A 53236-nucleotide genomic window follows, 5' to 3' on the forward strand; every position below is an offset into this window, starting at 1 on the left:
ACCGGCCTGCTGCAAGGCATGACGCACGAAGAAATCGAAGCCGTGCTGGGCCATGAAATTGCCCACGTGGCGAATGGCGACATGGTCACCATGACGCTGATCCAGGGCGTGATGAACACCTTTGTGGTGTTCCTGAGCCGCGTCATCGGCTACGCGGTAGACAGCTTCTTGCGCAAGGGCGACGACCGCAATAGCGGCCCCGGCATCGGCTACTACGTCAGCACTATCGTGCTCGATATCGTCCTGGGCTTTGCCGCGTCCATGGTGGTGGCCTGGTTCTCGCGCCACCGCGAATTCCGCGCTGATGCCGGTGCCGCCCAGCTTATGGGCCGCCGCCAGCCGATGATCAACGCCCTGGCCCGCCTGGGCGGCCTGCACACGGCCGAGCTACCCAAGAGCGTGGCCGCTTTTGGCATTGCCGGTGGCATTGGCCAGTTGTTCTCGACCCACCCCCCCATCGAACAACGCATCGCCGCCCTGCAAAATGCAAAGGGCTGAGCTGCGCTTTCAGTGGGCGCGGCTGGGGGATTTGAGTGCGGTGGAATTCCACGCTGCCATGGTGCAGCGCGTGGCGGTGTTTGTGGTGGAGCAAAACTGTGTCTACCAGGAGGCCGATGCGCTGGACCCGGTGGCGTGGCATCTGCTGGCTTGGTCTGATGGGCACTTGGCCGCGTATTTGCGGGTGGCCGACCCTGGCACCAACTACCCTGAGCCCTCCTTGGGCCGGGTGCTTACCGCCCCGGCTTTCCGCCGCAAGGGCTTAGGGCAATTGCTGCTGACCGAGGCGTTGGCGCGTTGCACGGCCACCTGGCCCGGCCAGCCCAACCGCATCAGCGCCCAGCAGTATCTGTTGAAGTTCTACCAGGGTTTCGGCTTTGTGCCGGTGTCAGACATGTACCTGGAAGACAACATTCCGCACGTGGAAATGCTGCGTCTGGCTCCGTAAGAGCACAAAAAAATACCCCGCAGTGCGGGGTATTTGGGAGCAATCTGTTGGGATTTAACGGATTTTTCTCTTGCGCACGAATGCCAAGCCCGCCAGAGCCACACCCACCAAAGCCAGTGAGGTGGGCTCGGGAACGGTATTGACCCGGAAAACGTAGTTGGTGTAAGCCACGCCCAGGGCGTTGTCCTTCACGTAGGCCGATACAGCCGATGCTTCGATGGTAGGCATGTCGCTGTAGCCAGGTTTGCCCAGGTCCACTTTGTAATCCTCGTTGAACGCCGTTCCGCCATCCCGCCACACCACCGAATACCAACCCAAATGGTTGATGGCCAGCGGATTGTTCGACACAGTGGAGATGTCGTAGTCGCTGGCCACCCCACCAAACAAAAGGGCCGCGGCTTCGGTGGCGGAATAGACCTTGGGATTCGCCATCCACGACGGACCCGCATCGACCTGGTAGTTACCGACATACACCGGCGTGGCCTGCACCATGGCCGTGGTGATCAGCAGTGCGGCAGTGGCCAGTATTTTTTTCAGCATAGGACAGTGAAGAGGTAACAGTTGGTAATAACTGTAGCAACTAGCGCAGTTACTATGCCAATAGTCTTTAGCTGTTTAAAAACAAGGGCTTACATTACTAAACACTAGGGTTTTCCCTGAGGCATGTAAAAAAATTCGACATCAGCGTGTGCACGTTGAAACGCACTGGCTGAATATCAAATTTCATAGCTATCAGCGCATATAGGACGAAGGCTAGAAGCTTTTTTGTGCCTAAATATCTTCACCTGTCATCAGGCGCACGCGCACGCTCTTGCCCTTGATCTTGCCCGCGTTCAGCTTGCGCTCGGCCTCATGGGCGATGCGGCGGTCTACGGCCACGTAGGTGGAATATTCGTTCACGTTGATCTTGCCGATCTGCTCGCGGGTGTAACCAGCATCGCCGGTGAGCGCGCCCAGCACATCCCCGGCGCGGATCTTTTCTTTTCTGCCGCCCGTGATTTGCAGTGTCATCATCGGCGGGCGCAGTGGCTCTTTGCTGGTGGGAGTCAGCTCTTCCAGTGGGTGCCATTCGGATTCGCGGTTTTGTAGTACCTCGATCTTGCCCACAAAGCCCATCTCGTTCATCGAAGCCAGGTTCAACGCCAGGCCTTCGGCTCCGGCGCGGCCGGTGCGGCCAATGCGGTGGATGTGCACTTCGGAATCCGGCGTCACGTCCACATTGATCACGGCGGCCAGGTCGGCAATGTCCAGCCCACGCGCGGCCACGTCGGTGGCCACCAGCACGCTGCAACTGCGGTTGGCAAACTGCACCAGCACTTGGTCGCGTTCGCGCTGCTCCAGCTCGCCGTACAGCGCCAGCGCGCTAAAGCCTTCGGCTTGCAAAGCGGCCACCAGGGCGCGGCACTGCAGCTTGGTGTTGCAAAACGCCAGCGTGCTGGCCGGGCGGAAGTGGTTCAGCAGCCGGCCCACGGTGGCCAGGCGTTCGGACTTTTCCACCTGGTACCAGCGCTGGGCGATCTTGTTCGTCGCGTGCTGGGCCTGCACGGTGATGCTTTTGGGCTGGCGCATGAACTGCTGGCTCAATTTCTCAATCCCCTCGGGGTAGGTGGCCGAGAAAAGCAGGGTTTGCCGCTCTTTGGGGCACTGCTTGATGACGGTGGCCATGTCCTCAAAAAAGCCCATGTCCAGCATGCGGTCGGCCTCGTCCAGCACCAGGGTGTTCAGGGCCGACAGGTCCAGGTGGCCGCGCTCCAGGTGGTCCATGATGCGGCCCGGCGTGCCCACCACGATGTGCGCGCCGTGCTCCAGGCTGGCGTTTTGCCCGCGCAGGGCCACGCCGCCGCACAGGGTCACCACCTTGATGTTTTCCTCGGCCCGGGCCAGGCGACGGATCTCTACGCTCACCTGGTCGGCCAGTTCGCGCGTGGGGCACAGCACCATGGCCTGCACGGCGAAGCGGCGGGCGTTCAGATTCGCCAGCAGGGCCAAGGCGAAGGCGGCGGTTTTGCCGCTGCCGGTCATGGCCTGGGCGATCAAATCCTGGCCCAGCAGTGCCAGCGGCAGGCTGGCGGCCTGGATGGGGGTCATCTGCAAATACCCCAGCTGGGTGAGGTTGGCCAACATGGCGGGGGCCAGCGGCAGGCTGCTGAAATCGGTGGTGGCGGGCGCAGAAGAAGAGGTCTGGTTCGGTGTAGTCATGCCCCGATTATCGGGGGCCGGGTGTTGCCGGGGCTTGGGGGGCCAGGTACGCTGTGTCTGTAACCGCTGGTAAAAGCCGGTATGGGCAGGGAGTTAACCCGCGTTTGGTGGTTAATTTATGCTCGGGGTGTGAAAAATATCATCCACAATGCAGGCTATATCCTGTAATCGCTATGGAACTGCAATACCAACTCAAAGGCGGCAGCTACTACCTGTACGACATGGACACGCCTCCGAGCGCGGTCACGGGGGAGCGTCGCTTTCGTTTGAAGACCGACACGGTGGCCATTGCCTTTGATATCAGCACCGGCGAGCTGCACCAGCACGGCAACCCGACCCGCATCCAGTCCTGGGCCATGGGTGCACGCCGCAAGCTGCGGGCCGCCGGGGCGCAAGACTATGCCAACGACATCGTGGTGGTGTCCGGCCCACTGCCGGTGGACGAGCTGAACAAATGCCTGGGCATTGACGGCTACTGTGGCCGCCTGTTTGCCCGACTGGCCAGCCTGCCGCACGGCAAGTTCAACACCAAGCCCTACACCAGCCCGTTCAACAAACCCAAACCGTACAAAGCGGCTGCAGCGGCCTGAGCTGGCTTTTAGAGGCTAAATCGGCCAATAGTGCAGGCGCTGCATGGGATGGCAGCTATTTATTAGATAGCAAGCCGCGCAAACTCGCTTCCAGGTGCTCGGTGGGTAGCCGCTTGAAGTGCGAGCGCACAAAGCGCTGCAAACTTCCCGCCGCAAACGCCGTCATCACCGAAGCCTGTACCTGCGCGTCCACCGTGGGGGTGTCACTGGCCGGGTCGCTGTGGCGCAGGCATTGGCGCAGCGTGGCCTCGATCTTGTCGAAAAACAGGTTCATGCGCTGCTGCAGGCGCTCGTTTTCAAACACCAGGGCGTCGCCCACCATGACCCGGGCCATGCCGGGATTTTTTTCGCCAAACTGCAGCAGCACCGAGACGATGCGGCGTGCCTGCAGTGGCCCCGGGGCATCGCCCGCCGTGGCCATGATCTGGTTCACCAGCGAGAACACCGACTGCTCGATGAACTCGATCAGCCCCTCGAACATCTGCGCCTTGCTGGCAAAGTGCCGGTACAGCGCCGCCTCGCTCACGTCCAGCCGGGCCGCCAGGGACGCGGTGGTGATGCGCTCAGACCCCGGCTGCTCCAGCATGGTGGCCAGGGCTTGCAGAATCTGCACCCGGCGCTCGCCCGGCTTGGGGCGCTTGCGCGGGGCTTCCTCTGCCGCGTGTTCTGCCAATGCCTCGGCCATCTAGTTCGACCGGATCATGGTGCCAAAAGCCTGGTCGGTCAGTATCTCCAGCAGCAGCGCGTGCGGCACCCGGCCGTCGATGATGTGCACCGCCTTCACGCCGCTCTTGGCGGCATCCAGCGCACCGGCAATCTTGGGCAGCATGCCGCCCGACAGGGTGCCGTCGGCAAACAGGGCGTCGATGTCCTTTGCGGTCAGGTCGGGCAGCAGCTCGCCTGCCTTGTTGAGCACGCCGGGGATATTGCTCAGCATCAGCAGCTTTTCGGCCTGCAGCTCAATGGCCAGGCGGCCTGCCACTACGTCTGCGTTGATGTTGTAGCTGGTGTTGTCGGTGCCAAAGCCGATGGGGCTGACCACCGGGATGAAGGCATCGTCTTGCAGCGCCTTGACCACGCTGGGATCGATGCTCTCGATGTCGCCCACTTGGCCAATGTCGTGGAACACGCTGGGGTCGGTGTTGTCGGCCATGCGCAGCTGCTTGGCGCGGATCATGCCGCCGTCGCGCCCGGTCAGGCCCACTGCCTTGCCACCGGCCTGGTTGATCAGGCCCACGATGTCCTGCTGCACCTGGCCGGCCAGCACCCATTCGACCACTTCCATGGTTTCGGCATCGGTGACACGCATGCCCTGGATGAACTGGCCCTTTTTGCCCAGCCGCCCCAGCGCCGCTTCGATCTGCGGGCCGCCGCCGTGCACCACCACCGGGTTGATGCCGACCAGCTTGAGCAGCACCACGTCTTCGGCAAAGGCCTGCTGCAGCGCCGGGTCGGTCATGGCATTGCCGCCGTATTTGATGACCATGGTTTTGCCGTGGTACTGGCGGATGTAGGGCAGGGCCTGGGCCAGGATGTCGGCCTTGTCGCGGGGGGCCATCACGGCGGAGGGGGTGGTCATGGTGCGGTTTCCTCAGAACTTAGTGGTGGTGGCCGTGCTCGCCGTGTACGTGGCCGTGGGTGATTTCTTCCTCGGATGCTGCGCGCACGCCGGTCACGGTGACGGTGAAGCGCAGCGCCTTGCCCGCCAGCGCGTGGTTGCCGTCCAGCAGCACCTGGTCGCCCTTGATCTTGACGACGTTGTAGATTTGCTCACTGCCGTTGTCATTGATGCCCTTGAGCTGGCCGCCAACCTTCACGCCGGGCGGGAACTCGCTCTTGGGGATGCTGCGCGCCAGCGACTCGTCGCGCAGGCCGAACGCGTCGTCGGGCTGCAGGTCCAGTGTGACCGAATAGCCCGCCACGCGGCCATCGAGTGCGGCTTCGATCTTGGGCAGGGTGTTGTTGTAGCCGCCGTGCAGGTAGACCATCGGGTCTTTGGGTGCTTCGATGAGCAGGCCTTTGGCATCCGCCACCTTGTAGCGCAGGGTGACGGCGGTGTTTTTTTCGATTTTCATAAGGAGGTCGGTCAGGGCATTGGAGAAGAAGTAGTGCGTATTTTCGCGCACCGGCGTTACCGCTTGTAAATTTAAGCCAAATCGACCTCTAGCGCATATGCTGCTTGCGCAAGTAGCTATTAATTTGATTGCAGATCTAAGGGTGCCAGCCGGTGGCCAAAACTGCCCTCGCCACTCACGGTCACCACCAGCCGCTGCGTGGCCCGGGTGGCGGCGACGTAGAACAGCCGGGCCTCGGCGCTTTCGTCGGCAAAGCGCATGGGCATCTGGCCGATGCCGGGCAGGGCCACCACGGCAAATTCCAGCCCTTTGCAGGCGTGCATGGTCATCAGCTTGATGCTGTCGGCCAGCGGGTTGAAGTTGCCCGGCCCGGTGCCGCGGCGCACCTGGTAGGGCAGCTTGCGCATTTTGAGCGGGCGGGCCAGCTCGTCCAGCATCCAGTGGTGGCGGCAAAAAATCGCCATGTCGCCCCAGGCGTGGCCCTCCTGGTGGGCGGCGCTGAGCTGGTCGGCGATGGCCGAGGCTTCGTCGCGCAGGCTGGGCAGGCGGATGATCTGCGGCGGCGGGCCTTCGCGCCCACAGCTGACCGGGCGCACCAGCGGAATGCCGTCGTCGTCCATGTCCTGGGCGGACAGCAGCTCGGCGGCGATCAGGCTGGCGGTTTGCAAAATCTGCTGGGTGTTGCGGTAGTTGATCTTCAGCACGGTGGTGCGGCCCTGCGCCTGGATGCCCACGCTCTTGAAGCTGAACTGGCGACTACGGGTGCGTTCGTAGATGTTTTGCGCATCGTCGTACAGCACCAGCAGGCTGTTGCTGCGCGGGTCCACCATCTGGGTCACCAGTTTGAACCACGCGGGCTTGAAGTCGTGGCCTTCGTCGATCAGGATGGCGCGGTACTGGCCGCCAGGGATCTGCCTGCGGTCTACCGCACGGATGAGCTTGTCCACCAGCTCGTCCGAGAAGCCTGTGCCGTCTTGCGGCAGGCTTTGGCCATAAGCCACCAGCTGGTCGCGGCACCATTTGTGGAAGTGGCGGGCGTGCACCCGGTCGGCAATGCCTTTGGCCTCCATCGCGGCGGCCAGCTTGCCCGCCAGCGGCTCGTTGTAGCACAGCACCAGCACCGGCTTACCCTCGGCCTCGGCGCGGGCCAGGTACTCGGCGCGGTAGCCCAAAATCATGGTTTTGCCCGAGCCCGCCACGCCGTGGATCACGCGGTGGCCGTCGCCCAGGCTGCGGGCCAACTGCTCTTGCTGGATGTCCATCACCCGCATGATGCCGGGCAGGTCGGCATCGTCATCCAACGGTGTGACCTGCTCCGGCACCCGCACTTCGGGGAACAGAATCCAGCGCACCCGGTCGATCTGCGGCAGCGACAGCACGCCGCCCAGCATGTCGTACGGGAACATGTCCCACAGGCGGCTTTGGAATGCTTCCGGGTCCACGCCCTCGGTCATCTCGTCGGAGCACACCACCCGGCTGGGGGCGATGGCTTGGTCCAGCCCTGCATCGGTGAATTGCTTGCGGGTGATGTGGCTGAACACCACGCCATGGCTCCACGGAAAGCGCAGTTTGCCCTGGTGGCGGCCATCGGCGTGGACCAGTTGCGGGTCGCGCTTCAAGGCATCCACCACCTGCAGCGCGTAGTGGCGGGCCTGCTCGGCGGGGTTGTCCACGGTTTTGGGTTCGCCGCCGGGCAAGATGTCCCAGGTGGACTTGTCGGCCCGCACGATGGTGGCCAGCCGCCAGTCCTTCACCTCCAGAATCAGCAGCCCGCGTCGGGGGTGCAGCACCACGAAGTCCGGGTGGCTTTGCCGTGGCCCCACGGGCACGTCAAACCACAGCAGGTAGTCCGCATCCAGCTTGGCCTCCAGCCGCTCGGCCAGCCGCCGCTCGCCCGAAGTCATGCGGGCCACGCAAGCGCTGAGCGCGGGGATGAGTGTGGCCATGGCGTTCGTGTAATGAAAGTGGGTGCCCAACGATTATGGGCGACGCGCTCCCTGTCTACGCAACCCGCCGGAACTCACACCTGGGGCGCTGCCAACACCTTCTCCCCGCCTACCATTTGCGTGAACCGCGCTGGGTCCTTGCCGTGCACCGGCGCCTCGTCGCCCCAGGGCCAGCCGCCGAACTGGGTGCGGCGGTAGTCGGCCATGGCCTGCTCAATCTCGGCGCGGGTGTTCATTACAAACGGGCCGTACTGGGCGACGGGTTCGCCTAGCGGGCGGCCTTGCAGCAGCAGGAATTCGCTGGCCACCGGGCCGTTGACCAGCTCCACCTCCATCCCGGCATCCAGAGTGATGGCTGCGTGGCTGGAGACGGCTTGTCCGCCGATCTGCACCGACTGGCCTTTGAAGAAATACAGCTGCCGCTGCGTGTCGGCCCCCCGGGCTGCAGGCAGGGTCCAGCGGGCACCGGCGGCCATGGTGATGGTCCAGATGGCCACGTCGGCCTCGGGCTGGGCGGCCCAGGAGTCGGGCGGCGGGGCAGGGGGCGTGGCATTGGCCAGCTTGCCTGCAGTGACCAATACCTCGGTGGCCAGGCCCGCCGCGTCGGTGAACGTGGTGCGCGGCACCTCGTGCTGCCAGAACATGGTGAAGTGCGGCTCCACCATTTTGTTGCGCGCGGGCAGGTTCAGCCAGATCTGGAACAGCTCCAGCGGGTTGGGCGCGCCTTGGTCGAGCAGCGGAAACATCTCGGCGTGCACGATGCCGCGCCCGGTGGTCAGCCACTGCACGTCGCCCGCACCGTAGCGGGCGCTGGCCCCCAGCGAATCGGCGTGGTCTACCATCCCTTTGCGGACGATGGTGACCGTCTCGAAGCCCCGGTGCGGGTGCGGTGGAAAGCCGGGCACCACGTCGCCGTGGTACATGCTCCAACCGTCCTTGCGGCTGAAGTCCTGCCCGATGGCACGACCCGCCAGCGAGGTGGCCGGGCCCATCTGCGCGTTGGCTTGGGGGTAGGCATCGTCGTGGTAGGCACAGAACAAAAACGGGTCGATGGTGGCCCACGGGAAACCCAGGGGCTGGACTTGCAGGACGGCGGACATGGAAGGACTTTCTGTAAAGCCAACAACTGGGGGCAGCAGGCTATTGTGCAAGCCGGCCCTTTAAAATCCACCGCCATGACCTTCCTTGACATGCTCCACAACGCCGGGCAGCGCAATGCCTCCATGCTCTGCGTCGGGCTTGACCCCGATCCGGCCCGTTTTCCTGGCCCATGGCGTGGCGATGCCAGCAGAATAGCCGACTTCTGCGCCCGCATCGTCGATGCCACGGCCGACCTGTCCATCGCCTTCAAGCCGCAGATCGCCTACTTTGCCGCCCACCGCGCCGAAGACCAGCTGGAGCGCATCGTGGCCCACATCCGCCGCGTGGCACCCCACGTACCCATCATCCTGGATGCCAAGCGCGGCGATATCGGCTCCACCGCAGAGCAGTACGCGGTGGAGGCCTTCGAGCGCTACCAGGCCGATGCGGTCACCCTGTCGCCCTTTATGGGTTTTGACTCGGTGCAGCCCTACCTGAAGTACCCCGGCAAAGGCGCGTTTTTGCTCTGCCGCACGTCCAACCCCGGCGGTGACGATTTGCAAAACCAGCGCCTGGCCAGCGTGCCCGGCCAGCCCCTGCTGTTTGAACACGTGGCCCAGCTGGCCCAGGGCCCGTGGAACCTGAACGGCCAGCTCGGCCTGGTCGTGGGTGCCACCTACCCGGACGAGATCGCCCGTGTGCGTGCCCTGGCCCCCACCGTGCCGCTGCTGGTGCCCGGCGTGGGTGCACAAGGTGGCGATGCCCGCGCCACGGTGCAGGCCGGTTGGACGGCCAACGGCCCTCTGATTGTGAATTCGTCGCGGGCGATTCTGTATGCGTCCAGCGGGGATGACTTTGCCGATGCGGCCCGGCGCGTGGCGTTGGAAACGCGGGATACGCTGCAAGCCGCACGTTTGCTATAAATGGCGTAGCTATATGCGTAAGTTGAATATACGCTAGAGACTGTTTTTATGCCAAAAATGGCCATGCGCTACCGTACCCGATATGCGCTGGTTTATCGTCAAAATTAAGGATATTCAGGCCAGAGCCCCCTTCATTTGATTGCTTTTTAAAACAAACTAATCCAGCCGCTCGTCGGTTGGCCGGGTCGTTTTCAAGTTTGAAAGGCAAGCAATGAACCTCAAAAATATGACTGTCAAAGGTCAGCTCACGTTCGCTTTTGGTGTGTTGGTGGCGCTGGTGCTGGTGGTAGCCCTGGTCGCGATCCAGGCGCTGGACAACGCCCACGGTAAATTTACCAACTACAACGAGGTGGTGGTCAAGCAGAACCAGCTCGTGGATGAAGTGCGTGCCGCCATCAGCGCACGGGCCATTGCCGCGCGCAATCTGGTGCTGGCCACCCAGCCGGAAGACCGTGAGCTGGAGCGGCAGGCGATTGTGAAGGCCCACCAGACCACCCAGGATTCGATCGCCAAGCTTAACGATGCGATCAAAGCCAATCCGAATGCCAATCCCGGCGACATCCGTATGGTGGCCGAGATGACCCGCATCGAGGCCTTGTACGGACCCATCGCGCTAGAGATCACCCGGTTGGCGGTAGAGGGTAAAACCGCAGAGGCCATTGCCAAGATCAACACAGAGTGCCGTCCTTTGTTGGCGGCGCTGGTGAAGGTCAGCGGCATGGCCAGCAAAGGCGGGCTGGACGAAGGCAGCGGCTACACCCAAGCGCGGCGGCTTTTGCTGCTGGCCAGTGCGCTGGCCATTGCGGCCGCTCTGGGCATGGGCATCTTGATCATCCGCAGTCTGGTCGGTGCCCTTGGCGGTGAGCCCCGGGTGGCCGCTGAGGTGGCGCGGTCCGTGGCGCAGGGTGACCTGGCTACGCCGATCCAGGTACCAGTGGGCGACAGTACCAGCCTGATGGCGCAGCTCAAGCTAATGCAGGACAGCCTGGTCGGGGTGGTGACCACGGTGCGCCAGGGCTCGGAGGGGGTCGCTACCGCCAGTGCCGAAATCTCGCAGGGCAACCACGACCTGAGCAGCCGCACGGAAAGCCAGGCCAGTGCGTTGGAGCAAACCGCCGCGTCGATGGAGGAACTGAGCTCCACCGTGCGGCAAAACGCCGATAACGCCCGCCAGGCCAAACAGTTGGCCCACAGCGCCAGCACAGTGGCGGTGCAGGGCGGCGAGGTGGTGGCCGAGGTGGTGACCACCATGCAGGGCATCAACGAAAGCTCGAAGAAGATTTCGGACATCATCGGTGTGATCGACGGCATTGCGTTCCAGACCAATATCCTGGCACTGAATGCTGCCGTGGAAGCGGCCCGCGCGGGCGAGCAGGGCCGCGGGTTTGCGGTGGTGGCCAGCGAAGTGCGCAGTCTGGCCGGGCGCAGCTCCGATGCCGCCAAGGAGATCAAACTGCTGATTTCGACCAGCGTGGAGCGGGTCGAAAAAGGCACCACCCTGGTGGACAAGGCGGGCACCACCATGACCGAAGTGGTCCAGGCCATCCGACGCGTCACCGATATCGTGGCCGACATCAGCGCTGCCAGCAACGAACAAAGTGCAGGTGTTTCCCAGGTGGGCGAGGCCGTGACCCAGATGGACCATGCGACCCAGCAAAATGCCGCCTTGGTCGAAGAGATGGCTGCTGCCGCCAGCAGCATGAAGAACCAGGCACAAGAACTGGTGGACGCGGTCGCGGTATTTCACCTGGGGCAAGGGACGGCGCATTCGGCTGTACGCGCCAGCGCATTGGTGCCACCAACCCGCAAGCTGCCAGTCCATCCACTGTAATCTGCGCGGGGCCGCGCCTAAGCGGCTGGGAGCCTACGGCGGTGTTTCAAAGCTGATGTTGTTGACCAGCATGAGCCACATGATCAGCGCCGGGATCAGCACTGGCAAGGCCAGGGCGCAGAACATCAGCGCTGTTTTGGCAAACGTGGAAATATCGTTCCACCAGAGCACCAGCAGCGCACCCAGGTCTACTTCCCAAAACCGTTCCGGCTGTTGTTTTTTCATGGTGCGCCTCTTGTTACAAGCAGTGTAGTGGCGGGCTACACCATTAGCCAGCCTGACAGCTTTGTGAGCGCTTGGTATGTGTTAACAGACTGGCTAGGGAGTAAGAAAAAATTTACACTCATTTACGATTGGCCTGCACAGGCCGATGCGGTCACTGCCCACCCAACCTTGAGTCAACCAAGCTATTGCCATGCCCTATCTTGAAAGAACCAAAGTCCAAACCCGCCTGCTGGCATTTGCCATCATCAGCGCACTGATTGCGTTGTCTGTGGGCTTGTTTGGCATGACGCGCATCACCCAGCTCAACGGCATGCTTATCGACATGTATGAGAACAATCTGGTACCGGTGGGAGATATCGGCAACGCCAACATGAAGGCCATCTACCACAACCGTGCGCTCTACGCCTACGTCATCGAGTCCAAACAGCCTGAAATGGACAAGATCGGTGCGCAGATGAAAAAGTACGAAGCGGAGATGAATGTGTTGCTCGATAAATACCGTAAGACCGACCTGACCCCACCCGAGGTCGAGTTGTTGCGCAAATTTGACGCGGCTTGGCCTCCCTACATTGCCAGTGCGGCCAAGGTGCAAAAGTTCAGCTACGAGGACAAGAACGACGATGCCATGCGGGTGATGAATGGCGAAACCATCGCCATCTTCCAGGTGGTGGATGATTTGTTGTCAGATTTGCTGGACCTCAACACGGCATTGGGCAAAAAAACCAGCGAAGAATCGGCTTCTTTGGTGCAACGCAGCACCTACGTCAGTGTCGGTGTGATTGCGCTGGCGGTGGTGATCTCGGTCATCGTGGGCATGTTGATTGCCCGCAGCATCACCGGCACCCTGGGCGGCGAGCCTGCTGCCCTGGCCGCCGATGCCTCTGCCATCGCAGAAGGCGACTTGTCTCGCCACATCGCCGTCAAGCCGGGCGACCTCACCAGCGTGGTGGCGCGCGTGGTGGCCATGCAGGCCAGCCTGGTCCAACTGGTGTCCGGCGTACGCCAAAGTTCGGAAAGCGTTGCCAGCGCCAGCCACCAGATATCCCAGGGCAACCACGACCTCAGTGGCCGCACCGAGCAGCAGGCCAGCGCACTGGAAGAAACGGCGGCGAGCATGGAAGAGCTCAGCTCCACCGTGCGGCAAAACGCCGACAACGCCCGCCAAGCCAACCAATTGGCCCTGAGCGCCAGCAGCGTGGCCATGCAGGGCGGCGAAGTGGTGGCCGAGGTGGTGGACACCATGAAGGGCATCAACGACAGCTCGCGGCGGATTGCCGACATCATTGGCGTGATCGATGGCATCGCTTTCCAGACCAATATCCTGGCCTTGAACGCTGCGGTTGAAGCTGCTCGCGCGGGGGAGCAGGGCAGGGGGTTTGCCGTCGTGGCGAGCGAAGTGCGCAGTCTGGCCGGGCGCAGCGCCGATGCGGCCAAGGAGATCAAGAGCCTGATCTCCACCAGCGTGGAGCGAGTGGAGCGCGGCACTGCCCTGGTCGGCAAGGCTGGTGCCACCATGGACGAGGTGGTAAGCGCCATCCGCCGTGTCACAGACATCGTCGGTGAGATCAGTGCCGCCAGCAGCGAGCAAAGTGCCGGCGTAGCGCAAATTGGCGAGGCTATCGGCCATATCGACCAGGCCACCCAGCAAAATGCGGCCCTGGTGGAAGAAATGGCCGCTGCCGCCAGCAGCATGAAAACCCAGGCGGGTGAGCTGGTGGGTGTGGTGTCGGTCTTTAAGTTGCCCTCAGGCGCGGCCAGCCGGGCCGCACCCGTTGGGCCCGTGGCCGCTGCGCCTCGGCCGCTTGCCGCGCCCGCCTTCAAGCCCACTGCTGCCAAAACCTCGGTGCCAGTACCGGCCCGAAAGCCGACCCCGGCCATCGCCAGTGCAAGCAAAGGCGACGACTGGACGGCGTTTTAAGCCTGCCGGTTTTCAAGTTTTTCATCTGCGGTTTTAAAGTGTTTCTAAATGTCAACACCGTACGAACGACAGCGAAAAAGGCCAGCCCAATCTGCTAACCTTTATTCCGTACATCTCCCATCCTTAACCGAAAGAAGCACATGTCCAAAGCCATCCAAGCCGCCATCGACACCCAAGAACAATTGGTCAGCGACATCAAGTCCGTGATTTCCGAAGCCGAAGAGATGCTGAGCGACACCGCTGACCAGTCGGGCGACAAAATCAGCCAGCTGCGCGCCCGCGTCAAGGCCCGCCTGGGCGATGCCCGTGAACGTCTGGTCGATGCCGAAGCCGCGCTGCGCCACAACACCAAGGTCGCCGCCCGTGCTGCCGACGACTACGTGCACGAATCCCCCTGGACTGCTGTGGGTGTAGCTGCCGCCGTGGGCCTGCTGGTGGGCCTGATCATTGGTCGCCGTTAAGCCTTTTTTACAGAACCCCGTCCGGGTTCCGTATGCGTAACAGCGCTGGCGGCGGACCTTTCGCCGCTTTAAAGAACATCCCCATCACCTTGCTGACGATGGCGCAAACGCGCCTGCAACTGCTGGGGAACGAGATTCTGACCGAAAAGCACCGCGCCCTGCGCGAGCTGACCCTGGTGCTGGCCATGGTGGTGTGCACGGGCCTGGGCGTGCTGCTGCTGGTCGGCTTGACCATTATTTTGTTGTGGGACCAGCGGGTGCTGGTGCTGTCAGGCCTGATTGTGTTGTTGCTGGGGGCTGCGCTGGTGTGCTTTGCCAAGCTGCGCCGCTCCACCCGGTCGTTCGACGGTATTTTTGCCGGCAGCCTGGCGGAGCTGCAAGAAGACCTGCGCCAACTGAAAGCGGCAAGCGACCATGGCAAAAACCCGCGCTGAGCTGGACCAGGAGCGTGCCCGCCTGACGGAGCGCATCCAGGCCCAGCGGCTGAATCTGGCCCGTGAAATGGCACCCTTGCGGCGCATTTCCAATGTGGGCGATACCTTGTCGGCCTTGCTTGCCGAGGCCATGGACTACGTGCGCCAACGGCCTTTGGCATTGTCTGCTGCCATGGGGGTTTTGCTGCTGCTCAAGCCCAAAGGCATTTGGCGCTGGGCCAAGCGGGGCTTTTTTATCTGGCGCGGCTGGCGCACGGTGCAACTGTGGCAGCCAGGTGTCTGGTTGGGGTTTCTGCGCCGCTTTATTTGAGGGCTGGCGCTATTTCCAGCGCACGCACTCCACGTCCACACTGCCTTTTTCGCTGCCCAAGGTCAGGTTGCCCTCTTGCACCGTGGCCTGCAGTTGCATGCTGCGCTCGGCCAGAGCCGCCAGCGCCTGGGACGCGTCGGTGGGCACGCGCCAGACCTGCAGGTTTTGCGGGCGGGCCAGCTTGGCTTCCATGGTGCGCCACCACACATCGGCCGACGAGCTGAACGGGTATAGCAGCACCTGGTCGGCCTTGCCGCAGGCTTTGGTCAGCGGTTTGTCTTCAGGCTGGCCCACTTCCACCCACAGCCGGGTGCGGCCGGTGTAGTCGCGCAGGCTCAGGTCCGGGTCGTCGGGGTTGCTCAGGCCCGCGCCAAAGGCCAGCACGCCGTCGCCGCCCAATACGCTTTGCAGTTTGTGGGCGTTCAACGCCAGGGCGACCAGGCGCACCATCATGCGTTCGTCGGTCTCGCTGGGGTGGCGCGCCAGGGTCAGGGCGTGGTCGGCGTAATAGCCGTGGTCAATGTCTGCAATTTGCAGGTTGGCCTTAAAGATCGTGGATTTGAGGGCCATATCAAATTACTACTGTTTTTGTAGCTATTAGCGCAGGTTCTGCCTGCGCTAGAGGCCAATTTTGTTTAAAAGTCACTGCCCAAAGCCAAGGCACGCACGCCATCTAGAAACATCGTGGAACCGGCTTTGCCGGGCCACTGGTGTTGCCCCCTGCAAGGGGGTGGACGAAAAGCGCTTGCGCTGTAGCCTGGGGGTATTCAACAGTTCACGCTTGACGGGCCAGCTTGGCGGCGATACCGGTGTAGCTGCCTGGTGTCATGGCCAGCAGGCGCTGCTTGTCGGCTTCGGGGATTTCCAGGCCGTTGATCAGGCTGTGCAGGTCTTCGGCGGTGACGGTCTTGCCGCGGGTGACTTCCTTGAGCTTTTCGTACGCGCCCTGCACGCCAAAGCGTCGCATCACCGTCTGGATCGGCTCGGCCAGCACTTCCCACGAACTGTCGAGGTCAGCGGCTAGTGCTTCTTCGTTGAGCTCCAGCTTGTTCAGGCCGGTCAGCAGCGATTGGTAGGCCAGCGCGGCGTAGCCCACGGCCACACCCATGTTGCGCAGCACGGTGGAGTCTGTCAGGTCGCGCTGCCAGCGGCTGATAGGCAGCTTTTCGCTGAGGTGGCGCAGCAGGGCGTTGGCCAGGCCGAGGTTGCCTTCGGCGTTTTCAAAGTCGATGGGGTTGACCTTGTGCGGCATGGTGCTGGAGCCGATTTCGCCGTCTTTCAGGCGCTGCTTGAAGTAGCCCAGGCTCACATAGCCCCACACGTCGCGTGACCAGTCGATGAGGATGGTGTTGGTGCGGGCGATGGCATCGAACAGCTCGGCCATGTAGTCGTGCGGCTCGATCTGGATGCTGTAGGGCTGGAAGCTCAGGCCCAGGCCCCAGGGGTTGATGCCGGTATCCGGGCCATGCTCGGGGGTTTCGATGACGCGGCGGCTGAAGGCTTCCCAGTCGAAGTCGGGCCAGGCGGACAGGTGGGCGTTGTAGTTGCCCACGGCACCGTTCATTTTGGCCATCAGCGGGATAGCGGCGATCTTGTGGCGGGCGGCGTTCAGGCGCACCAGCACGTTGGCCACTTCCTTGCCCACGGTGGTGGGGCTGGCGGTCTGGCCGTGGGTGCGGCTCAGCATGGGCACGTCGGCAAAGGCGTGGGCCATTTCGCGCAGCTTGGCGATCAGCGCATCCAGCCCCGGCAGGATGACCTGGTTGCGTGCGCCCTTGAGCTGCAGCGCGTGGCTGGTGTTGTTGATGTCTTCGCTGGTACAGGCAAAGTGGACGAATTCGCTGGCGTGCTCCAGCTCGGGCCGGGCTTCGAACTTGGATTTGATCCAGTATTCGACCGCCTTTACGTCGTGGTTGGTGACTTTTTCAATGTCCTTGATGGCTTTGCCGTCGGCTTCGCTGAACTTGGTGACCAGGTTGAGCAAATAGGTGCGTGCGCCGGGCGTGAGCGGCTTGAATTCGGCAAACCCGGCATCGCTCAGGGCAATGAACCAGGCCACTTCGACCTGGACGCGGCGTTGCATGTAGCCCAGTTCGCTCATCAAAGGGCGCAGGGGGGCGAGTTTGGCGGCGTAGCGGCCGTCCAGTGGCGACAGGGCCGAGATCGTGGAGAGATTCATGGCCCGAATTGTAGGATGCGCGCCACCCTTGGCAAACCGGGGCTTCCTGGCAGAGGTGAATCGCTAGAATGGAACCATCCCCAGACCCTTGCCCCAGAACCACCGTGCCCATGAAACTTATCGGATCTCTCACCAGCCCCTATGTGCGTAAAGTGCGCGTCGTGATGGCCGAAAAAAAGCTCGACTACCAGTTTGTACTGGACGATGTGTGGGCCCCCGGCACTGTGATCGCAGAATCCAACCCGCTGGGCAAAGTGCCCTGCCTGGTGATGGAAGCGGGCGAGGCCATCTTTGATTCGCGGGTGATCGTGGAGTACCTGGACACCTTGTCGCCGGTGGGCAAGCTCATCCCGTCGCAAAGCCGCGAGCGGGTCGAGGTCAAAACCTGGGAAGCTCTGGCCGATGGCGTATCCGACGCGGGCATTCTGGCGCGCATGGAATCGGTGTGGACCGAGCGCTTTGTCGAGCAGCGCAGCCAGGCCTGGATCGACCGCCAGATGGGCAAGGTCGATGCCAGCCTGAAAGCCATGGCCCGCGGCCTGGCCGAAAAGCCCTATTGCAGCGGCATCCACCTCAGCCTGTCGGACATTTCGGTGGGTTGCGCGCTGGGCTGGCTGGACTTCAGATTTCCAAACGTGGACTGGCGCGTCCGCCACCCCAACCTCGCCAAGTTGCAAGACAAACTCATGCAGCGCCAGAGCTTTATAGATACAAAGCCAGTCTAGGGCGTGGACCAGCCCTTGATCGCCACACCGCAGTACCACCACTTCGCCGACCCGCTGCCCCTGCAAGGCGGCGGTTCCATCCGCGCCTATGACCTGGCTTTTGAGACCTACGGCACGCTGAATGCCGACAAGTCCAACGCCGTGCTGGTCTGCCACGCGCTGAACGCCTCGCACCACGTGGCGGGCACCTACGCCGACCAACCCAAATCGGCAGGCTGGTGGGACAACATGGTTGGCCCCGGCAAGCCGCTGGACACCAACCGCTTCTTCGTCATCGGCGTGAACAACCTGGGCTCCTGCTTTGGCTCCACCGGGCCGATGCACATCGACCCCGACACTGGCCAGGTCTACGGTGCCGACTTTCCGGTCGTCACCGTCGAAGATTGGGTCAATGCACAGGCCCGCCTGCTCGACCACCTGGGCATACAGACCCTGGCCGCGGTGATGGGCGGCAGCCTGGGCGGCATGCAGGCCCTGGGTTGGACGCTGCAGTTCCCCGACCGGGTGCGGCATGCGGTGGTGGTTGCCAGCGCGCCCAACCTCACTGCCGAGAACATTGCCTTCAATGAAGTGGCCCGCCGCGCCATCACCACCGACCCCGACTTCCACGGCGGCCACTTCTACCGGCACGGCGTGGTGCCCCAGCGCGGCCTGCGCATCGCCCGCATGATTGGCCACATCACGTACCTGAGCGACGACGTGATGAACACCAAATTCGGTCGACAGCTCATCGGTGAGAGTTACCGCTACACCACGCAGGATGCCGAGTTCCAAATCGAAAGCTATCTGCGCTACCAGGGCGACAAGTTCAGCGAATACTTCGATGCCAACACCTATCTGCTGATCACCCGCGCGCTGGACTACTTTGACCCGGCGCGGCAGTTCGGCGGCAGCCTGAGCGCGGCTTTTGCCAACGTCAAAGCCAAGTTCCTGCTGGTCAGCTTCACCACCGACTGGCGCTTCTCGCCCCAGCGCAGCCGCGAAATCGCCAAAGCCCTGCTCGACCACCACCACACCGTGAGCTACGCCGAAATCGACGCGCCCCACGGCCACGACGCGTTTTTGCTGGACGATGCCCGCTACATGGCCACCGTGCGCGCCTACTTTGACCGTGTGGCGGCAGAGACGGCAAAGACGGCAGAGGGGTTGACGGCATGAGCGCGCACAGCAACATGGAATCCATAGCCCGCCTGGTGCCCGTGGGCTCGCGGGTGCTCGACCTGGGCTGCGGCGACGGCGCACTGCTGGCCCATTTGCAGGTCACCCGTGGCTGCACCGGCTATGGCGTGGAAATCGACGATGCCAAGCTACTCAAATGCGTGCAGCGCGGCGTGAACGTGGTGCAGCTCAATCTGGACGAGGGCCTGGCCCTGTTCGACGACGCGTCGTTCGACGTGGTGCTGCAAATCGACACCCTGCAACACCTGCGCAACGCCGAAGTCATGCTGCGCGAGACCGCCCGCGTGGGCCGCATGGGCGTGCTGGCCTTCCCCAACTTCGCCCACTGGCCTAACCGCCTGAGCATCCTGCGCGGCCGCATGCCGGTCACCAAACGCTTGCCCTACCAGTGGTACGACACGCCCAACATCCGCGTCGGCACCTTCAAGGACTTTGAAGTGCTGGCTGGCAAGAACGACCTGCACATCCTGGACGCCTTCGGCCTGCAAGAGGGTCGCGAAGTGCGCTTTTTGCCCAACATGATGGCGGGCACGGCGGTGTTTAAGTTCCAGCGCGGGTGAGCTTACGGCCCGGCAAAAGCATTTTTCAGTGTAAAAATGGCAGTCTGCGCCGGTCGAATAAGCGTGAGTAGCTATGTATTTTGATGTAAATCGTCTTGGTCTTTGGTGTTGCGTGTGCCCAAAGTCTACATTTTGATGGCACCGGCGCTATCATTCGCCTATGCCTGTTCTCGTGATCGACACCAATTTGCTGGTTGCAGCGCTATTGCGCGAGGGCGGAAGTGCGCGGCGGGTGCTGCGTGCCTGCATCAGTGGTGCGTATCAACCAGTGGTAGGCGCGGCATTGCTGGCAGAGTACGAAGATGTTTTGGGCCGCGATGCCTTGTTCACCACCTCGCCATTGACTCCCGTCCAGCGCGGCGAAGTGCTGGATGGTTTTTTGAACCGCTGTCTGTGGGTTGAGGTGTTTTTTGCCTGGCGCCCCAATCTACCGGATGAAGCCGATAACCATTTGGTTGAACTCGCTGTAGCGGGCCGTGCCCAAGCCATAGCGACCCGCAATCTGCGTGATTTGCAGCGCGGGGAATTGCGGTTTGACACTGTGCAAGTGCTCACCCCCGAGCAATGTTTGGAGAAGTATCCATGTCCACCCTGACCATCCGTCTGCCCGATGAAAAGCATGCTCGCCTCAAGTCGCTGGCCCAGGCGCACAACCTGAGCGTAAACCGTCTGGTGGATGAGTTGGCGACCGTGGCACTGGCCAACTACGATGCCCATGTGCGCTTTCAGACCCGCGCGGCACGGGGCGACCCGCAGCGGGCATTGCAGTTGCTGGAATCTTTGGATGCGCCTTGAGAAAACGGCTTGTTTACCGCTACTTTCGGTATGAAAAAGGCTGTCCGTGCTAATTAAATTAGCGGTTGCAGCTATTTATTTTGATGTGAGTCAGCCTGCGAATCTGTGGCGGATCAGGGCCGCCCAACGGGCTACGGGGTCCGGGGTTTTACACTCCAAGGCTGGCCCGCTTCTTTCCTCTTGAGAATTTCCCCATGACCACAGTCCACACTTCCTCCATCCACAGCCTGCCCCTGCTGGCGCGCGGCAAGGTTCGCGACAACTATGCCGTGGGGACCGACCGCATTCTGATGGTGGCCAGCGACCGCCTGAGCGCTTTCGACGTGATCCTGGGCGAGCCGATTCCCGGCAAAGGCATTTTGCTGACCCAAATGGCGCTGTTCTGGTTTGCCAAGCTGGGCCACATCTGCCCCAACCACCTGACCGGCGAAGCCCCCGAGAGCGCCGTCACCGCCGAAGAAGCCCCCCAGGTCACCGGCCGCTCCATGCTGGTCAAGCGCCTCAAGCCCCTGCCCATCGAGGCCGTGGTGCGCGGCTACCTGGCCGGTAGCGGCTGGAAGGAATACCAACACAGCCAATCGGTCTGCGGCGTGCCGCTCCCCGCGGGCCTGCGCAACGCGTCCAAGCTGGCTGCCCCCATCTATACCCCGGCAGCCAAGGCGGCGGTGGGCGACCATGATGAAAACATCACTTTTGAGCAGAGCGTGGAGGCCATCGGTGCCGACCTGGCCGGGCGCATCCGCGACTTGAGCATTCAGATTTACTCCGAAGCCGCCGCCTTCGCCCTGACCAAGGGCGTGATCATTGCCGACACCAAGTTCGAGTTCGGCCTGGACACCGACGGCACCCTGGTGCTGATGGACGAGGTGCTGACTCCCGATTCTTCGCGTTTTTGGCCGGTAGAAGGCTATGTCGCAGGTTCGAATCCCCCCAGCTACGACAAACAGTTCGTGCGCGACTGGCTGGAGCAGGTGCAGATCGACGGCAAGCCCTGGAACAAAACCCCCCCGGCCCCCCGCGTGCCCGCCGACGTGATCCATAAAACCGCCGCCAAGTACCAGGAGGCGCTGGAGCGGTTGACGGCCTAGGCCCCTGGCGATGACCTCCTCCCTCGCCACCCGCAGCCTGGCCCACATCTGGCACCCCTGCACCCAGATGCAGCGCGCCGCCGAGGTGCCGCCCCTGCCCATCGTGCGGGGGCAGGGCGTGTGGCTCTATGGCGAAGATGGCAAGCGCTACTTTGATGCCATCAGCTCCTGGTGGGTGAATCTGTTTGGCCATGCCGATGCGCGCATCAACGCCGCCATCAAGGACCAGCTCGACACCTTGCCGCACGTGATGCTGGCCGGGTGCACCCACGCCCCGGCGGTAGAGCTGGCCGAGCGCCTCTCGGCCCGCACGGGCGGTGTGCTGGGCCACTGCTTCTTTGCCAGCGACGGGGCTTCGGCCGTGGAAATTGCGCTGAAGATGGCCTTCCACCACTGGCGGAATCGCGGTTTCACCGACAAGCGCGAGTTCGTCTGCCTGCGCCAGGGCTACCACGGCGAAACCCTGGGTGCGCTGGCCGTGACCGACGTGCAGATATTCCGTGATGCTTACGACCCGCTCTTGATGCGTTCGCACCAGGTGATGTCGCCCGACGCGCGCCAGGCCCTGCCGGGCGAATCCGCCGCCGACGTGGCCCAGCGCGCCGCCGCCGGGCTGCAGGCTTTGCTGGAACAGCGCCACGGCCAGATCGCTGCCCTCATCCTGGAGCCGCTGGTGCAGGGCGCGTGCGGCATGGCCATGCACGACCCGGGCTATTTGCGCGCTGTGCGGGCGCTGTGCGACCAGTACCAGGTGCTGCTGATCGCGGATGAGATCGCCGTCGGTTGTGGGCGTACCGGCACCTTCTTTGCCGTGGAGCAGGCGGCTGAACCTGGAGGGCTCACGCCGTGGCCGGATTTGCTGTGCTTGTCCAAGGGCATCAGCGGCGGCTACCTGCCTTTGTCGCTGGTTTTGTCGCGCGACAGCGTGTTTGAGGCCTTCCTGGACGACGATGTGGCGCGAGGCTTTCTGCATTCGCACTCCTACACCGGCAACGCCTTGGCCTGCCGCGCGGCGCTGGCAGTGCTGGACCGGTTTGACCAGGACGACGTGCTGGCCCATAACCGCCTGCAGGCGGCCACCCTGAGCGCAGCGTTGGCCCCACTGCAATCCGACCCGCGGGTAGAGAACTTCCGCCACATCGGCATGGTCTGGGCCTTTGACGTGCTCGAATCCGTTGCTGGGCCGCGTTTTGCCGAGCGCTTCCACCTGGCAGGCCGGGCGCGCGAGCTGCTGATCCGTCCGATTGGCCGCACCGTCTACCTGCTGCCGCCGTATTTGCTGGACGACGACCTGTCGCCCTGGCTGGCCCGCCAGGTTATGGCCACGCTGGACGATGTTTTGAACCAAGCCCCCACCGATGCTGATCGACCACCTGAACCGCCAACTGCGTGAACGCGCCGACCAGGCCCTGACGCGCACCCGCCGCACTGCCGAGTCGCCCTGCGCGCCGCAGCAGCGCGTCGATGGCCGCGACCTGCTGGCGTTTTGCAGCAACGACTACCTGGGCCTGGCTAACCACCCTGTGCTGGTAGGAGCCCTGGCCGAGGGCGCACGCCGCTTTGGCGCGGGCAGCGGCGCATCCCACCTGGTCAGTGGCCACTCGCTGGCGCACGCCACATTGGAGCAAGAGCTTGCCGCCTGGATGGCCCCCTGCATCCCGGATGCACGGGCGCTGTACTTTTGCACGGGTTACATGGCAAATATGGCTGTAGCCCAGGCTTTATATGCACAAGATGCTATCATTTTTGCAGACAAGCTCAACCATGCCTCGCTGGTCGATGGCGCGCTGCTGTCCAAGGCCAAACTGCACCGCTATGCCCACCGCAATCTGGTGGTGCTGGAACGCCAACTCATGCAGAGCGATGCCGCGCTGAAGTTCATCGTCACCGATGCCGTCTTCAGCATGGATGGCGACCTGGCCGATCTGCCCGCCCTGCTGGCGCTGGCCGAGCGCTTCGATGCCTGGCTGGTGGTGGACGACGCGCACGGCTTCGGCGTGCTCGGCACCCAGGGCCGGGGCAGCCTGGCCCACTTCGGCCTGCACAGCGAGCGCCTGATTTACATGGGCACGCTGGGCAAGGCCGCGGGCGTGGGTGGGGCCTTTGTGGCCGCGCACCCCACCATCATTGAATGGCTGGTGCAAACCGCCCGGCCTTACATCTACACCACCGCCGCGCCGCCCGCCATCGCCCACGCCCTCAGCGCCAGCCTGCAACTGATCGCCGGGGAAGAGGGCGAACAGCGCCGCGCCCACCTGCAAGCGCTGATCCACCAGTTGCGCGGCGAGTTATCCAAATTGATAGCTGCCCACGCCCATCTGGGCTGGAGCCTGGCCGATTCGGCCACTGCCATCCAGCCGCTCATCGTGGGCAGCAACGCCGCCGCCCTGGCCTTGTCTGCCGCGTTGGATGCGCAAGGCCTGTGGGTGCCCGCCATCCGGCCCCCCACCGTGCCCGTGGGCACGGCACGGCTGCGCATCACGCTCAGCGCCGCCCACAGCGCGCAGGACGTGCAGCGGCTGGTCGATGGACTGGCTGTGGCCGCGAAAGAATTGCATGCGTAGCGTGTTCATCACCGGCACTGACACCGAAGTCGGCAAAACCCGTTGCAGCGCGGCCCTGCTGCACTGGTGTGCCCAACAAGGCTGGCGCAGCGCGGGCTTCAAGCCGGTAGCGGCTGGGCTGGACGCAGACGGTGTGAACGAAGATGTGCAGATGCTGCGGGCCGCCAGTTCACTGCCCCTGACCAGCGCAGAAGTCGGCCCGCTGCAATTCCAGGCCGCCTGCGCCCCGCATATTGCGGCGGCGCTCGAAGGGCAAGTGATTGACATGGCCACGTTGGTGCATCAAGCCCAAGCCCTGGCCGAGCGCGCCGATGTGCTGGTAGTGGAAGGCGTGGGCGGGTTCTGCGTCCCGCTAGGGCCCGATGCAGACACCGCCGACCTGGCCGTGGCACTGGGCTACCCTGTGATTTTGGTGGTGGGCCTGCGCCTGGGCTGCATCAGCCACGCCCTGCTCACCGCAGAGGCCATCCGCGCACGCGGTCTGCCGCTGCTGGGCTGGATCGCCAACACGGTCGATCCGCAGATGGCCCACCTGCAAGCCAATATCGACACCCTGCGCCATGAATTCCAGCGCCGCCACCGCGCCCCCTGCCTGGGTGTGGTGCCGCGCCTGAACGATGCCACCCCGGGGGCCGCCGCAGCGTATCTGGACCCTGTGGCCCTGCACGAGATCTTTTCCGCATGAACGCTGTGTCCGCAATTTCGCCTTTCGTCGATGCCGCCTTTCTGGCCAACCCCTACCCGGCCTACCAGGCTTTGCGTGAGGCCGGGCCGCTGCACTGGAGCACCGAATTCTTCGGCGGGGCCTGGCTGCTAACCCGCCATGCCGACGTGGAGCAGGTGCTGCGCGACCCGCGCTTTTCGGCCCAGCGCACAGGCGGGTGGGTCACGGACCGAGAGGAAACTAAGGGCGAGCTGGCCGGTTTCCAGCAGTTGTTTGCCCGCGCCATGCTGTTCCTGGACGCGCCCGACCACACCCGCATCCGCAAGGTGCTGAACGCGGGCTTCAAACCCGCGCAGATCCAGGCGCTGGAGCCGTTCATCGAACAGACCGTGGCCGAACTGCTGATTGCTGTGGGTGATGCACCGAGCTTCGACTTCATGCAGGCCGTAGCCCGCCAGTTGCCCACCCGTGTCATCGCCAAGATGATGGGCATCGAAGAAGCCGCCAATGCCGACTTTGCGGTCTGGTCCGACGACCTGGCCGTGTTCATCGGCGCGCCGCTGGCCACCCACCCGCAGGCCCGCCGCGCCCAGGCTAGCTTGCTGGCGATGGGCCGGTATTTCGAGAAATTAATCGCCGAACGGCGTAAACATCCGGGCGACGACCTGGTCAGCCGTTTGCTGCAAGCCGAAGCCGACGGCGCGCTGCTTAACCACGCCGAGCTGCTGGCCCAGTGCGCCATGCTCTTGTTTGCAGGCCACGAAACCACCCGCAACCTGCTGGGCAATGGCCTGCTGGCCCTGCTGGCCCACCCGGACCAATGGCAGCGCCTGCATGCCGATCCGGCCCTGGTCCCCAGCGCGGTACGCGAGCTGTTGCGCTTCGACAGCCCCGTGCAGTACACCGGCCGCCGCGTCGCCACCGACCTCCAACTCCACGGCCAGTTACTGCGCCGTGGCGACTTGGTGGTGCCGCTGATCGGTGCCGCCAACCGCGACCCCGCCCGCCACCCCGACCCCGACCGCCTGGACGTGGCCGGGCGCGACGGCGCATCCATCTCCTTCGGCAGCGGTGCCCACGTCTGCATCGGTGCCCTGCTGACCCGCATCGAGGCCGAAATCACCTTCCGCCAGGTGCTGCAGCGCTGGCCGCACCTGCGCCTGGCCGAAACAAAGCCGCAGTGGGCCGACAACCCGGCCTACCGGGGGCTGACGGCCTTGGATGTAGTACCCGGCTAACACCCGCCGCCTCTTTTCACTGCCCACAATGGACTCCCAACCACTGGAGACAAGCATGGCAGCAAAAAAAATCCTGATGATCTGCGGCGACTACTGCGAAGACTACGAGACCATGGTGCCGTTCCAGGCGCTGCTGGCCGTGGGCCACACGGTGCATGCCGTCTGCCCCGACAAAAAGGCCGGGGATCACATCAAAACCGCCATCCACGACTTCGAAGGCGCGCAGACCTACAGCGAAAAGCCCGGCCACAACTTCACCCTGAATGCCACTTTCGCCGGTCTGGATGTCACCAGCTACGACGCGCTGGTCATCCCCGGTGGCCGCGGCCCTGAGTACCTGCGCACCTACCCGGCGGTGGTGTCGGCAGTGAAGCATTTCTTTGAAGCCAACAAGCCGGTGGCCGCCGTCTGCCACGGTGCCCAGCTGCTGGCCGGGGCCGGTGTGCTCAAGGGCCGTACCTGTTCGGCCTACCCGGCCTGCCGCATGGAAGTGGAGATTGCGGGCGGCACCTATGCCGAGATCGCCATCGACGCGGCCATCACCGAGGGCAACCTCGTCAGCGCCCCCGCCTGGCCTGCCCACCCCGCCTGGATTGCGCAGTTTCTGGCCCTGCTGGGCACGCGTATCAGCTTGTAATCCTCGATTGACGTTGCGGGTGTGGCCCCGCATCATGCAGGCCCACACCACCAGGAATTCGCCATGTGCCAAGTCTTCATCAGCGCCGATCCGCATTTGTACGACAGCCGCGCCCGCTCGGTGCGGCTGCACGGCGTGGCCACCAGCATCAAGCTGGAAAACCTGTTCTGGCAGGTGCTGGCCGAGATCGCCCAGCGCGACGGCATGGGCGTGCCGCAACTGTGCGCCAAGCTGTACGACGAGCTGGTGGCACAGCGCGGCGAGGTGGATAACTTTGCCTCCTTCCTGCGCGTCAGCTGCGGCCGCTACCTGGCCTTGCAGCTCTCCGGCGGCATTCCGCAAGACGCCAGCATCTCCATCCGCAGCCTGAACGCCCAGCAGGTGCTGGCCACCGAAGGCCACCGCAGCCTGTTGGCGCGCGCTGCGTAAATCGGTAGAAAGCGCTGCGGTCTAATACGGGGTTTTCACCTCCCCGTATCTGCCATGACCCGCTTCTCCTTCAAGACCGCCCTGACCGTTGCCACTTTGTGTTTTGCGGGCCTGTCCAGCGCCCAGCAGGTGCTGCGCATGACCGCCATTCCCGACGAAGCCCCCACCGAGCTGGCCCGCAAGGCCGCGCCGCTGGTCAAGTACCTGGAGGGCAAGCTGGCCATGAAGGTCGAGTTCACCCCGGTGAGCGACTACGCGGCGGCGGTGGAGGCGCTGGTTAACAAACAGGTGGACGTGGCCTGGTTTGGCGGCTTTACCTTTGTACAGGCCAATGTGCGCTCGGGCGGCAAGATCATCCCACTGGTGCAGCGCGAGGAGGACGAGAAATTCCGGTCGGTCTTCATCACCGCCGACCCCGCCATCAAGGCACTGGCCGACCTGAAGGGCCACACGCTGAGCTTTGGCGCACCGTCCAGCACCTCTGGCCACCTGATGCCGCGCAGCTTTTTGCTGGAGGCCAAGGTCGACCCCGACAAAGACCTGAAACGCGTGGCCTTCTCGGGCGCACACGATGCCACCATCGCCGCCGTGGCTGCTGGCAAGGTGGACGCGGGCGCGCTCAACATCTCGGTGTGGGACAAGTTTGTGGCCGACAAAAAGGTCGATACCGCCAAGGTCCAGGTGTTCTACACCACCCCGCCGTACTTCGACTACAACTGGAGCGTGCACGCCGACATGCCCGTGGCCCTGCGCGAAAAGCTGGCCAAGGCTTTTCTGGACCTGAACAGCAATACCCCCGAAGGCAAAGAAGTACTGGAGCTGCAACGCGCCACCCGCTTCATCCCCACCCAGCCCGGCAACTACAAAGGCATTGAAGCGGCAGCCCGCAGCGCCGGTTTGCTGAAATAAGCCGTACTACAAAATAAATAGCTACTCGCGTAGGTATCTATTGCGCTAGAGGCACTTTTTATATGAAACTTCAACTCGTGGCTGCGTCGGCCCGCCACCCTGCCGCTGCCGCGCACGCCCCGGCCGCCTTGCGCGGGGTAGGCTTGGCGCTAGCCGCCGGGGAGCAGGTGGCGGTGATCGGGCCGTCGGGCGCGGGCAAGACCACCCTGCTGCACCTGCTGGGCTGCGCGCTGCGGCCTGGCCAAGGGCAGGTACTGCTGGATGGCCGCGACCCGTGGGTGCTGCCGCGTGCCCAGCTGCAAGGCCTGCGCCGCCAGCTCTTCATCGCGCCGCAGCTGCCGCCGCTGCCGCCGCGCCAGCGGGTCGTCACTGCCGTGCTGGCCGGGCAGTTGCCGACAATGGGGCTGTGGCGCAGCGTGCGCAGCCTGTTCTACCCGGTGGACATTCCGGCGGCCGAGGCGGCGCTGGCGCAGTTCGACCTGGCCGATAAATTATTCGAGCGGGTGGACCGTCTCTCGGGCGGCGAACGCCAGCGCGTCGGCCTGGCCCGGGCGCTGGTGGCCGATGCCAGGCTCTGGCTGGTGGACGAGCCGTTGTCGGCTCTCGACCCGGCCCGTGCCGAGCAGGCCATGGTGGCGTTGACCCAGGCCGCCCAAAAACGCGGCACCACGCTGCTGGCCAGCCTGCACCACGTGGACATGGCGCTGGCGCACTTCCCGCGCATCCTGGGCCTGCGCGAGGGGGCCATCGTGTTCGACCTGCCCGCCGCGCAGGTCAGCCGCGAACGGCTGCACAGCCTGTACGCCCAGCATCTGGACGAGCTGACCGCGCCTGCGCCGGAGCCATCGCCGCCGCTGGTCACAGCCCCCGTGGTGATGCATTGCCGATAACCCAACATTCCACCCGCGACCCCGCCTGGCACAGCCGCCTGTTCTGGCTGCTGGCTGCCGCCGTGCTGCTGTGGCCGCTGCTGGTGCTCACCGAGTTCCAGCCCTGGGTGCTGCTGCAGCCCGACAGCCTGCGGCCCACGCTGCGCTTCGTGGCCGACTTCTTTCCGCCCAAACTGGAGCCCGCCTTTCTGTGGACCGTAGCCCTGGAAACCTGGCGCACCGTGGCCATGGCGACGGCGGGCATCACCCTGGCGCTGCTGCTGGCCGTGCCGCTGACGCTGCTGTCGGTACGGGTGCTGTCGATTTCGGCGCTCACCGGACGCATGGCCCCGCTGGGCGCAGCCGTGCGGCTGGCAGTGCGCTGGCTGCTGGTGCTGCTGCGCAGCGTGCCCGAGCTGGTCTGGGCGCTGGTGTTTGTACGCGTGGTGGGGCTGGGCCCCACTTCCGGCGTGCTGGCGATTGCGCTGACCTACGCGGGCATGCTGGGCAAGGTGTATGCCGAGATTCTGGAATCTGGTGAACCCGCCGCCACCCAGGCCCTGCTGCGCCATGGCACTGGGCGGCTGCAGGCCTTTTTCTACGGCCTGCTGCCGCAAAATGCGGGCGAGCTGACCAGCTACACCGTGTACCGCTGGGAATGCGCCATCCGCTCGTCGGCCGTGCTGGGCTTTGTGGGCGCGGGCGGGCTGGGCCAGCACATGGATGCGTCGATGAAGATGTTCGTTGGTGCCGAGGTCAGCACCATGCTGCTGGTGTTCATGGGGCTGGTGTGGCTTGCGGATTACACCAGCGCCTGGCTGCGCAAAGGTTTGGCATGAAACAGGCTGCCAACGAGACTTTCAAGTTGCCACCTGCCTTGTTCCACGCCCGTTCCAAGGCGTTATGGTTTGCCATCGCCGTGGTGACGCTGGTGGGAGCCAGCTTTGCCACGCTGGATTTGCAGTGGGCGAAATTCCTGTCTGCCGATGCGCTGCAGCGTATGGGGCGCTTTGTGGCCGAGCTGCTGGTGCCCAACACCGAACCTGCCTTTCTGCGCAAGCTGCTGACCGCCACGCTGGAGACGCTCGCCATGTCGGCCCTGGGCACGCTGCTGGCGGTGGTCTGCGGCCTGGCGCTGGCCCTGCCCGCCAGCAAAACCCATGCGGACGACCGAGCCCTGTGGCGCGGCCCCACGCGGGCGCTGCTGAACGCGCTGCGCAGTATCCCCGAACTGGTCTGGGCCACGCTGCTGCTGGTCGCCGCCGGGCTGGGGCCATTCGCCGGGACGCTGGCGTTGGGCCTGCACACCACCGGCGTGCTGGGCCGCTTGTTTGCCGAGAGCCTGGAAAACGCCCCTGACGGCCCGGCCCAGGCTCTGCGCGCGCGCGGCGTGGGCGCGGTGCCGGTGCTGCTCTACGCCAGCCTGCCCCAGGTGCTGCCGCAGCTGGTCAGCTACACCCTGTACCGCTGGGAGAACAACATCCGCGCCGCCGCCGTTCTGGGCGTGGTGGGCGCGGGCGGCCTGGGCCAGATGCTGGCCTTCCACATGGGCCTGTTCCAGATGCCCGAGACCAGCACGGTGCTGGTGGCCATGCTGGTGCTGGTGGCGTTGGTGGATGGGTTGAGCAGCAGCGTGCGCTGGGTGTTGGTGCGATAGGTGGATGCGCTAGTTCAGCATCATGCTCAACCGCCGCCGGTACGTGGCCACCAGCAGCGCCTGCGGGTCTTGCTCGGCGACCGACTTGCCGGAGAGCTCAATCCCGCCTGCGGTCTTGTTGCCTGCCTCGGCGCTGGCCTTGGGCTTGGGCGGCGTGAGCAGCTCCAGGATAGCGATGAAAACCTTGCGCGGGGCCTCGTCGCTCCATTTCTTATCGCGCATGATGATTTCCAGCAGCTCGTCCATGGCGGCAGTCCATTCGCCCTGGGCCATCAGGATGCGGCCTTTGGCAAAGCGGGCGTCGAAATCGCGCTTGTTGGCAGCTATTTTTGCATCCAATTCGGCTGTATCGCCCGTTCCATCAGCGTGAGTGGCTGCAAAATTAAGAGCGCCAATCCACTGCGACAGGGCTTCAAAGCGCAGCTGCGAGGGGATGTATTTCAGTGTGGGTTGCAGCGCGGCTTCGGCCTCTTCCAGATAGCCGGCCTGGGTGAGCAGGCGCACGTAGTCGAAGCGGGCATCGTCGTTGGCCGGGTCCAGCGCCAGGGCATCGGCCAGCTTGGCCAGAGCGGCATCGGTGTCGCCCGCCTCAGCCAGGGCCAGGGCTTGTTCGGCTTCCGACGGCTCGGCATCCAGCGTATCGCCAGCGGCGGGCACGTGCTTGTCCAGGAATTCCTTGATCTTGCCCTCGGGCAGCGCGCCCTGGAAGCCGTCCACCGGCTGGCCGTTGACCACCAGAATGCAGGTGGGGATGCTGCGGATGCCGAAGGCTTCGGCCAGTTGCTGCTCCTGGTCGGAGTCGATCTTGACCAGCTTGAAGCGGCCCGCGTAATCGGCTTCCACCTTCTCCAGCAGCGGGCCTATGACCTTGCACGGCCCGCACCACGGGGCCCAGAAATCGACCAGCACCGGGGTGGTCATGGAGGCGGCAATGACCTCGGTTTCAAAGTTGGCAAAGGTAACGTCGATCATTTTTGGGGGAGCCCTGGGGGCAAAAAGTAAAATTGAGGGCTAATCAAAAAGTAGCCCTATGACTAAAGATGTAGAAATTGGTGTGGTGATGGGTTCCAGCTCCGACTGGGACACCATGCAGCATGCGGTGCAGATTCTCCAACAGTTTGGCATTGCGCACGAAGCACGTGTCGTATCGGCCCACCGCATGCCCGACGATATGTTCGCCTACGCCGAAGCCGCCGCCGGGCGCGGGCTCAAAGCCATCATCGCAGGTGCCGGTGGCGCAGCCCACCTGCCGGGCATGCTGGCCGCCAAAACCACCGTGCCCGTGCTGGGTGTGCCGGTGGGCACCAAGCACCTGAGCGGCGTGGATTCGCTCTATAGCATCGTGCAAATGCCCAAGGGCATTCCGGTGGCCACGTTTGCCATTGGCACCGCTGGCGCGGCCAACGCCGCCCTGTTTGCCGTGGCCCTGCTGGCCAATGAGAACCCCGCTTTGCGTGCGCAGCTGGAAGCCTTCCGCACCGCGCAGACCGAGGTGGCCCGCAACATGACCGTGCCGCCTGCACCGCCCGTGCTATGAGCGGCCCCATCCTTCCAGGTGCCACGCTGGGCGTGATGGGCGGCGGCCAACTGGGCCGGATGTTCATCCACGCGGCCCAGCGCATGGGCTATTTCACCGCCGTGCTGGACCCGGACGCGGCCAGCCCCGCCGGGCGCGTGAGCCACCACCACATCGTGGCCGCGTACTTGGACGCGCCGGGCCTGGGCCAGTTGGCCGAGACTTGCGATGCCATCACCACCGAATTTGAAAACGTGCCCGCCCCCGCACTGGCGCGTTTGGCGGCCTACACCACCGTGTCGCCCGCCGCCGCGTCGGTCGCCATTGCCCAGGACCGCGCGGCCGAGAAAGCCCATTTCGTGCGCTGCGGCGTGCCCTGCGCGCCCTATGCGGTGATCGACACGCCGGAGCAACTGGCCGCCGTGGACGACGCGCTGCTGCCTGGTATTTTGAAGACCACCCGACTGGGCTACGACGGCAAAGGCCAGGCCCGCGTGGCCGACCGCGCCGCGCTGGCAGCGGCCTGGGCCGACATGAAGAATGTGCCCTGCGTGCTGGAAAAAATGCTGCCGCTGGCGGCCGAATGCTCGGTGATCGTGGCGCGCGGGGCCGACGGCCAGATGGTGCACCTGCCCATCCAGCGCAACCTGCACCGCGACGGCATTCTGGCGGTGACCGAAGTTCTCGAGGATTATGAAGAAAATATGCCTGCAGCGCAGGTAGAGTCCGCGCTAGTAGCTGCGAAATCCATAGCAAATGGCTTGCAGTACGTGGGCGTACTCTGCGTGGAATTCTTCGTGCTGCAAGACGGCAGCCTGGTGGTCAACGAGATCGCGCCGCGCCCGCACAACAGCGGCCACGCCAGCATGGACTGCTGCGACGTGTCGCAATTTGAGTTGCAAGTGCGCACCCTCACCGGCCTGCCATTGGTGCAGCCGCGCCAGCACAGCCCGGCCACCATGCTGAACCTGCTGGGCGACCTGTGGTTTGTGCGCTCCGAGCAGGCCGCCACGCCGCCCTGGGCCGAGGTCTTGGCGCTGCCCGGCGCGCACCTGCACCTGTACGGCAAAGCCAGCGCCAGCAAGGGCCGCAAGATGGGCCACCTGACGCTGACCGGCCCCACCGCGTCCGCCGTGCGCGCCACCGCCCTGCAGGCCGCTGCGCTGCTCGGCATCGAGGCATTCTGATGCTGCTCGACGGCCATGATCCTGCCGCCATCCGGCAAGCCGCCCAGGCCCTGGCTGCGGGCGAGCTGCTGGGCCTGCCCACCGAGACGGTGTATGGGCTGGCGGCCGATGCGTCCAGCGACACGGCGGTGGCCAAGATCTTCACCGCCAAGGGCCGACCCAGCGACCACCCGCTGATCGTGCACATTGCACACGGCGCAGGATGTTCAAAAGGCGTGGACCATTTCGCATCCCACGTGCCCGCATTTGCCCAGGCGCTGATGGATGCCTTCTGGCCTGGCCCCCTCACGCTGATCCTGCCGCGCCGCCCCGGCGTGGGCGCGGCGGCGGCGGGCGGGCAGGACAGCATTGGCTTGCGCTGCCCGGCCCACCCTGTCGCCCAGGCGGTGCTGCAAGCCTGCGCCGCCCTGGGCGTGGCGGGCTTGGCCGCGCCTAGCGCCAACCAGTTTGGCCGCGTCAGCCCCACCACGGCGGCCCATGTGCAGTCGGAATTTGGCGATGGCCTGCTGGTGCTGGACGGCGGGCCGTGCACCATGGGCATTGAATCCACCATCGTGGACTGCACCCGGGGCGCGCCCGTGCTGCTGCGCCCCGGCAGCATCGGACGCGACCAGATTGCGCAGGCCTGCGGCCAGTCGCTGCGCGACAAGGACGACGTGGCCAACGCACCCCGCGCTTCAGGCACGCTGGAGGCGCATTACGCCCCCACGGCCAAAGTGCGGCTGATGACCGCCGCCGCACTGCAAACCGCGCTGGACCTTTTGGGCACGGGGTTGGACGGTCAGGCGGTGGCGATTGCCGTGTACGCCCGCCAAACCATGCGCAGCCGCTCGGCCCAGGTGATCTGCCGCCCCATGCCCGCCGATGCCGCCGCTGCCGCCCAGGCGCTGTTTGCGGCCCTGCGCGACTTTGACAGCCAGGGCGTGCGCCTGATCTGGGTGGAAACCCCGCCCGACACCCCCGAATGGGAAGGCGTGCGCGACCGCCTGCAGCGCGCTTCGGTCGTGTAAAGAGGGCTTACTCTTCTTTACGCCGCACGGCTTTATTGCCTCGTTAAACTCAACCCATCCATGGCTTACGCAGTGCCCGCCTGCAGGGCGACCCGCCAGGCGGGCGTTGCGTGAGTCTTACCGAAAACCATTGGAGTTACCTATGTCCGTTTTTAGCTTGCGCCGCGCCGTTTTAGGGCTGGCCTGCGCCTCGGCTGCCCTGTTGGCCGCCTGTGGTTCCAGTACCACCGAGTCGGCCCTGACACCGGCCCGCATCATTGCGTTTGGCGATGCCTTCAGCGTGGTCACACCCGGTGCCAGCTACACGGTCAACGACACCGCCATCAACACCTGGCTGGGGCAGCTCGCCAGCAGCTACGGCATCACCGTCGCCCCTGTGGCCAGCGGTGGCTATGTGTATGCGCAGGGCAATGCCCGCATCAGCAACACGACGGATGCAGCCGGTAGCACCACCACCAAGACCGTGACGCAGCAAATCGACACGTTTCTGGCCAGCGGTGTGGCCTTGGGCGACAACGACATCGTGACGGTCAACGCCGGTATCAGCGACCTAGTGGTCGAGATGAATGCCGTGACGGCAGGGGGCTCCTCGGCAACGATGCTGTCCAACGCCACCCAATACGGTAAAGACCTGGGCGCGCAGGTGCGCCGCCTGGTCGCCGCCGGTGGCAAGCATGTGGTGGTGGTGGGCCCGTACAACATGGGGGTCAGCCCCTGGGCGGCGGCGCTAAGCCAAACCGACTTGCTGAAAAATGCCAGCAGCAACTTCAACAATGCCATGCTGGTGTCGATTGTGGACCTGGGTGGCAGCGTCTTGTACATCGACGCGGCCTACTACTTCAATTTGGTGTCCGGCACTGACCACGCCAACTATGGTGTCGCTAACGTCGGCAACTTAGCCTGCACCTCGGTAGATTCGGGTGCAGGCATCGGCACCGGTGCCGGGCAAGTCAATTCTTCGCGCTGCACCACCAATACCATCGCCGCCATCACCCCAACATCGGCTGGCGTAACCTACGACCAGTACCTGTTTGCCGACAACCTGTACTTCACCCCGATTGCGCAGCGCCTGTTTGGCCTGTACGCCTATTCCAAGATCCATTTGCGCTGGTAGGCTAGGCTCACCCCCAGGCTGCGCTGCGCCAACCCCCTTGCAGGGAGCGATACCAGTGGCCTGGCAGAGCCAGCTCCACGGTATCTCTGGGATGGACCGTTTTGGCTGAACGAGAGTTGCTTTGGATAGTGACACCCACAAAAAAACCGACCCTAAGGTCGGTTTTTTGTTGGGGTGTGTGCCTGCTTAAAACTTGTAGCCCACCCCTACGGCCAGCGTCAGGGGGTTGAGTGTCACGTCGATGGTCTGGCCGGTGGAGAGCGTGCCCTTGGTTTTGAGGAAGGTTTTGACCACCGTGCCCTCAACATACCAGCGGTCGTTCAGGGCCACCGTGCCACCCACCAGCAAAGACATGGCCAGCTTGGATTCCAGCGACAGCGTTGTCGGGTTGCTGGAGGTGCCGCCGGTGATGGCGGTCAGGGTGGAGGTGCCGCGTTCTTTGTAGAACTTGGCATAGGTCAGGCCACCACCCACAAAGGGGCGGAACTGTGCATTGGCTTCGCCAAAACGGTACTGGCCAAACAGCGACATCGGCAGCGACTTGGTCTCGCCGATTTTGCCGACCCCCTGGATGGCTCCGGCGCCGGTCAAATTGTGGGTGAACGGCAGGGCCAGGGGCAGATCCAGCGACCAGTTGTTGGTCAGCATGTAGGTGATACCGCCCGCCAGGCGGCTGTCGCCGTCGGAGTCGATCTGCGTACCGGGCAGGCTGGAGGCGGTGAGGTTGCCGCTATCGACCTTGGGGCTGACATTCATCAGGCCGCCGCGCAGCATCCAGGTACCTGCCGTTTGGGCGTGTGCAGCGCCAGCCGCCAGTAAAAAGGCACAGGCCATGCCGAGGGTGTTGAGTTTCATCATGTGTCCTTGAAGGGCTTAGATCAGCTAATGACAAGCAGCCAATTACAACCAGCCAACTTTGGCCATTTGCTCGGCAACGTAGCGGTCCAGCAGCTTGTAGCCTGCCGGTGTGGGGTGCACGGTGTCCGCGTAGAAGTAGGTACTGACATCCACGCCGCTCAGGGTGTTGTTGACAGTGCACGCCAAGGACGAGCCCGCCAGAATATTGCCTGCAGGATTGGTGGCACTGGGGGCTGCGCTGCTGCAGGCCGGCACGGTGACATTGGTAATGCCGTACTGCGCCGGGTTGTTGTACTGGTCCAGGCCTTGGGTATAGGCATCCACCAGCAGCAGGCCCGAGGTGCCTGTCAGCGCGGTTTTCAGCGTGCTATTGAACGTGGTGACCATGCTGTTGAGCAAGGCCTTGGCGCCAGAGCCTTGGCCGAAAGGGGTGTTTTCGATGCTCGGGATGTTGACCACCACGACGTGCTTAGCCCCTTTGCCAATCACAGATGCCTGGATGTAGCCCGCCAGCTCGGTTGCGTCCTGGGCCGAGTGGGTCATTGCGGCGGTGGCAGCCGCGTTCACCGCGGCGGCTCCGCCCGCGGCGACCGCGTTTTGTTCGGCCGTCGTCCATCCCGCCAGCCTGGCGGCACCCACGGCACCCGCCCCGCCCGCCGCAGCTGCCGACACAGCATTGACATGCATGAATACATCGTTGGCACCGGCCATCACGGTCACCAGCTCGGTGCCGGTGTAGTTGCCGTGCGCGGCCAAATGGGTAGAGAACTGGGTCACCAGCGGCACCGCCATCAGCCCGACATTGGTCTGGCCAGCGGCGACTTGCAAAGCGTAGCTATTCGGGCCTGCAGGGGAGGTCACCCGCGAGCTGCCTTGGGCGTAATTGGTGCAGTTGGCATTGGGGGATACAGCCACCAGGGGAATCTGGGGGATGTTGGACAGCAAACCGGTTTGCGCCGGGCAGGGCGCGGCCAGATTCACCTGGCCCGCCAGCAGCTCGGTCCAGTTGACCGGGCCGGTGGTGGTGCCGTTAACGGTAAACCGGCCGCCACCTACGGCGGCAACCGCGCCTACCTTGTAGGTGCCCACATCGCTGAGGCTGTCGCCGAACGACACCAGCGAGGTGTAACTTACTTTGGCCGTGGTGTCGCTACCGCCGCCGCCGCAGGCGGACAAAACCAATGCCGCCGAGACCGAAGCCACCAGCAGAGCCATTTTTGTGGGAATCCAATGCATCGCTTACTCCTGTTATAAAAAAGAACGATCGTTCGTTTGTGGCCAGAATGGTACGCGGGCGCACCCGGAAGTCACAAAGGGTTATTACTAGGTGGCGGGGGTAAAAATCACGTTTATTGCTCCTTTACCGTCCATTCCACCAGCGCGTCCAGCGCCGGGCGGGCGGCTGGGGCCAGCGGGTGGTTGACGATACCGACCACCACGTAGCGCTGGCCACTGCGTCCGGTGGCATAGCCTGCCACCGAGGCCACGTCACGCAGGGTACCGGTTTTGAGCTGGGCGTTGCCCATGGATTCGGGTGCCAGGCCACGTTCGCGCATGCGCTGGCCGGTGCCGTCCACCCCGGCGATGGACAGCGAGTGGGCAAACACCGCTGCTTGGGGGTGGGCGGCGGCGCGGCGCAGCAACTGGCCCAGGGCGCGGGTGCTGGTGCGCTCGTCGCGGCTCAGGCCAGAGCCGTTCTCCAGCGTCGGCACGGGCACGTCGCTGCCGATGGCCTGGGGCCACCAGGCGGCTACGGCGGCGCGGGATGCGGCAAATGTGCCTGGGGTGGTGCCGGGGCGGGCGTTTTGCAGGCCCAGCGTCAAAAACATCTGCTGCGCCATCACGTTGTTGCTGAATTTGTTGACATCGGCAATGAGTTCGCCCAGCGGCAGCGAGGGCGCGTCCATCAGCCAGGCGGCGTCACCGGGCGTGCGGCCATCGCGCACCACGCCGGTCAAGCTGCCACCCAGGCCCAGGTACATGGCCTGCAGCACGCGGCGGGCGTAGCTGGCGGGGTCGGTATAGGCCACGGGCCAGACGCGTTCGCCGCATTTGACCGGGTAGCTGCCGCCAAACTGCACCCGGTTCGGGTCGGCAAAGTCGGCCTGCAGCTCACCGCGCCAGTCGTTGCAGCTTTTGGTGCTGAGTGGCACCTGCGCGTCGATTTGCACATCGGCTATCGGCGGCTGGCTGCGGATGCGGGCGATGCCGCTGTCGGGCTCGGGGGTGAAGGTAAAGATCAGCGACTTGAAGTTGACCAGCAGGCCGTCCGGGGCGCTGTTGTAGGGGCTGAGCGCCTGGCCGTCGAACTCGGCCGGGTCGCGGGCTTCGGGCTCGAAGATGTGGTGGTCCAGCACTATGTCGCCGCGCACTTTTTGCACGCCCCGGGTTTGCAGCGCGGCAAAGGTGGCGGCTATGCGCTCCAACACCAGCTTGGGGTCGCCGCCGCCCTGGATGTACAGGTTACCCAACAGCACGCCGTCTTTCAGCGGGCCGTCGGCGTAGAAGCGGGTCTTCCAGGTGTAGTCGGCCCCCAGCGTGTCGAGTGCGGCAAAGGTGGTGACCAGCTTCATGACCGAGGCCGGGTTCACCAGCGCGCTAGCCCGGTGGCTCAGGCGCGGGGCGCCCACGCCATCGGCCCGCGCCACATACAGGCTGACCGCGTCTTGCGGCACCTTGGCCCGAGCCAAAGCGTTGGCAATGTCGGGCGGCAGGCGCTGGGCCAGCGCCAGGCTGGACACAGCCCACAAAGCCAAGGCGCACAGGCTGCGCCAAAATCGGGGGAAGTGCATGGAATCTGTCATAAGTTGTCAGCTATCGAAATAATAGCTGATTGCGCAAGATAATCGTGCGCTAGCCTCCTTTTTCTTATGTAAATCAGCGCCCATGAACTTGCTCGCCTTCGATACCAGCACCGACACCCTGTCCATCGCCGCCACCGACGGCGTGCAGGTGTGGCAGCACGCCGGGCCGGGCGGGGCGCAGGCATCAGCTACCTTGATTCCGGCGATCCTGGCGCTGCTGGCGCAGGCCGGGCTGCGGCTCGACCAGCTGGAGGCCATCGCCTTTGGCAGCGGCCCCGGCTCGTTCACCGGGCTGCGCACGGCGTGTTCGGTGGCGCAAGGGCTGGCGTTTGGGGCCAACTTACCAGTACTGCCGATCGACACCCTGATGGCCGTGGCAGAAGAAGCCCGCCACCAGCAGGGCGTGCAGCAGGTGCAAGCCTTGCTGGACGCACGCATGGACGAGGTCTACACCGGCTTCTACCGCTACCAGGATGGCCAGTGGACGCAGCGCGACGACTTCCAACTGCTGCGCCCCGAGCATTTGCAACACGAGGCTGGCTGGGCGCAGGCGGGTAATCCGTTCACCGTGTACGGTGATCGCATTCCGGCATCTGACGGCCTGCGCATCACCGCCTTGCCGACCGCCACGGCCATGCTGCGTTTGGCCCCGGCCTTGCTGGCCGCTGGTGGGGCCGTGCCCGCCGACCAGGCCCTGCCGCGTTACATCCGCGACAAAGTGGCCAAAACCACCGACGAGCGCATGGCCGAAAAACAGGCCTTGGCGGCGCTGGCGGCGCAACCATGAGCGCACTGCTGGCTCCGCCCGACGCATCCGAGGTGCGCTTCGAGACGCTCACCCCGGACTGGCTGGATGCATTGCTGCCGGTCGAGCTGGCGGCCTACGTCCACCCCTGGTCGCGTGCCAACTTCCATGACGCATTGGCTGCGGGCTACCAGGCGCAGATTCTGCTGGCCGATACCCGTGCGCCCACGGTGCTGGGCTACTTCGTGGCCATGCAGGGCGTGGACGAGGTGCACCTGCTCAACCTCACCGTCGCCCCCGCCTACCAGGGCCAGGGCTGGTCGCACCTGATGCTGGACGCACTGGCCCTGTGGTCGCGCGGCCAAAAAGCCCAGTGGCTGTGGCTGGAAGCCCGCGTGGGCAACACCCGGGCGCTGCACGTGTACACCCGCTACGGCTTCAACCGCGTCGGCATGCGCAAAGACTATTACCCCAACGGCCCCGGCCAGCGCGAACACGCCATCGTCATGAGCATGCCCCTATGAAACTAAACCTGCCATGAGCCTGGACCTGGATACCCGCCAGCGCGCCATGCTGGCCGAAATGCACAGCCCCGTGTGGTGGCCGCAAGCGCAGCCTGAACCGGTGGCCGTGGCTGCGCCCACGCCATCGCCCACACCGCAAAAATCGGCTCCGCAAAGCATTGCCCAGGTGCTGGCCAAAACTCCTGAATTAATAGCTACTAGTGCAGATGCATCAAGCGCTAGAGCCCTAAAAGATGCTGAAAATACCGCCACACTGGATTGGCCCGCAGCCCAAACCAGCGTGTGGCTGAACGCCGCCGCCGGTGGCCCGGCCGACTGGCTGGTGCTGGGCGAGGCGCTGGGCATTGCCGACGACCCGGCCCGCCCTTTCGGCGTGCCCGAAGCGCAGTTGCTGGGCAATATGCTGCACGCGGTGGGCATCACCCCGACGCACAAAGACGGCGCGCACTCGGCCTGTATCACCAGCGTGCAAAAGCTGCGTTTGACTGACAACGCCGACCCGGTAGCCGACAGCGCCCCCCACCTGCGCCGCGCTGTGGCCCTGCTGCAGCCAAAAGTGATATTGGCCCTAGGCCCGTTTGCAGCCCAGTTGCTGCTGCAAGACACAACCCCGCTGGGCCAGATGCGCGGCCGCGTGCACCGCTACCACGGCGTGCCGGTGGTGGTCAGCTACCACCCCGCCACCCTGCTGCGCAACCGCCCGGAGAAAGCCAAGGCCTGGGCGGATTTGTGCCTGGCCCTGAGCGTTTTGAATTAGCCTCGCGCCGGAATCGCCAGGCCCTTGATTACTGCTGGGCGCTCCACAAAAGCCGCCAGCACCCGCGCCACCTCGGGGTAGTCCGCAAAGCCCACCAGATCGCCCGCGCCGTAAAAGCCGACGAGGTTGCGCACCCACGGGAAGATGGCGATGTCGGCAATGCTGTAGGCATCGCCCATCATCCACGCCCGCCCGGTCAAGCGCTGGTTCAGCACGCCCAGCAGGCGTTTGGACTCGGCCGCATAGCGGTCGCGCGGGCGCTTGTCCTCATAGTCCTTGCCCGCAAACTTGTGGAAGAAGCCCAGTTGCCCAAACATCGGGCCGATGCCGCCCATCTGGAACATCAGCCACTGGATGCATTCGTAGCGTCCCGCTGCGTCCTGCGGAATGCACTGGCCGGTTTTTTCGGCCAGATACAGCAGGATGGCACCGGATTCAAACAGCGCCAGCGGCTGGCCGCCAGGGCCGTTCGGGTCCAGGATGGCCGGGATTTTGTTGTTCGGGTTGAGCGCCAGGAACGCGGGCGACATCTGGTCCTGGGTCTCGAAGCTGACCAGGTGCGGCTCGTAGGGCAGGCCAATTTCTTCCAGCAGGATGGACACCTTCACGCCGTTGGGCGTGGGCAGGGAATAGAGCTGCAAGCGCTCGGGATGCTGGGCGGGCCATTTTTGCTGGATGGGGTGGGTCATGGAATTCCTTGAAGGGTAAAGCGCTGGGGCCATTACTTCACGAGCACCGGCTGATCGCGGTACACCGTGGGCATCATCGCCTTGAGGTTGGCGATTTTGGGCAGGTCAAACTGGGCGATGTACCCCGCGTCGGGGTGCAGGGTGGCGTAGTTTTGGTGGTACTTCTCGGCGGGGTAAAAGGCCGTGAGCGCGCCGAGTTGGGTCACGATCTGGGCCGGGAACACCTTGGCGGCATTCAGCTCGGCGATGTAACGCTCAGTGAGCTGCTTTTGGCCCGGCGTGGTGGTGAACACGGCGGACCGGTACTGCGTGCCCACGTCGGGGTACTGGCGGTTCAACTGCGTCGGGTCGTGGGCCACAGAGAAATAGATTTGCAAAAGCTGCGCGTAGCTGACCAGTTTGGGGTCAAAGCGCACCTGCACTGCTTCGGCATGGCCGGTGCCGCCGCCGCTGACAGTTTGGTAGTCGGCATCGCCCTTTTTGCCGCCCGCATAGCCCGACACCGCCTCCAGCACGCCGTTGGTATGCTGAAACACGGCCTGGATGCCCCAGAAGCAGCCTCCGGCAAACACCACGGTTTCGCTGGCCTGCGTGCTAGGGACCACCCCGGCCAGTGCCTGTGCCGACGGGGCTGGAATGGCCACCGCCTTCTCGGCCACGGCGTTGGGGCTGGCATACAGCACCGCCACCAGGGCGACAGCGGCTAATCCCAGCAAGTAGGTCTTTTTCATGGAAGAGTGGGAAGTGGCCGGGGCGCAAGAAAGGGGAGGGCGTGCCATGGTGTGTGTCCTTGGGTGGGCTAGGTACATTGGTCGACCCACAACCCCAAACCTTACAGCAGTGCTCTGCACGCCAAGCCCGCGCCCGGTAAATCACCTTGCGGGTACATGACTATTCAAAGTCTTACAAAGGCTTGTTCACAAACTCCACTACCAGGCCCTGGTCCGTCACGGTGATGCTGCCCGGCTGCAGGCCCATAGTGTCGGGCAGGGCCAGGTCTTGGGGGCGGAGCTGGTGCAGCACCACGTCTTGCAAAGCCTGTTCGGCCAGGGCCGGGCCGTAGGTGTTCAGCAGCTCCACCACGGCGGGCTGCAGGCTGGGGAATTGCAGGTTTTGGAAGTGCATTTGCACGGCGCGCACCGTGCGGTCGATGGGCTCGTAGCGCAGGGCAAAGTCCACAGTGATGCTTCCGCTGTGGCTGCGCCGCAGGGCCGGACCCGCGGCTTCGACGGCCATTTGCGCCGCCAGGCGGTTTTGGGCGGGCAGCAGGCTCAGGCGCGGGGCCTGCAGGTCCAGGTTCAACATGCCGGGCACTGGGTAGCGCAGAGGAAAGCGCTGGGCCACGGCCTGCTGCAACTGCGCGGCCGAGACGGTGTAACCAGGCTGGGCCTGGGCGGACAGCGCCAGCAGGGAGGTGCCGAGCAGCAGGCCACGGCCCAGGGTGTCTAAGAAAAGTCTTCGGTGCATCGGCGGCATTGTGCCCCTGCGATAAACGGACTAGACCGTGAAAATGGCGTTGCCGTAGGCATCCACCTCGTAGGTCGTCACCTCAAACTTTTGCAGCGTGTTCTGGCCAAAGGCCATGGTGATGGGCACGTCGCCCGCGTCGCGGCCCCGGGCCATCACCACGCGGCCGATACGCGGCGTGTTGTGGCGTGCGTCAAAGGTGTACCAGCGGTCGCCCAGAAACACCTCGAACCACGCGCTGAAGTCCATCGGGTAGCGCACGGGCGGTATGCCGATGTCGCCCAGGTAGCCGGTGCAGTAACGGGCCGGAATATTCATGCAGCGGCACAGGGTGACGGCCAGGTGGGTGTAGTCACGGCACACGCCGGTGCCCTCGCGCCAGCCCTCTACGGCGGTGCGGGTGGCGCGGGCGGCCTGGTAGTCGAAACGGATGTGGTTGTGCACGTAATCGCAAATCGCCTGCACCCGCGCCCAGCCCAGCGGCGTGTTGCCAAACTGGTTCCAGGCAAATTGCAGCAGCTCGCTATCGACCTCGCAGTAGCGGCTGGGCAGCAGGTACATCAGCGTGGACGACGGCAGCACCGTGGGGTCGTGCTGCCAGGCACCCCAGTTCACCTCGTCAGGCAGGCCGGAGTCGCACACGATGGCTTCGCTGCGGAACCCCACCTGCGTCACGCCCGCAGGCGCGTTCACCCTGCTGCACAGGTTGCCAAAGGCATCAAAGTACTCTTCCACCGCCAGGCCCGGCAGCACTTCCACAAACTGCGGTGCCAGCAGATCGCCGCGCCGAGACGGGTGCACGTGCAGCAAGTGGATGAGCGCCATAGGGGAAGCAATGGCGAGCTCGATGTTGAAGCCGATTTTGATGTACATGGTGGGCCCGGTCAGAAGTCAGAGGGAAGATGGATTGCAGCCTTAAAAAATTCAAAGCCATACCAACCACTTTGCCGGGATGCGCTACCCCAAGGTAGCGGCCGGGGCCCCGTAGCCGTGTCAGAGAGTAACCGCTATCGTGCCGGACAACGCCTACGCAATTAGCAAGCCATGCCTGCTGGCCCGACGCGCCTTATTTAAGAAAAAAAGGCTGCTAGCGCAGGTAACGCTTGCGCTAGCAGCTATTATTTTTGAAGCATTGAGGCGCTGGCCATCGTCTGCAGGCTGCGCAAACGCTGGTGCGCCGCGTTGTCTGTATCGGCGGGCAACTGCTGCTTGGCTTGCAGGTAGCGGTGGATGAAGACATCCAGATACGCCTCCAAGGCCTGCGCGGCCTGCGGCTCGTCGGCCAGCTCCAGGCACAGCGCGGCCACCTCGGACGTGCAAAAGTGGTCGTCGCGCCGCGACCGGCGCAGCCGGTACTGTGAGATACGGTCTGCCTGCAGGCTTAGCACCGGCAGCCGGTCGAGGTACGGGCTTTTGCGGAACATCTTGCGCGCCTCGGGCCAGGTGGCGTCCAGCAGCACAAACAGCGGGCGCCTGCCATCCACCGGGGGCCTTAGCGCGCCCACCACCCGTTCAGGGGCCACAAACTCACCGGGAAACACCAGATACGGCTGCCACTGCGGGTCGGCCAGCAGGGCCAGCAGGCCCGGGTCCACCGCGGTACGGGCCCAGCCAAAGGCCCAGGTGTCGGCCACCACGTCGGCAATCAGCCAGCCGGTGTTGCTGGGCTTGAGCGGCTCGATGTCGGCCATCAGCAGGCACACCCCGGCCTGGTGCGGATGCCGGGGCAGCACCGGGCGCAGCGCGCACATGCAGTGGCTGGGCGCCAGGCGGCAACCCGTACAGCGCTCCACCTTGGAGCCGCCCCGGGCCAGAAAAGGCTTGGCGCTGCGCGCAAGCCGGGCGGTGCGCAGGCGGGAGACCGCGTGAGGTGGGGTGGGAGATATGACGTGGGGCATGGCGGTATTGTCTCTGCGGCGATTAGCTCGCATATTCGCCGCACTTTGTGCGGTGAATAAAGCCAGTGACCAGGGTGAGCGCTGCTGAACAGCCACAGCACTCTAAAGCATTGCGTTTAATTCGAATAATGCATTGAATGCGATTAGCAGTGTTACCATTTGCCAAGCGCACAAGCCCGAAGACGGCGCACACGCAAAGGACACTCCCATGCAAGAACCCGAAGTTCTAGACCCGGCCAACGCAGCCGAGGCGGAAATGGCCGCCGTGGCCCACCAATGCCTGGTGATGGCCCTGGACCATTCCAAAGCCGACCACATCCAGGTCATCCTCGACATCAGCACCGATGCCGACCACCCCCACGCCACCCCGGTGCTCAAGCTGCCCCCGCGCGCGCTGCAGTTCTTTGCCGACGTACTGCGCCAGATGGCTAAGCGCGAACCCATGCTACTGGTGCCGCAAAAGCACGAACTCACCACCCAAGAGGCGGCCAACTACCTCAACGTGTCGCGCCCCTTTGTCATCAAAGAGATCGAAGCCAACCGCCTGCAATGCCGCAAGGTCAACCGTCACCGCCGCATCGCCTTCGAAGAACTCCGCCGCTACCAGGCCGCCCAGCAGCAGCAATCGGAGCAGGCCCTGCAAGACCTGACCACGCTGTCCGAAGACCTGAAACTGGAGTTCTGATTGGCCGGGTCGTCGCGCTACACAGCCATACTGGATGCCAACGTCCTGTATCCGCAACTGCTGCGCGACACCCTGCTGAGCCTGGCCGTTGCCCGCCTGTACCACGCGCGCTGGACAGCCACCATCCACGGCGAATGGACGCGCAACCTGCTCCTCACCCGCCCAGATCTCGCCACCAAACTTCCAGCCGTGGTAGCGCTGATGAACAGCAGCGTGCCCGACTGTCTGGTAACCCACTACGAAAAATTAGCAGAAAGCCTGGAGCTGCCCGACCCCGACGACCGCCACGTACTCGCCGCCGCCATCGTCGGCCATGCGGATGCCATCGTCACCTTCAACACCAAAGACTTCCCCGATGCCGCGCTGCAACCCTACGGTATCGAGGTGCAACACCCCGACGAATTTGTGGTCAACCAGTTGCAACTGCAAAAAATCCCGGCGCTTAGCGCCATCAAGAAAATGCGCGCCCGCTGGACGCACCCGGCGCGCCCGGCACAAGAGCTCATCACCGCCTTTGAACTGCGCGGCATGCCGATGACGGCGCATCTGTTGCGCGAGGCCGTTACCTTGATTTGAGCGGGTGTGGCAGCGGCAAGGGATGATCCGCCCATAAATTAAGAGTTTTATGAAATACCCTTCTGGCGCTTATGGGACAAGCACGAGCAGCTATGGATTTAAAAGCAAAACCATGCAGTAGTGCTGGGCGGGCACGCCGATGAACGCTCGGCAAACCCTGGTGCTGAACCATGTGCTAGACGGCATGGAAGGCAAGCTCACGAATACCAAGTGGGCCGCGATGGGCAAATGCTCGGCGGATACGGCGCTGCGCAGCCCGGAGGGGGGGGCGGAGTGTGGGGTATGGGTTGTGCAAATAGCGCTGCAGCCTATATGCAGTCGGCGAAGACTGCTATCGCTTTAGCAGCCTGGGTCCACTTTATCCATCCAAGGCTCAAGAAAATATCCCGCTGGCGGCCTGAGTGCCCAAGACTGACAGCGCACGCTACCCGGCACGCATCATCTGGTAAACAAAGATCGCCACTCCGGCGAAAAACGTGGTGCCGACGACAAACCCGATAGCAATAAAAATAGTTTTTTTCATCACGCCATGCCCATGGGAAATTGGCTCCGTAAGAGCCCTCATTAACGAAACAATAGATTTTCGCTTCTTCTACAAGCGCACTTGCATATTGCACTACTTTTGCGCCGCAAATCCATCAGCGCTGGGCGGGCACGCCCATGAACGCCCGGCAAACCCTGGTGCTGAACCACGTGCTTGATGGGATGGAGGGCAAGCTCACGAATGCCAAATGGGCCGCGATGGGCAAATGCTCGGCGGATACGGCACTAAGGGATATCAATGGTTTGGTGGAGCGGGGGGGCTGCGCAGGCTGGAGGGGGGTGGAAGGAACACGGGCCATGCGTTACCAGTCAAATAGGCCGCTAGCGCAGTTGGAATCTGCACAAACAGCTATTAAATCCATAGTATTTTCACCTTGGGCAAGTGGTACAGGGCTCCGGTGGTGGTGACGACCAGCCTGCCCAATCCCCCACACAAGCCATTGCCTCGCAATCTGACCATAATACCGCGCACCCCTAACCAACAAGGAGCAACGATGGGAACCATGGTGAATTTCGCACGGCCCGATGGCAAAACCGTACCCGGCTATCTGGCCGAGCCAGCCGCAAGCAATGCCCCGGCCATCGTGGTCATCCAGGAATGGTGGGGCCTGAACGACCAGATCAAGGGCGTGGCCGACCGCCTGGCCGCTGCCGGCTTCCAGGCCCTGGTGCCCGACCTGTACCGCGGCAAAGCCACGGTAGAACAAGAAGAAGCCCACCACCTGATGACCGGCCTGGACTTCAGCGACGCCGCCAGCCAGGACATCCGCGGTGCACTGCAGTTCCTCAAGCCCCGCGCGCCCAAGGTGGGCCTGACCGGCTACTGCATGGGCGGCGCGCTCACCCTGCTGGCCGCAGCAGCGCCCGAGCTGGACGCCGCCGTGGTCTGGTACGGCTGCCCGCCGCTGGAATACATCGACGCCAGCAAAATCAAAATCCCCCTGCAAGGCCACTGGGCCACGCAGGACGAGTTCTTCAAGATCGACACCGTGGCCGCGCTGGAAGACAAGCTCAAAGCCGCCGACGTCAGCTTCGAGTTCCACCGCTACCTGGCCCACCACGCGTTTGCGAATGAAACCGCCGTCGGCCCCGGCCGCATTGCGGCTACGCAGTACGACCCTGTGTGGGCGCAGCAGGCCTGGGACCGGGCGCTGCGGTTCTTTGGCAAGCATCTGGGGTGATCTGGCGCATGCAGCCCATGGACCTGGAGAAGGACTCCATTGCCTTCTCCAGGTCCATTGCCGCAGAAAATGCACAGCATCTTCCACAAGGACTCTTCGTGCCAGACTCCATCGTCATCCAGCAACCCGCCCTGCCAGCCCAGCAACTCATGGTGCTACACCACGGCGAAGGCGGCAGTGCGCGTCACATGGAGCCCTTGGGGCGGCGCCTGGCCGCGCATTTCCCCCATGCCTTCATCGTCAGCGTGCAGGCGCCGTACCGCTGCGACGCGGCTGCCCCCCAGCTTGCCGACGCAGAAGTGGGCGGCCAGTGGTTCCCAACGCAAGACATTGATGACGAGCAGCGCGCCGCACGCGTGGCACAGGCCGTGCCCGCCTTTGTGCACAACCTGCGCTACTGGCAAACCCAGAGTGGCGTGGGGCCCGGTGCCACGGCCATCTTTGGCTTTGCACAGGGCGCCACCATGGCGCTGGAAGCCGCGCAGGTCGAACCCGCGTTGGCTGCACGCATCATCGTGCTATCCAGCCGCTATGCGCAGCTGCCCAGCAGCGCGCCCGAGAAAACCACGCTGCATTTCATCCACGGCAAGGCGGACCCCGTCATCCACTACGGCCACTGCGTAGCCGCCGCAGAGCGCCTGGTGGGGCTGGGCGGCGACCTGACGGCAGACGTCATCCCCTTCCTGGCACATGCAGTGACCGACGAAGTCATGGACCTGGTGCTCGAACGCCTGACAGGCCATATTCCCAAACACCAATGGGAAGAAGTGCAGAAGGCAGCAGCACAGCAGCAGGGCAGCTAGCCCGTCGCCCATACCGCAGCCTGTATGCCAAACAGGCCGCTGGCGCACGTGGAATCTTCGCAAGCAGCTATCAAATTATGAGCAAACCAGCGCACCACACCTTTGAAACGTCTGAGCAACTCCACGCGTGGCTGCGGGTGAACCACGCCAGCGAGTCTGAGCTGTGGGTGCGCATCTTCAAAAAGGCCACCAGCCAGCCCTCCGTTACCTGGGACGATTGCGTGGTGGCCGCTATTGGCTGGGGTTGGATCGACGGGCTGCGCAAGGCCTTGGACGACACCTCGTTTCTGCAACGCCTTATTCCATTTCCAGACAATACGAGATTAGGCGCGAAGCCGCAGACAGTGGTTTGCCACGGCAAGGCGAAGCAACAACATATTCGGATTGATCTGGAGATGGAATGACCCCACGCCGCGCGCGCTCCAAATGGTCGCAGAAAAACGTGCAGCATGCCGAGTGGCTGATCGCGCAAGGGCGCATGCAAGCCGCCGGCCTGGCGCATGTAGAGGCCGCGCGCAGCGATGGGCGCTGGGCCCCCGCCTACGCCGACAGCGCCACCATGGTGATGCCCGAAGACTTTTTGGCGGCACTGCAACAAGACCCCGCTGCCGAGGCCTTCTACGCAATCCTGAAGCGGCAGCAGTTGTTCACCATCTACTACCGGCTCACCAGCGCCAAGCGGGCGGAAACTCGGCAGAAGCGCATGGCTGAACTATTGGCAAAGTTGGCGCGTGGCGAAAGCCTGTGATTTCGTATTTAGTGGCACATGGTGGCCAAGGCGCAGTTTTAACCGTGCTGGATCGGCATACCCGTAAATCTGACGTAGATTCACAAATTCAAGCTTAGTTTTTCGCAATCTTTGTTTTCATCGAGGAACTTTCCGGCCTTTTCGCAGAAATTATAAAAAGCCAGCCAGTGGATGCGTTCCATATTTATTCCAACCATAAAGTTACTTCCATTTTTGGCAGAAATTGCATAGTAGCCAAACATGTAATACGCAATCGCAGGATTTATAAAGTTGGCTGAGGATAGCAACGATATTTCTTCCATAAAGGTCAAGAATTTTCTTTTCTTATCCCACATTAGTGGCTCAACTAGCTCAACATCGTCGCCATCGATGTGTTTCAAAACTTCAAGCAAAACTGGGTCATCAAACAGTAATCTATGTTGTTTTAGGAAAAACTCCGTTCTTTTAAGTAAAGAATCGTTTGCGCGTTGAGTTCTTAATGCCCTCAGTTCAATCCAGATTTTCCATCCTGCTCCGATTAAAGTGATGAGAGTAACTACTATGCCGACTGCCTGCCAATGTGCTCCCCATTCCGCCATGGTCATGCATTCGTCGACGAATGGAATAATTACCTTTGCGCAGAATACTTTATCGTCACTCATTATTAAACCTCGTCTATCGTGAGAATTAATAGCCGCTTAATTATCCCGGCGGCATTAGTAACTTGATATCCTGCAAATTGCCTTTTCCCATTTCCAATCCGACGAGAGCCCTCTTCCATTGATGCGGCGGCTGAGGTGTTGCCCACCAATTCAGGATTGAATCCAAGTAGATTGAATGGGATTGTTCGACCCAAATCATCAATGTAAGCCCTGCCGTATCCTGTAAGGATGTTGTACTTCGTTACATTTCCTATCCAATACTCTTGAGTGTTTGAGCGTTGAGTTGTTCCAACGTACTCCAACGTTTCATGATTCATAGATATTGCAGATCCGACTCTTGGGCGAAGAATTTTTATCGTATTTGCACTATTTGATTTAATTGGCCGATGTACTTCTGCTAAGTAATTCTCTAACGCGGCGGCCATTTCATCAAAATTCCCCTCATTTCTATCTATTTTTTTCCTCAAAAATGGAGTTGTGGGGTCATGCTCAATCCCGATGCCCAGCGCGAATGTATAAGTAAAATAATCCCAAAAATTGCCAACAATAACTGATGCCCCCATTTCTTCAGTGACTTTTTTTGAGAATTCAACATCAATAAGTGTCTCAAAGCACCCTTTCTTTGCGCCTGTCATGTAAGTTGTGATATTCGTAGGTTTTGGAACCTTGCTGCGAGCATCATCATCGTTTGCAAAAGCATGGGCTATGCGATTTAATACTCGAGTGAATCCATGTAATGATTCTGCTGCATCAAAAAGATCAAGTCGACCAGAATCAGAACTTTTGCCTTCGTATTGAATAATTATCTCTGTGTGTTTCATTCTCTGACTTTCATGTTTTTAAATGAATATCTCGCCATATTTACCTCCCCCACTAACCCCCATCACCAACCTCTGAGTAGCCCTAGTCGCCGCCACATAAAACACGCGCGCCGCTTCCTGCTCGTCCTCTCCCACCGCAGGCATATGCCCCACGCCGGGTAGCGCCACCACCGGAAACTCCAGCCCCTTGCTGACCTTCATCGTCATGATCTGGATGGCGTTGGCACCGGGTCTGAAGTCGCCCGCCCGCTTGCGCACATTGAAGGGCAGCCTGCGCTGCTCCAGCGCCCAAGCGCACAGGTCCATGGTGGAGTAGTCGTGGCACAGGATGGCCATGTCGCCCCAGGCGTGGCCTTCTTTGTGGGCGTTGCCTAGCTCGTCTGCAATGGCAAAGGCTTCGTCGCGCAAAGTGGGCAGGCGCAGGATCAGCGGGGCCTCGCCATCGCGCCCGCAGCTGATGGGCTTGAGCATGGGGATACCGTCGTCGTCTTTGTCGTCCGCAGTCAGCAGGTCGGCCGCCACCAGGCTGGCAATTTGCAATATCTGCCGCGTGTTGCGGTAGTTGATCTTCAGGATGGTGGTGCGGCCCTGCGCCTGTATGCCTACGCTCTTGAAGCTGAACTGCTTGCTGCGCGCGCGTTCGTAAATGCTTTGCGCATCGTCGTACAGCACCAGCAGGCTGTTGGTGCTGGGGTCCACCATTTGCGTGACCAGCTTGAGCCACTCGGGCGCGAAGTCGTGGCCTTCGTCGAGCATCACCGCCTGGTATTGGCCGCTGGGGATTTGTTTGCGGTCCACGCCGGTGACCATGCGGTGCACCATGTCTTCCATCTTGGCGGAAACAGACATACGGTCGTCCGGCAGCGTTTGCCCAAACGCCACCAGTTGGTCGCGGCACCATTTGTGAAAGTGCCGCACATGTACCTTGCCGCCCAAGCCCTTGGCCTGCATCACGCTGTGCAGCTTCACGCCCAGCGGCTCGTTAAAACACAGGATGAGGATGGGCTTGCTGGTCGGTGTGCTGGCCTGGGCCAGGTATTCCGCGCGGTAGCCCAGGATCATGGTCTTGCCGGAACCGGCCACGCCGTGGATGACGCGGTGGCCCTCGCCCAGGCTGCGGGCCAGCTGCTCTTGCTGCAGGTCCATCACCCGCATGATGCTGGGCAGCTCTGCGTCGGCATCGCTGTCGTCAAACAGCGCAGCCTGTGTTTGCACGCGCACCTGGGGGAACATGATCCAGCGCACGCGGTCCATCTGCGGCAGGCTAATAGCGCCGCGCATGCCGTAGGGGAACATGCCCCACAAGCGGCTTTGTAGTTCTTCGGCGTCCACGCCCTCCAGCATTTCGTCTTGGCACAGCGCGCGGTGGGGTTCGATGGCATGGTGCAGCTCGGCCGCCTCAAACTGCTTGCGGGTGATATTGGTAAACACCACGCCATAGCTCCAGGGGAAAGCCAGCTTGCCGGCGTGGGGGCCATCAGCTTGCACCAGCGGAGCATCGCGTTCCAGCGCCTTGACCACTTGGTGCGCGTACTGGCGGGCTTGCTCCAGCGGATTGATCACCGTCTTGGGGCCGCTATCGCCCAGAATTTCCCAGTTTTGCTTGTCGGCCTGCAAGATGGTGCTGGGCTTCCAGTCTTTCACCTCCAGCACCAAAATGCCGCGGCGCGGGTGCATCACGCAGAAGTCGGGATGGGTGTTGCGTGGTCCCATGGGTACGTCGTACCAAAGCAGGTAGTCGTCTTCGAGCTTGTGCTCCAGCCGCTCGGCCAGGCGCCGTTCCCCAGAGGTCATCCGCGACACACAGGAACCCAATGCCGGTATCAATACAGCCATAGCTCTGTGCCCACCCAGTGTTTCTAATTGCAACGTCCGGCGCATCATGCACGACAAGGCAACAGAAATCACGAGCGCCGCGCGCGATAGTTCGCCGTTAGTCCCCCATATGCATGAAACCTGCACGCCTCAAAGCTTGACTGTTCAGGCTGCCAGCCATACTTGCCAAGCAGCATCTACACCCATTCCAAGTCCCTCTGTACGGCATCGCAAAACCGCCGTTTCTGCCCCCTCAATCGTCGTAATGCCCCCGGCAAGCCACCACATCCAAATCCGCATCGTCCACCGCGTACACCAGCCGGTGCGTCCCATCAATCCGCCGAGACCAATAGCCCGCCAAGTTGCCCATCAGCGGCTCGGGCTTGCCGATACCTGCGAAGGGCTCGCGGGCTGCGGCTTCAA

Annotated in this window: 61 protein-coding genes and 1 pseudogene (2 of these 62 running past the window's edge); 39 read left to right on the plus strand and 23 right to left on the minus strand. The window is 63.2% G+C overall.

Annotation, left to right across the window (positions count from 1 at the left end; all coding sequences use genetic code 11):
- Positions 1-498 carry the 3' portion of a protease HtpX gene (gene htpX, locus AC097L_RS03480; protein WP_479584742.1) on the plus strand. It extends 378 nt beyond the left edge of the window, so 498 of the gene's 876 nt are visible here — the last part of the coding sequence; its start codon lies beyond the left edge, outside the window; the stop codon is at positions 496-498.
- Entirely contained in the window at positions 485-946 is a 462-nt protein-coding gene (locus AC097L_RS03485) for a GNAT family N-acetyltransferase (protein WP_479584744.1), read from the plus strand. Before htpX ends, AC097L_RS03485 begins: the two co-directional genes overlap by 14 nt.
- A gap of 54 nt (positions 947-1000) precedes the next feature.
- On the opposite strand, the gene AC097L_RS03490 is transcribed toward AC097L_RS03485, so the two are convergent.
- Both AC097L_RS03490 and dbpA read right to left on the minus strand, forming a co-directional pair.
- Positions 1001-1486: a PEP-CTERM sorting domain-containing protein gene (locus tag AC097L_RS03490; RefSeq protein ID WP_479584746.1), complete on the minus strand. Its 486-nt coding sequence runs from the start codon at positions 1484-1486 to the stop codon at positions 1001-1003.
- 231 nt (positions 1487-1717) lie between these two features.
- The gene (gene dbpA, locus AC097L_RS03495) at positions 1718-3145 is read right to left on the minus strand and encodes an ATP-dependent RNA helicase DbpA (protein ID WP_479584748.1); all 1428 of its coding nucleotides are present in this window, start codon (positions 3143-3145) and stop codon (positions 1718-1720) included.
- A 173-nt stretch (positions 3146-3318) separates the two neighbouring features.
- Here dbpA and AC097L_RS03500 point away from each other — a divergent pair, with 173 nt between their 5' ends.
- Entirely contained in the window at positions 3319-3735 is a 417-nt protein-coding gene (locus tag AC097L_RS03500) for a hypothetical protein (RefSeq protein WP_479584750.1), read from the plus strand.
- Positions 3736-3790: 55 nt separating this feature from the next.
- On the opposite strand, the gene slmA is transcribed toward AC097L_RS03500, so the two are convergent.
- From slmA to AC097L_RS03525, 5 genes are all read right to left on the minus strand, one after another.
- Complete coding sequence (slmA, locus tag AC097L_RS03505) at positions 3791-4420, minus strand: nucleoid occlusion factor SlmA (protein ID WP_479584752.1); 630 nt, start codon at positions 4418-4420, stop codon at positions 3791-3793.
- On the minus strand, positions 4421-5314 hold the full coding sequence (gene argB, locus AC097L_RS03510; RefSeq protein WP_479584754.1) for an acetylglutamate kinase: 894 nt from the start codon (positions 5312-5314) through the stop codon (positions 4421-4423).
- 19 nt (positions 5315-5333) lie between these two features.
- The gene (locus AC097L_RS03515) at positions 5334-5810 is read right to left on the minus strand and encodes an FKBP-type peptidyl-prolyl cis-trans isomerase (protein ID WP_479584756.1); all 477 of its coding nucleotides are present in this window, start codon (positions 5808-5810) and stop codon (positions 5334-5336) included.
- Between the two features lie 119 nt (positions 5811-5929).
- Entirely contained in the window at positions 5930-7756 is a 1827-nt protein-coding gene (locus AC097L_RS03520; protein WP_479584758.1) for a DEAD/DEAH box helicase, read from the minus strand.
- 74 nt (positions 7757-7830) lie between these two features.
- The gene (locus AC097L_RS03525) at positions 7831-8856 is read right to left on the minus strand and encodes a pirin family protein (RefSeq protein WP_479584760.1); all 1026 of its coding nucleotides are present in this window, start codon (positions 8854-8856) and stop codon (positions 7831-7833) included.
- 75 nt (positions 8857-8931) lie between these two features.
- Between AC097L_RS03525 and pyrF the strand changes: the two genes are divergently transcribed.
- Positions 8932-9759 carry an orotidine-5'-phosphate decarboxylase gene (pyrF, locus tag AC097L_RS03530; protein ID WP_479584762.1) on the plus strand — a complete coding sequence of 276 codons (828 nt, stop codon included), beginning with the start codon at positions 8932-8934 and terminating at the stop codon, positions 9757-9759.
- 211 nt (positions 9760-9970) lie between these two features.
- A complete protein-coding gene (locus tag AC097L_RS03535; protein WP_479584765.1) occupies positions 9971-11590 on the plus strand; it encodes a methyl-accepting chemotaxis protein in 1620 nt (539 codons plus the stop codon).
- 33 nt (positions 11591-11623) lie between these two features.
- Here the strand turns inward: AC097L_RS03535 and AC097L_RS03540 are convergent, their stop codons facing one another.
- Positions 11624-11815, minus strand: a complete 192-nt coding sequence (locus AC097L_RS03540; RefSeq protein WP_479584769.1) for a hypothetical protein — start codon at positions 11813-11815, stop codon at positions 11624-11626.
- 190 nt (positions 11816-12005) lie between these two features.
- Between AC097L_RS03540 and AC097L_RS03545 the strand changes: the two genes are divergently transcribed.
- The 4 genes from AC097L_RS03545 to AC097L_RS03560 all read left to right on the plus strand — a co-directional run bounded on the left by AC097L_RS03545 (position 12006) and on the right by AC097L_RS03560 (position 14938).
- Positions 12006-13733, plus strand: coding sequence for a methyl-accepting chemotaxis protein (locus tag AC097L_RS03545; protein ID WP_479584773.1), 1728 nt, complete (start codon positions 12006-12008; stop codon positions 13731-13733).
- A 140-nt stretch (positions 13734-13873) separates the two neighbouring features.
- Positions 13874-14194 (plus strand): ElaB/YgaM/YqjD family protein, encoded by a 321-nt coding sequence (locus AC097L_RS03550; RefSeq protein WP_479584776.1) that lies wholly within the window; start codon positions 13874-13876, stop codon positions 14192-14194.
- Positions 14195-14226: 32 nt separating this feature from the next.
- Positions 14227-14628 (plus strand): phage holin family protein, encoded by a 402-nt coding sequence (locus AC097L_RS03555; protein WP_479584779.1) that lies wholly within the window; start codon positions 14227-14229, stop codon positions 14626-14628.
- Positions 14609-14938, plus strand: coding sequence for a YqjK family protein (locus AC097L_RS03560; RefSeq protein ID WP_479584783.1), 330 nt, complete (start codon positions 14609-14611; stop codon positions 14936-14938). Before AC097L_RS03555 ends, AC097L_RS03560 begins: the two co-directional genes overlap by 20 nt.
- Before the next feature lie 9 nt (positions 14939-14947).
- On the opposite strand, the gene AC097L_RS03565 is transcribed toward AC097L_RS03560, so the two are convergent.
- Both AC097L_RS03565 and purB read right to left on the minus strand, forming a co-directional pair.
- Positions 14948-15508 (minus strand): YaeQ family protein, encoded by a 561-nt coding sequence (locus tag AC097L_RS03565; RefSeq protein WP_479584786.1) that lies wholly within the window; start codon positions 15506-15508, stop codon positions 14948-14950.
- A gap of 205 nt (positions 15509-15713) precedes the next feature.
- On the minus strand, positions 15714-17117 hold the full coding sequence (purB, locus tag AC097L_RS03570) for an adenylosuccinate lyase (RefSeq protein ID WP_479584788.1): 1404 nt from the start codon (positions 17115-17117) through the stop codon (positions 15714-15716).
- 110 nt (positions 17118-17227) lie between these two features.
- Between purB and AC097L_RS03575 the strand changes: the two genes are divergently transcribed.
- The 16 genes from AC097L_RS03575 to phnE all read left to right on the plus strand — a co-directional run bounded on the left by AC097L_RS03575 (position 17228) and on the right by phnE (position 30431).
- On the plus strand, positions 17228-17842 hold the full coding sequence (locus AC097L_RS03575; protein WP_479584791.1) for a glutathione S-transferase N-terminal domain-containing protein: 615 nt from the start codon (positions 17228-17230) through the stop codon (positions 17840-17842).
- 15 nt (positions 17843-17857) lie between these two features.
- Positions 17858-19000 (plus strand): homoserine O-succinyltransferase MetX, encoded by a 1143-nt coding sequence (gene metX, locus AC097L_RS03580; RefSeq protein ID WP_479584793.1) that lies wholly within the window; start codon positions 17858-17860, stop codon positions 18998-19000.
- Positions 18997-19581 (plus strand): methionine biosynthesis protein MetW, encoded by a 585-nt coding sequence (metW, locus tag AC097L_RS03585; protein WP_479584795.1) that lies wholly within the window; start codon positions 18997-18999, stop codon positions 19579-19581. Before metX ends, metW begins: the two co-directional genes overlap by 4 nt.
- A gap of 160 nt (positions 19582-19741) precedes the next feature.
- Positions 19742-20176, plus strand: a complete 435-nt coding sequence (locus AC097L_RS03590; protein WP_479584797.1) for a PIN domain-containing protein — start codon at positions 19742-19744, stop codon at positions 20174-20176.
- On the plus strand, positions 20164-20376 hold the full coding sequence (locus AC097L_RS03595; RefSeq protein WP_315207731.1) for a toxin-antitoxin system HicB family antitoxin: 213 nt from the start codon (positions 20164-20166) through the stop codon (positions 20374-20376). Before AC097L_RS03590 ends, AC097L_RS03595 begins: the two co-directional genes overlap by 13 nt.
- Positions 20377-20570: 194 nt before the next feature.
- Entirely contained in the window at positions 20571-21464 is an 894-nt protein-coding gene (locus AC097L_RS03600; RefSeq protein ID WP_479584798.1) for a phosphoribosylaminoimidazolesuccinocarboxamide synthase, read from the plus strand.
- A 10-nt stretch (positions 21465-21474) separates the two neighbouring features.
- Entirely contained in the window at positions 21475-22857 is a 1383-nt protein-coding gene (bioA, locus tag AC097L_RS03605; protein ID WP_479584799.1) for an adenosylmethionine--8-amino-7-oxononanoate transaminase, read from the plus strand.
- On the plus strand, positions 22823-24028 hold the full coding sequence (gene bioF, locus AC097L_RS03610; protein WP_479584800.1) for an 8-amino-7-oxononanoate synthase: 1206 nt from the start codon (positions 22823-22825) through the stop codon (positions 24026-24028). Before bioA ends, bioF begins: the two co-directional genes overlap by 35 nt.
- Positions 24021-24713, plus strand: coding sequence for a dethiobiotin synthase (bioD, locus tag AC097L_RS03615; protein WP_479584801.1), 693 nt, complete (start codon positions 24021-24023; stop codon positions 24711-24713). The genes bioF and bioD overlap by 8 nt, the downstream gene beginning before the upstream one ends.
- Positions 24710-25930 carry a cytochrome P450 gene (locus tag AC097L_RS03620; protein WP_479584802.1) on the plus strand — a complete coding sequence of 407 codons (1221 nt, stop codon included), beginning with the start codon at positions 24710-24712 and terminating at the stop codon, positions 25928-25930. The genes bioD and AC097L_RS03620 overlap by 4 nt, the downstream gene beginning before the upstream one ends.
- A 55-nt stretch (positions 25931-25985) precedes the next feature.
- A complete protein-coding gene (locus AC097L_RS03625) occupies positions 25986-26567 on the plus strand; it encodes a DJ-1/PfpI family protein (protein ID WP_479584803.1) in 582 nt (193 codons plus the stop codon).
- A gap of 63 nt (positions 26568-26630) precedes the next feature.
- Entirely contained in the window at positions 26631-26996 is a 366-nt protein-coding gene (locus AC097L_RS03630; RefSeq protein ID WP_479584804.1) for a ribbon-helix-helix domain-containing protein, read from the plus strand.
- Positions 26997-27050: 54 nt separating this feature from the next.
- Positions 27051-27905 (plus strand): putative selenate ABC transporter substrate-binding protein, encoded by an 855-nt coding sequence (locus AC097L_RS03635; RefSeq protein ID WP_479584805.1) that lies wholly within the window; start codon positions 27051-27053, stop codon positions 27903-27905.
- Positions 27906-27967: 62 nt separating this feature from the next.
- Positions 27968-28795, plus strand: a complete 828-nt coding sequence (locus AC097L_RS03640) for a phosphonate ABC transporter ATP-binding protein (RefSeq protein WP_479584806.1) — start codon at positions 27968-27970, stop codon at positions 28793-28795.
- The gene (locus AC097L_RS03645; protein ID WP_479584807.1) at positions 28786-29613 is read left to right on the plus strand and encodes a PhnE/PtxC family ABC transporter permease; all 828 of its coding nucleotides are present in this window, start codon (positions 28786-28788) and stop codon (positions 29611-29613) included. Before AC097L_RS03640 ends, AC097L_RS03645 begins: the two co-directional genes overlap by 10 nt.
- Positions 29610-30431 (plus strand): phosphonate ABC transporter, permease protein PhnE, encoded by an 822-nt coding sequence (phnE, locus tag AC097L_RS03650; protein WP_479584808.1) that lies wholly within the window; start codon positions 29610-29612, stop codon positions 30429-30431. Before AC097L_RS03645 ends, phnE begins: the two co-directional genes overlap by 4 nt.
- A 9-nt stretch (positions 30432-30440) precedes the next feature.
- Here the strand turns inward: phnE and trxA are convergent, their stop codons facing one another.
- Positions 30441-31403: a thioredoxin gene (gene trxA / locus AC097L_RS03655; protein ID WP_479584809.1), complete on the minus strand. Its 963-nt coding sequence runs from the start codon at positions 31401-31403 to the stop codon at positions 30441-30443.
- Between the two features lie 58 nt (positions 31404-31461).
- Here trxA and purE point away from each other — a divergent pair, with 58 nt between their 5' ends.
- From purE to AC097L_RS03675, 4 genes are all read left to right on the plus strand, one after another.
- A complete protein-coding gene (purE, locus tag AC097L_RS03660; RefSeq protein ID WP_479584810.1) occupies positions 31462-31968 on the plus strand; it encodes a 5-(carboxyamino)imidazole ribonucleotide mutase in 507 nt (168 codons plus the stop codon).
- Positions 31965-33134 (plus strand): 5-(carboxyamino)imidazole ribonucleotide synthase, encoded by a 1170-nt coding sequence (locus AC097L_RS03665; protein ID WP_479584811.1) that lies wholly within the window; start codon positions 31965-31967, stop codon positions 33132-33134. The genes purE and AC097L_RS03665 overlap by 4 nt, the downstream gene beginning before the upstream one ends.
- On the plus strand, positions 33134-34144 hold the full coding sequence (locus AC097L_RS03670) for an L-threonylcarbamoyladenylate synthase (protein WP_479584812.1): 1011 nt from the start codon (positions 33134-33136) through the stop codon (positions 34142-34144). Before AC097L_RS03665 ends, AC097L_RS03670 begins: the two co-directional genes overlap by 1 nt.
- A 142-nt stretch (positions 34145-34286) precedes the next feature.
- Positions 34287-35258, plus strand: a complete 972-nt coding sequence (locus tag AC097L_RS03675) for an SGNH/GDSL hydrolase family protein (protein ID WP_479584813.1) — start codon at positions 34287-34289, stop codon at positions 35256-35258.
- Between the two features lie 186 nt (positions 35259-35444).
- Here AC097L_RS03675 and AC097L_RS03680 read toward each other — a convergent pair whose 3' ends face one another.
- From AC097L_RS03680 to dacB, 3 genes are all read right to left on the minus strand, one after another.
- Positions 35445-36116, minus strand: a complete 672-nt coding sequence (locus tag AC097L_RS03680) for an OmpW/AlkL family protein (protein WP_479584814.1) — start codon at positions 36114-36116, stop codon at positions 35445-35447.
- Between the two features lie 42 nt (positions 36117-36158).
- Positions 36159-37352: an SGNH/GDSL hydrolase family protein gene (locus tag AC097L_RS03685; protein ID WP_479584815.1), complete on the minus strand. Its 1194-nt coding sequence runs from the start codon at positions 37350-37352 to the stop codon at positions 36159-36161.
- Positions 37353-37465: 113 nt separating this feature from the next.
- Complete coding sequence (dacB, locus tag AC097L_RS03690) at positions 37466-38908, minus strand: D-alanyl-D-alanine carboxypeptidase/D-alanyl-D-alanine endopeptidase (RefSeq protein ID WP_479584816.1); 1443 nt, start codon at positions 38906-38908, stop codon at positions 37466-37468.
- Positions 38909-39002: 94 nt separating this feature from the next.
- Here dacB and tsaB point away from each other — a divergent pair, with 94 nt between their 5' ends.
- Genes tsaB through AC097L_RS03705 form a run of 3 tightly spaced genes read left to right on the plus strand, consistent with a single transcriptional unit; the run spans position 39003 to position 40946 of the window.
- Positions 39003-39707 (plus strand): tRNA (adenosine(37)-N6)-threonylcarbamoyltransferase complex dimerization subunit type 1 TsaB, encoded by a 705-nt coding sequence (gene tsaB, locus AC097L_RS03695; protein ID WP_479584817.1) that lies wholly within the window; start codon positions 39003-39005, stop codon positions 39705-39707.
- Positions 39704-40189, plus strand: a complete 486-nt coding sequence (gene rimI / locus AC097L_RS03700; RefSeq protein WP_479584818.1) for a ribosomal protein S18-alanine N-acetyltransferase — start codon at positions 39704-39706, stop codon at positions 40187-40189. Before tsaB ends, rimI begins: the two co-directional genes overlap by 4 nt.
- 13 nt (positions 40190-40202) lie before the next feature.
- Positions 40203-40946, plus strand: a complete 744-nt coding sequence (locus tag AC097L_RS03705) for a uracil-DNA glycosylase (protein ID WP_479584819.1) — start codon at positions 40203-40205, stop codon at positions 40944-40946.
- Here AC097L_RS03705 and AC097L_RS03710 read toward each other — a convergent pair.
- The 5 genes from AC097L_RS03710 to AC097L_RS03730 form a co-directional block, all read right to left on the minus strand.
- Positions 40943-41635 (minus strand): glutathione S-transferase N-terminal domain-containing protein, encoded by a 693-nt coding sequence (locus tag AC097L_RS03710; RefSeq protein ID WP_479584820.1) that lies wholly within the window; start codon positions 41633-41635, stop codon positions 40943-40945. The genes AC097L_RS03705 and AC097L_RS03710 overlap by 4 nt on opposite strands.
- Before the next feature lie 32 nt (positions 41636-41667).
- Complete coding sequence (msrA, locus tag AC097L_RS03715; protein WP_479584821.1) at positions 41668-42414, minus strand: peptide-methionine (S)-S-oxide reductase MsrA; 747 nt, start codon at positions 42412-42414, stop codon at positions 41668-41670.
- Between the two features lie 124 nt (positions 42415-42538).
- On the minus strand, positions 42539-43102 hold the full coding sequence (locus AC097L_RS03720; RefSeq protein WP_479584822.1) for a DUF1439 domain-containing protein: 564 nt from the start codon (positions 43100-43102) through the stop codon (positions 42539-42541).
- Positions 43103-43132: 30 nt separating this feature from the next.
- Entirely contained in the window at positions 43133-43975 is an 843-nt protein-coding gene (locus tag AC097L_RS03725) for a transglutaminase-like domain-containing protein (protein ID WP_479584823.1), read from the minus strand.
- 245 nt (positions 43976-44220) lie between these two features.
- Positions 44221-45000, minus strand: a complete 780-nt coding sequence (locus AC097L_RS03730) for a tRNA-uridine aminocarboxypropyltransferase (RefSeq protein WP_479584824.1) — start codon at positions 44998-45000, stop codon at positions 44221-44223.
- A gap of 208 nt (positions 45001-45208) precedes the next feature.
- Here AC097L_RS03730 and AC097L_RS03735 point away from each other — a divergent pair, with 208 nt between their 5' ends.
- The 7 genes and pseudogenes from AC097L_RS03735 to AC097L_RS03765 all read left to right on the plus strand — a co-directional run bounded on the left by AC097L_RS03735 (position 45209) and on the right by AC097L_RS03765 (position 49536).
- Positions 45209-45685, plus strand: a complete 477-nt coding sequence (locus AC097L_RS03735; RefSeq protein WP_479584825.1) for a helix-turn-helix domain-containing protein — start codon at positions 45209-45211, stop codon at positions 45683-45685.
- Positions 45686-46261 carry a VapC50 family PIN domain-containing toxin gene (locus AC097L_RS03740; RefSeq protein WP_479584826.1) on the plus strand — a complete coding sequence of 192 codons (576 nt, stop codon included), beginning with the start codon at positions 45686-45688 and terminating at the stop codon, positions 46259-46261. It abuts the gene before it with no gap.
- 124 nt (positions 46262-46385) lie between these two features.
- Positions 46386-46514: pseudogene (locus tag AC097L_RS03745) on the plus strand (DUF4172 domain-containing protein); the annotation flags it as partial.
- A gap of 793 nt (positions 46515-47307) precedes the next feature.
- Positions 47308-47985, plus strand: a complete 678-nt coding sequence (locus AC097L_RS03750; protein ID WP_479584950.1) for a dienelactone hydrolase family protein — start codon at positions 47308-47310, stop codon at positions 47983-47985.
- A gap of 98 nt (positions 47986-48083) precedes the next feature.
- Positions 48084-48788 carry an esterase gene (gene ypfH / locus AC097L_RS03755; RefSeq protein ID WP_479584827.1) on the plus strand — a complete coding sequence of 235 codons (705 nt, stop codon included), beginning with the start codon at positions 48084-48086 and terminating at the stop codon, positions 48786-48788.
- Positions 48789-48865: 77 nt separating this feature from the next.
- Positions 48866-49192, plus strand: a complete 327-nt coding sequence (locus AC097L_RS03760) for a YdeI/OmpD-associated family protein (protein ID WP_479584828.1) — start codon at positions 48866-48868, stop codon at positions 49190-49192.
- Positions 49189-49536, plus strand: coding sequence for a YdeI/OmpD-associated family protein (locus AC097L_RS03765; protein WP_479584829.1), 348 nt, complete (start codon positions 49189-49191; stop codon positions 49534-49536). The genes AC097L_RS03760 and AC097L_RS03765 overlap by 4 nt, the downstream gene beginning before the upstream one ends.
- An 80-nt stretch (positions 49537-49616) precedes the next feature.
- On the opposite strand, the gene AC097L_RS03770 is transcribed toward AC097L_RS03765, so the two are convergent.
- From AC097L_RS03770 to AC097L_RS03785, 4 genes are all read right to left on the minus strand, one after another.
- Positions 49617-50177, minus strand: a complete 561-nt coding sequence (locus AC097L_RS03770) for a hypothetical protein (RefSeq protein ID WP_479584830.1) — start codon at positions 50175-50177, stop codon at positions 49617-49619.
- 2 nt (positions 50178-50179) lie between these two features.
- Positions 50180-50998 (minus strand): DUF7946 domain-containing protein, encoded by an 819-nt coding sequence (locus AC097L_RS03775; protein ID WP_479584831.1) that lies wholly within the window; start codon positions 50996-50998, stop codon positions 50180-50182.
- Between the two features lie 18 nt (positions 50999-51016).
- Positions 51017-52834 carry a DEAD/DEAH box helicase gene (locus AC097L_RS03780; protein WP_479584832.1) on the minus strand — a complete coding sequence of 606 codons (1818 nt, stop codon included), beginning with the start codon at positions 52832-52834 and terminating at the stop codon, positions 51017-51019.
- 232 nt (positions 52835-53066) lie between these two features.
- Positions 53067-53236: the 3' portion of a Txe/YoeB family addiction module toxin gene (locus tag AC097L_RS03785; RefSeq protein ID WP_479584833.1), read on the minus strand. The gene runs 97 nt beyond the window's last position; the window shows 170 of its 267 coding nt (coding positions 98-267); the start codon falls outside the window, past its right edge — the gene reads right to left on this strand; it ends in the stop codon at positions 53067-53069.

The sequence above is a fragment of the Rhodoferax sp. RT5P35 genome (assembly GCF_056521385.1).

Coding starts and splice junctions, on each gene's coding strand:
- AC097L_RS03485 (WP_479584744.1), top strand. CDS start 485: ATGCAAAGGGCTGAGCTGCGCTTTCAGTGGGCGCGGCTGGGGGATTTG.
- AC097L_RS03490 (WP_479584746.1), bottom strand. CDS start 1,486: ATGCTGAAAAAAATACTGGCCACTGCCGCACTGCTGATCACCACGGCC.
- dbpA (WP_479584748.1), bottom strand. CDS start 3,145: ATGACTACACCGAACCAGACCTCTTCTTCTGCGCCCGCCACCACCGAT.
- AC097L_RS03500 (WP_479584750.1), top strand. CDS start 3,319: ATGGAACTGCAATACCAACTCAAAGGCGGCAGCTACTACCTGTACGAC.
- slmA (WP_479584752.1), bottom strand. CDS start 4,420: ATGGCCGAGGCATTGGCAGAACACGCGGCAGAGGAAGCCCCGCGCAAG.
- argB (WP_479584754.1), bottom strand. CDS start 5,314: ATGACCACCCCCTCCGCCGTGATGGCCCCCCGCGACAAGGCCGACATC.
- AC097L_RS03515 (WP_479584756.1), bottom strand. CDS start 5,810: ATGAAAATCGAAAAAAACACCGCCGTCACCCTGCGCTACAAGGTGGCG.
- AC097L_RS03520 (WP_479584758.1), bottom strand. CDS start 7,756: ATGGCCACACTCATCCCCGCGCTCAGCGCTTGCGTGGCCCGCATGACT.
- AC097L_RS03525 (WP_479584760.1), bottom strand. CDS start 8,856: ATGTCCGCCGTCCTGCAAGTCCAGCCCCTGGGTTTCCCGTGGGCCACC.
- pyrF (WP_479584762.1), top strand. CDS start 8,932: ATGACCTTCCTTGACATGCTCCACAACGCCGGGCAGCGCAATGCCTCC.
- AC097L_RS03535 (WP_479584765.1), top strand. CDS start 9,971: ATGAACCTCAAAAATATGACTGTCAAAGGTCAGCTCACGTTCGCTTTT.
- AC097L_RS03540 (WP_479584769.1), bottom strand. CDS start 11,815: ATGAAAAAACAACAGCCGGAACGGTTTTGGGAAGTAGACCTGGGTGCG.
- AC097L_RS03545 (WP_479584773.1), top strand. CDS start 12,006: ATGCCCTATCTTGAAAGAACCAAAGTCCAAACCCGCCTGCTGGCATTT.
- AC097L_RS03550 (WP_479584776.1), top strand. CDS start 13,874: ATGTCCAAAGCCATCCAAGCCGCCATCGACACCCAAGAACAATTGGTC.
- AC097L_RS03555 (WP_479584779.1), top strand. CDS start 14,227: ATGCGTAACAGCGCTGGCGGCGGACCTTTCGCCGCTTTAAAGAACATC.
- AC097L_RS03560 (WP_479584783.1), top strand. CDS start 14,609: ATGGCAAAAACCCGCGCTGAGCTGGACCAGGAGCGTGCCCGCCTGACG.
- AC097L_RS03565 (WP_479584786.1), bottom strand. CDS start 15,508: ATGGCCCTCAAATCCACGATCTTTAAGGCCAACCTGCAAATTGCAGAC.
- purB (WP_479584788.1), bottom strand. CDS start 17,117: ATGAATCTCTCCACGATCTCGGCCCTGTCGCCACTGGACGGCCGCTAC.
- AC097L_RS03575 (WP_479584791.1), top strand. CDS start 17,228: ATGAAACTTATCGGATCTCTCACCAGCCCCTATGTGCGTAAAGTGCGC.
- metW (WP_479584795.1), top strand. CDS start 18,997: ATGAGCGCGCACAGCAACATGGAATCCATAGCCCGCCTGGTGCCCGTG.
- AC097L_RS03590 (WP_479584797.1), top strand. CDS start 19,742: ATGCCTGTTCTCGTGATCGACACCAATTTGCTGGTTGCAGCGCTATTG.
- AC097L_RS03595 (WP_315207731.1), top strand. CDS start 20,164: ATGTCCACCCTGACCATCCGTCTGCCCGATGAAAAGCATGCTCGCCTC.
- AC097L_RS03600 (WP_479584798.1), top strand. CDS start 20,571: ATGACCACAGTCCACACTTCCTCCATCCACAGCCTGCCCCTGCTGGCG.
- bioA (WP_479584799.1), top strand. CDS start 21,475: ATGACCTCCTCCCTCGCCACCCGCAGCCTGGCCCACATCTGGCACCCC.
- bioF (WP_479584800.1), top strand. CDS start 22,823: ATGCTGATCGACCACCTGAACCGCCAACTGCGTGAACGCGCCGACCAG.
- bioD (WP_479584801.1), top strand. CDS start 24,021: ATGCGTAGCGTGTTCATCACCGGCACTGACACCGAAGTCGGCAAAACC.
- AC097L_RS03620 (WP_479584802.1), top strand. CDS start 24,710: ATGAACGCTGTGTCCGCAATTTCGCCTTTCGTCGATGCCGCCTTTCTG.
- AC097L_RS03625 (WP_479584803.1), top strand. CDS start 25,986: ATGGCAGCAAAAAAAATCCTGATGATCTGCGGCGACTACTGCGAAGAC.
- AC097L_RS03630 (WP_479584804.1), top strand. CDS start 26,631: ATGTGCCAAGTCTTCATCAGCGCCGATCCGCATTTGTACGACAGCCGC.
- AC097L_RS03635 (WP_479584805.1), top strand. CDS start 27,051: ATGACCCGCTTCTCCTTCAAGACCGCCCTGACCGTTGCCACTTTGTGT.
- AC097L_RS03640 (WP_479584806.1), top strand. CDS start 27,968: ATGAAACTTCAACTCGTGGCTGCGTCGGCCCGCCACCCTGCCGCTGCC.
- phnE (WP_479584808.1), top strand. CDS start 29,610: ATGAAACAGGCTGCCAACGAGACTTTCAAGTTGCCACCTGCCTTGTTC.
- trxA (WP_479584809.1), bottom strand. CDS start 31,403: ATGATCGACGTTACCTTTGCCAACTTTGAAACCGAGGTCATTGCCGCC.
- purE (WP_479584810.1), top strand. CDS start 31,462: ATGACTAAAGATGTAGAAATTGGTGTGGTGATGGGTTCCAGCTCCGAC.
- AC097L_RS03665 (WP_479584811.1), top strand. CDS start 31,965: ATGAGCGGCCCCATCCTTCCAGGTGCCACGCTGGGCGTGATGGGCGGC.
- AC097L_RS03670 (WP_479584812.1), top strand. CDS start 33,134: ATGCTGCTCGACGGCCATGATCCTGCCGCCATCCGGCAAGCCGCCCAG.
- AC097L_RS03675 (WP_479584813.1), top strand. CDS start 34,287: ATGTCCGTTTTTAGCTTGCGCCGCGCCGTTTTAGGGCTGGCCTGCGCC.
- AC097L_RS03680 (WP_479584814.1), bottom strand. CDS start 36,116: ATGATGAAACTCAACACCCTCGGCATGGCCTGTGCCTTTTTACTGGCG.
- AC097L_RS03685 (WP_479584815.1), bottom strand. CDS start 37,352: ATGCATTGGATTCCCACAAAAATGGCTCTGCTGGTGGCTTCGGTCTCG.
- dacB (WP_479584816.1), bottom strand. CDS start 38,908: ATGCACTTCCCCCGATTTTGGCGCAGCCTGTGCGCCTTGGCTTTGTGG.
- tsaB (WP_479584817.1), top strand. CDS start 39,003: ATGAACTTGCTCGCCTTCGATACCAGCACCGACACCCTGTCCATCGCC.
- rimI (WP_479584818.1), top strand. CDS start 39,704: ATGAGCGCACTGCTGGCTCCGCCCGACGCATCCGAGGTGCGCTTCGAG.
- AC097L_RS03705 (WP_479584819.1), top strand. CDS start 40,203: ATGAGCCTGGACCTGGATACCCGCCAGCGCGCCATGCTGGCCGAAATG.
- AC097L_RS03710 (WP_479584820.1), bottom strand. CDS start 41,635: ATGACCCACCCCATCCAGCAAAAATGGCCCGCCCAGCATCCCGAGCGC.
- msrA (WP_479584821.1), bottom strand. CDS start 42,414: ATGGCACGCCCTCCCCTTTCTTGCGCCCCGGCCACTTCCCACTCTTCC.
- AC097L_RS03720 (WP_479584822.1), bottom strand. CDS start 43,102: ATGCACCGAAGACTTTTCTTAGACACCCTGGGCCGTGGCCTGCTGCTC.
- AC097L_RS03725 (WP_479584823.1), bottom strand. CDS start 43,975: ATGTACATCAAAATCGGCTTCAACATCGAGCTCGCCATTGCTTCCCCT.
- AC097L_RS03730 (WP_479584824.1), bottom strand. CDS start 45,000: ATGCCCCACGTCATATCTCCCACCCCACCTCACGCGGTCTCCCGCCTG.
- AC097L_RS03735 (WP_479584825.1), top strand. CDS start 45,209: ATGCAAGAACCCGAAGTTCTAGACCCGGCCAACGCAGCCGAGGCGGAA.
- AC097L_RS03750 (WP_479584950.1), top strand. CDS start 47,308: ATGGTGAATTTCGCACGGCCCGATGGCAAAACCGTACCCGGCTATCTG.
- AC097L_RS03760 (WP_479584828.1), top strand. CDS start 48,866: ATGAGCAAACCAGCGCACCACACCTTTGAAACGTCTGAGCAACTCCAC.
- AC097L_RS03765 (WP_479584829.1), top strand. CDS start 49,189: ATGACCCCACGCCGCGCGCGCTCCAAATGGTCGCAGAAAAACGTGCAG.
- AC097L_RS03770 (WP_479584830.1), bottom strand. CDS start 50,177: ATGAGTGACGATAAAGTATTCTGCGCAAAGGTAATTATTCCATTCGTC.
- AC097L_RS03775 (WP_479584831.1), bottom strand. CDS start 50,998: ATGAAACACACAGAGATAATTATTCAATACGAAGGCAAAAGTTCTGAT.
- AC097L_RS03780 (WP_479584832.1), bottom strand. CDS start 52,834: ATGGCTGTATTGATACCGGCATTGGGTTCCTGTGTGTCGCGGATGACC.